Source organism: Nocardia sp. NPDC050697 (assembly GCF_040654395.1).
Lineage (GTDB): Bacteria > Actinomycetota > Actinomycetes > Mycobacteriales > Mycobacteriaceae > Nocardia.
Window position 1 is genome coordinate 557296 of the sequence record NZ_JBFAHY010000003.1, and the last position, 54360, is coordinate 611655.

The following is a 54360-nucleotide window of genomic DNA, read 5'->3' on the forward strand; positions in this document are numbered from 1 at the left end:
CTCACCGCACACAGATAATTAGCTTATGTAACAATTATCTGTGTGCGGCATGCCGCGTGTTTCCCCGGCGCCGCGATCAGCCGTCGACACACGCGATGAGGTCTCCCGAATGAGCACAACTCTCGAACGCACGAAGCAACCCCGGGCGGTCTACGCCGTCGCCTTCGCCAGCGTGATCGCCTTCATGGGCATCGGCCTGGTGGATCCGATTCTCAAGCCGATCGGCGAGCAACTGCACGCCTCGCCGTCCCAGGTCTCGCTGCTGTTCACCAGCTACATGCTGGTCACCGGGGTCGCCATGCTGGTCACCGGCGTGGTCTCCAGCCGGTTCGGCGCCAAGCGGACGCTGCTCGCCGGGCTCGCGGTGATCGTGGTGTTCGCGGCACTGGCCGGAATGTCGACCACGGTGGCGCAGATCGTCGGCTTCCGGGCGGGCTGGGGGCTGGGTAACGCGCTCTTCATCGCCACCGCGCTCGCCACCATCGTCGGGGCGGCCAGCGGCGGGGTCGCGCGGGCCATCATCCTGTACGAGGCCGCGCTCGGCATCGGCATCGCGACCGGGCCGCTGGTCGGCGGGGTGCTCGGCGGCATCAGCTGGCGCGGGCCGTTCTTCGGCGTCTCGGTGCTCATGGCGATCGCCTTCGTCGCCATCCTGGTGCTGCTGCCGGAGAGCCCGAAACCCGCGCACCGCACCTCCATCACCGCACCTTTCCGCGCGCTGCGCCACCGCGGCCTGCTGGTGGTGAGCCTGACCGCGCTGCTCTACAACTTCGGCTTCTTCACGCTGCTCGCCTACACCCCGTTCCCCCTGGACATGGGGACCTACGCCATCGGCTTCATCTTCTGCGGCTGGGGCATCCTGCTCGCCGTCTCCTCGGTCTTCCTCGCCCCCCGGTTGCAGCGCCGCTACGGCACCATGCCCATGATGTGCGCCGCCATCGGCCTCTTCGCCGCCGACCTCGCCGTCATGGCGCTCTACGCCGACTCCAAGCCCGTGCTCATCGCGGGCACCGTGCTCGCCGGGCTCTTCCTCGGCGTGAACAACACCCTGATCACCGAGGCCGTCATGATCTCCGCCCCGGTCGAGCGCTCGACGGCCTCGGCCGCCTACAGCTTCGTCCGCTTCGCCGGCGGCGCCGCCGCCCCCTACCTCGCGGGCAAGCTCGGCGAGCACAGCACCGCGCTCCCCTTCTGGCTCGGCGCCGCCCTCACCGCCGCCGCCGTCGGGGTCCTCTACGCGGGCCGCACCGCGCTCGCCCACATCGACGAGCACGAGCCGGCGCCGCACAGCGTGGACGAGGCACAGGCCATCACCGTCGGCGACTGAGCGCGGTCACGCCGTCGCACGCGGCACCCGCAGGTCGTGCAGGGCGGTGAACTGCAGGAGGCGGGTGGCGGCGGAGCGCGGGACCTCGGCGAGCAGCCCGTGCGACACCTCGGGGAAGACCTCCGTCTCCACATTCGGGATGACCGCGCGGGCGCGGGCGACGGCGGCGGCGGGGTCGTAGAGGACGGTGCCGCCGCCGCAGAGCACGAGGGTGGGGGTGGCGATGGCGGCGAGGTCGGCGTCGGCGAGGACCCGGGCGTACGGCAGCGACATGCGGAAGGGGGTGGCGGCGGTGGCGAGCTCGGCGTCCTCGCGGGTGATCGGGGTACCGGGCTGCAGGTGGGCGAGGAGCCGGCGGGTGCGGCCGAAGGTCGGCCGGATTCCGGCAAGCACCATGCGGGCGAGCAGCACGGTGCGCACCGGGACCAGGACCGAGCCGGGCTCGATCAGCGTGAGGCTGGCCGGGATATCGCTCTGCCCGGCGAGCATGCCCGCCAGCCTGCCGCCGTGCGCGAAGGCGACGAGGTGCGCGCGCGACAGCTCCAGCCCGGTGAGCACCTCGCCGAGCCAGCGCGCCATCTCGGCGCCGCGCACGATCGGCTCGGTCTGCACGCTGCGGCCCGGCGTGCCGATGATGTCCGGCACATAGACGGTGCGGCGGCGCGCCAGCCGCTCGATCACCGGGCTCCACATGAGGCTGTTGCCCTGGAAGCCGTGGATCAGCACCAGCGGTGTGCCGGTGCCGTTTCCGGAGCTGCGGACGTAGGTGGGGCCGTAGGAGGTGGACACCTCGAGATCCCGCCACGGGATCGGATACAGTGCTTCGGCGGCCCGGTAGGCGGCGACGAACTTCTCCCGCGCCTTCGCGCTGCCGAAGTGTCCCGCTCTGATCGCCATCACCGCTCCTCATACATGGTGGTACCGTCGTATCATATCGGCTGCCCCGCCGAACCGTATGCCTTCCGGAAAAGGTGGACGAATGCCTCGGCTCGCGGACCACGAACAGCGGCGGAAGCAGATCACCGACGCCACCCGGCGGGTGATCGCGCGAGACGGGCTGAGCGCGGCCACCTTCCAGTCCGTCGCGGCCGAGGCGGGCATCTCGGTGCGGCTGGTGCAGTACTACTTCGGCACCAAGCGCGAGTTCCTGATCGCCACCCACCAGGCGGTGCTGGCCGACGCCGGGGCCAGGCTCGCCGCCGGGCTCACCGCGCTCGGCGCCGAGGCGGCCCCGCGGGAGATCCTGCGCACCACCTTCGCCGAGCTGCTCCCGCTGGACGACACCCGCCGCGACGAGGTGCTCATCCTCGGCGCCTTCCAGGCCGCCCGGCTCGGCCGCGCCGAGGTGGAGAACACCATCGGCAACGGCCCGGCGAGGTACATGGTGAACGCCGCCGCCCAGCAGCTGGCGCGGCTGCGCAGGGGGACCGATGCCCGGATGGAGACGATCACGCTGGACGCCGAGCTCCTGGTCGCCGCGGTCGGCGGGCTCGCCCAGGGCATGCTGGGCGGCTTCGCCACCCCGGAGCACGCCGAGCTCCTGCTCGACCGGCTGCTGGACCGGCTGCTCCCGCCCTGACCCGGGAGTACCGTCGGGCCCATGAGCCTCCGCTCCGAGCCGAGCCCCAAACGCGTGCGCGCCTACCTGGCCGGTCGCCCGGTCGCGGACACCGCCACCCCGCTGCTGGTCTGGGAGATCCCGTACTACCCCGCCTACTACCTGCCGCTCGCCGACGTGAAGGCCGAGCTGGTCCGCACCGGTGACACCGAGACGCACGAGCTGCTCGGCACCGGGACCAGGTACGACGTCCTGCTCGACGGCGTGCGCGCACCCGGCGCCGCGCTGCGCTGGAGCGCGGTCCCCGACCACGTGCGGCTGGAGTGGTCCGCGATGGACGAGTGGCTGGAGGAGGACGAGCCGGTCTACGTGCACCCGCGCGACCCGTACAAGCGGGTCGACGTGCTGGCCAGCTCCAAGCACGTGCGGATCGAGCTGAACGGCACCGTGCTCGCCGAATCCCGCTCCCCGCGCATCCTTTTCGAGACCTCGCTGCCGCCCCGGTACTACCTGCCGTTCGCCGACGTCCGGCTGGAGCTGCTCACCCCGAGCGCCACCCACTCCAGCTGCCCGTACAAGGGCACCGCCGACTACTGGACCGTCACGGTGGACGGCACCGAGCACCGCGACATCGTCTGGGGCTACCGGACCCCGCTGCCGGAGAGCCAGAAGATCGCGGGGCTGCTCTGCTTCTACAACGAGAAAGTCGACATCGTCATCGACGGCGTGCGGCAGGATCGCCCGCAGAGCCCGTTCTCCTGAGAGGAATCCATGCGCCCGCCCCTGGCCGAGACGCTCGATCTGGACCCGCACCCCGAGGGCGGCTGGTTCCGCGAGACCTACCGCAGCTCCGTGCGTTTCACCCCCGACGGCTACGGCGGCGACCGCGCCGCCGCGACCGCGATCCTGTTCCTGCTCATGCCGGGTGAGCGCTCGGCGCCGCACACCGTGCGCTCGGACGAGCTGTGGTTCTGGCAGGGCGGTGGCGCGCTGATCCTGAATATCGGCGGCACCGAGGTGCTGCTCGGCCCCGACCACGCGGCCGGGCAGCAGCTGCAGATCGTGGTGCCCGGCGGGGTGAGCCAGGCCGCGAAGCCCGCAGGCGACCAGCACGTGCTGGTCGCCTGCGTGGTCTCCCCCGGCTTCGACTTCGAGGATTTCCGGCTCGACTGAGCTACTGCACCTCGAGCACGCCCTCCTCGACCGCCCACCGGATCGTCTTGGCGAGGCTCTCGCACCCCTCCGGCCGACCGGGCCCGTACCCGCCTTCGCTCAGCTTGGCGAACACCGGGCACCGCTGCTGCGGCGGCTCGGTCCACTCGATCGAGGTCTGCCGCTCACTCGCCTTGCGCACCCGGACCTCGGTGCCACAGGACTGACACCGCAGCGGTGTCATCCCGTCCTCGAGATAGCGCTGCTTGTCCGCCACCGTCTGGGCCCGCACCTCGGCCCGCCGCTCCGGCCGGTCCGCGAAATCGGGAGCCTTGGCCCAGGTGGCGGCCATCAGACGCTCGCCTCCTGCGGCCCGGCCTCCTGCTGGCGGCGCAGGTTCTCCGCCACCTCGGCCTCCCAGTACTCGTTCGCCTTGGCGGTATCCACCTCGAACTCGTAGCGCTGGGTCATCTTCTCGGTGACCTCGGCGAGATCCACGTAGAACTGGTCGTACCAGCGGCGCAGCTGGTAGACCGGCCCGTCCTCCTCGCAGAGCAGCGGGTTCTCCACCTTGGACTTGTGCTTCCAGATCTCCACGTCCTGCAGGAAGCCGACGCTGATGCCCTCGGTCATCTTGGCCGCCAGCTTGTCGGCGGTCGCGCCCTCGACCCCGTCCGGCTTCTGCAGGGTGATCCCCCACTGCAGCATGAAGGAATCCTGCGACACCGGGTAGTGGCAGTTGATCAGGACGCTCTTGACCTCGTACCCGCTGTAGATATTGACCAGCGGATTGATCATGTACGAGGGGCCGAAGTACGACGCCTCGGACTTGAGCAGGGTGTCGCCGCCGTACTTGGACGCCATCCCGATGTCCGGCCTGCCCTTGGTCTCCAGGAACTGGGTGGCGATATGCCCCTCGAAGACGTTCTTGAAGTAGGTCGGGAAGGCGTAGTGGATGTAGTAGAAGTGCGCCATGTCCACGACGTTGTCGATGATCTCGCGGCAGTTGGCGCCCTCGATCAGCATCGAGTTCCAGGTCCAGTCGGTCCAGCCGCTGTCCAGCTGCTCGGTGGCGTTGCCGTCGGCGTCGGTGTAGGGGCCGACGATGTGCGGGATCGTGACCTCGTCCGGCGGCGTGCTGCCCTCGTGGTCGTGCCAGACGAAGAGCTGGCCGTTGCGCTCGAGGGTGAGCCACTTCCTGGTCCGCGCCAGCGGCGGCACCCGCCGCGCGTACGGGATCTCGGTGCACTTGCCGGTCGTCCCGGACCAGCGCCAATCGTGGAACGGGCAGGCGATGTCGTCGCCCTTGACCTCGCCCATGCTCAGGTCGCCGCCCATGTGCCTGCAGTAGGCGTCCAGCACGCGGAGCTCGCCGCTGCCGTCCGCCCAGATCACGAGCTTGGTACCGAAGACCTGGACCGCGTGCGGCTTGCCGTCGCGGAAGGTCTTCGCCAGCCCGAGGCAGTGCCAGCCCCGTGCGTAGCGGGTCGGAACCGTGCCGACGTCGAGCTCCCGCACCTTACCGCCGCGGGTTGAGGTGTCTGCCATTCGCGAATCCTCCTCCTTCACTACTAGAACACGTTACAAAACTGTGGGCCGCAGCGCCAGCGTCGGCCCAGGTCTCCTGCATTCGCCCAGCGGCGACCAGCACCTGCGTTCTGTTCTCGACATAAATAAGAACCTGTTCTAGTCTCAGGGGTGATGAGTACCGGTTACCGATCGACCAGGCAGGAGCAGGTCCGGACATGACGCAGGAAGTGACCGAACGGGTCGAAGCACTGTTGCCGACGCTGCGCGAGCGCGCGCAGGAGGCCGAGGATCTGCGCCGCATTCCGGACGAGTCCGTGAAGGCGCTGCAGGAGACCGGCTTCTTCCGGCTGCTACAGCCGAAGCAGTGGGGTGGCCACGCGGCCGACCCGGTCGTCTTCTACGACACTGTGCGCAAGATCGCCAGCGCGTGCGGCTCCACCGGCTGGGTGTCGGGCATCATCGGTGTGCACAACTGGCACCTGGCGCTCTTCGACCAGCGCGCCCAGGAGGACGTCTGGGGCGAGGACACCGAGGTCAGGATCTCCTCCTCGTACGCCCCGATGGGCATCGGCACCGTCACCGACGGCGGCTACATCGTGAAGGGCAGCTGGGCCTGGTCGTCCGGCTCCGACCACGCGAGCTGGGCGGTGCTCGGCGGCCCGGTGATCAAGGACGGCAAGCCGGTGGACTTCGGCTCCTTCCTGATCCCGCGCGACGACTACCGCATCGACGACGTCTGGAACGTGGTCGGGCTGCGCGGCACCGGCTCCAACACCGTCGTGGTGGAGGACGTCTTCGTGCCGAGGCACCGCTTCCTCAGCTTCAAGGCGATGAGCGAGCTGACCGCGCCCGGCCTGGAGCAGAACACCGACCCCGTGTACCGGATGCCGTGGGGCACCGTGCACCCCACCACCATCTCGACGCCGATCGTCGGCATGGCCTACGGCGCCTACGACGCGCACGTCGAGCACCAGGGCAAGCGGGTGCGCGCCGCCTACGCGGGCGAGAAGGCCAAGGAGGATCCCTTCGCCAAGGTGCGGATCGCCGAGGCGGCCAGCGATATCGACGCCGCCTGGCGCCAGCTCTCCGGCAATGTCGCCGACGAGTACGCGATCCTGAAGGCCGGCGGGGAGATCCCGTTCGACCTGCGCGTCCGGGCCCGCCGCGACCAGGTGCGCGCCACCGGCCGCGCCATCGCCTCGATCGACCGGCTCTTCGAGAGCGCCGGGGCGACCGCGCTCGCCAACGGCACGCCGCTGCAGCGCTTCTGGCGCGACGCGCACGCCGGCCGGGTGCACGCGGCGAACGATCCGGAGCGCGCGTACCAGATGTTCGGCACGCACGAGTTCGGGCTGCCGATCAACGACGCCATGGTCTAGGGGGAAACACGTGACCTCGACGACGGAACTCACCTACGAGTCCACCTCCCGGTACGCGCAGGTGCGGCCGGACCTGAAACTGCACTACCACGAGGCGGGCGTCGGCAACGGGCCGACGATCGTGCTGCTGCACGGCGGCGGCCCCGGCGCCTCCTCGTGGTCCAACTTCGCGCGCAACATCCCGGTGCTGGCGCGCGAGTTCCACGTGCTCGCCGTGGACCAGCCCGGCTTCGGCAAGTCGGACAAGCCGACCGAGCACCCGCAGTACTTCGTGCACAGCTCGTCCGCGCTGAAGGACCTGCTCGACCACCTCGGCATCACCGGCCGCGTGCACCTGCTCGGCAATTCGCTCGGCGGCGGCACCTCGGTGCGGTTCGCGTTGGACTACCCGGAGCGCGCGGGCAAGCTCATCCTCATGGGCCCCGGCGGGCTGGGCACCAACCTCTTCGCCGCCGACCCCACCGAGGGCGTCAAGCTGCTCGGCAAGTTCAACTACGAGCCGACCAGGGAGAACCTGGAGGCGTTCCTCCGGATCATGGTCTTCGACCAGAAGCTCATCACCCCCGAGCTGGTCCAGGAGCGGTTCGCCTCGGCGAGCGAGCCGGAGTCGCTGGCCGCCACCCGCGCCATGGGCAAGTCCTTCGCGGGCGCCGACTTCGAGAAGGGCATGCTCTGGCGCGACGCCTACACGCTGCGCCAGCCGGTGCTGCTCATCTGGGGCCGCGAGGATCGGGTGAACCCGCTGGACGGCGCGCTGGTCGCGCTGAAGTCCATTCCGCGGGTGCAGCTGCACGTCTTCGGCGGTTGCGGGCACTGGGCGCAGCTGGAGAAGTTCCACGAGTTCAACCGGCTGGCGATCGACTTCCTGGCCGGCGTTAAGGAGAAGTGATGGGCATCCGCTCCCTCGGCTACCTGCGCATCGAGGCCACCGACGTGGCCGCCTGGCGCGAGTACGGGCTCAAGGTGCTCGGCATGGTGGAGGGCAAGGGCTCCGACCCGAACTCGCTCTACCTGCGCATGGACGAGTTCCCCGCTCGGCTGGTGATCGTGCCCGGCGAGCAGGACCGGCTGCAGGTCTCCGGCTGGGAGACCGCGAACGCCGAAGAGCTGCAGGACATCCGCGCCCGGCTGGACGCCGCGGGCGTCCCTTACAAGGAGGGCACCGCCGCCGAGCTGGCCGACCGCAAGGTCTACGAACTGATCCGGTTCGAGGATCCGAGCGGCAGCGTGCTGGAGGCGTTCCACGGGGTCGCGCTCGAGCACCGCCGGGTGGTCAGCCCGTACGGGCACCGCTTCGTCACCGAGGAGCAGGGGCTCGGGCACGTGGTGCTCAGCACCTCCGACGACAAGGCGGCGCTGGAGTTCTACCGCGACGTCCTCGGCTTCCGGCTGCGCGACTCCATGCGGCTGCCCCCGCAGATGGTCGGCCGCCCCGCGGATGGCGAGCCCGCGTGGCTGCGCTTCCTCGGCTGCAACCCGCGGCACCACTCGCTGGCCTTCCTGCCGCAGCCGACGCCGAGCGGCATCGTGCACCTCATGCTCGAGGTGGAGAACGCCGACGACGTCGGGCTCGCGCTGGACCGCGCGCTGCGCAAGAAGGTCAAGATGTCGGCCACGCTCGGGCGGCACGTCAACGACAAGATGCTCTCCTTCTACATGAAGACCCCGGGCGGCTTCGACATCGAATTCGGTTGCGAGGGGCTGGAAGTCGAGGACACCGACTGGATCGCGCGGGAGTCGACCGCCGTCAGCCTGTGGGGGCACGACTTCACCGTGGGGTTCCGCGAGCAATGAGCGAGTACCCGGAGATCGACGGCAGGGCGTTCCGGAACGTCCTCGGGCAGTTCTGCACCGGGATCACCGTGATCACCACCTTCGGTGCCGACGCCGCCCCCGTCGGCTTCGCCTGCCAGTCCTTCGCCGCGCTCTCCCTCGACCCGCCTTTGGTGCTTTTCTGCCCGGGCAAGTCTTCCCGCTCGTGGGCGGCGATCGAGGAGCGCGGGCGGTTCGCGGTGAACGTGCTCGCCGAGGAGCAGCGCGAGCTCTGTGCCCGCTTCGGCTCGCGCGAACAGGACAAGTTCGCGGGGGCCGCCTGGCACAGCTCCGCCCTGGAGCTGCCCGTGCTCGACGACGCGCTCGCCACCATCGAGTGCTCGGTGGATCGGGTGGTCGACGGGGGGGATCACTGGATCGTGGTCGGGCGGGTGCTCTCGCTCGCCGAGGTGGGCGAGTCGGGGCGGCCGTTGCTGTTCTATCGGGGGCAGTACAGCGCTATCGAGCCGGACAAGACGGTGCCCGCGCCCTGGCGGGCGGATCTCGAGCACTTTCTCACCACCACGACGTTGGATACCTGGCTCTAGATCAGCTCGGCGAAGGCGGATAGTTCGTCGAGTTGCTGATTCAGCGGGCTCAGGGAGGCGTTGACCACTACGCGGTCGACGCCTTCCGCTGTTAGGGCGGCTATGTCATCGAGGGTCAGTCCGGTGGAGCCCCAGCGGGTGTACTCGAGTTCGTCCGGGTTGCGCCCCGCGGTGGCGGCTTCGGCGCGGGCGAGGGTGAGCTGGTGGGCGCGTTCATCCGGGGTGAGCATGCCGCCGGCGAAGTAGCCGGCGCCGCGGCGGCCCGCGCGGCGGGCGGCGGCGGGGCTGGAGCCGCCGATGTGGATGGGGAAGTCGGCTGTGGACGGCTTGGGATAGACGCACACCTCGGTGAAATCGAAGAACTCGCCGTGGAACTCGACACCATCGGGGCCCCCGGACCAGAGCAGGCGCAGCACGTCGAGCGCTTCGTCGGCGCGGCGGCCGCGGGTGGCGTAGTCGATGCCGAGCGCCTTCGCCTCGCCCGGCAGCCCGCCGACGCCCACCGTGAGCAGCCGCAGCCTGCCCTTCGACAGCCGGTCCAAGGTGGCGAGGCGCTTGGCCAGCAGAATCGGGTGGCGGTACGGGAGGAGCAGGACGCCGGTGCCGAGGAGCAGACGGTCGGTGTGGGCGGCGACGAAGGTGAGGCAGTCGAGGGGGTCCGGGAAGGGGAGGGTGGTCGGGACCTCGTTGGCGCCGATGCGGGCGCCCGGGTAGAGCGCGACGTGGTCCGGGACGTAGAGGCCCTCGAATCCGCAGGTCTCGACGTGGCGGGCGAAGGTGACGAGGGTGTCCGGGTCGGCGCCGTGCATCGGCGTCGGGTAACTCACCGAGAACTTCACTCTCGCCATCCTAGAAAGTGCTCAGACGGTGAGCGCTTATCCCCGGAGTATGGGGTGTATGGAGATCATCGACTGTGCCGATGCCGCCGAGTGGGAGCGCTGGCTGGCGGCGAATCACGAGCGGGCCGCCGAGGTGTGGGTTCGGATCGCGAAGAAGGGTGCCGGTCGGGCGAGCGTGACGATCACCGAGGCGCTCGATGGGGCATTGTGCGTCGGGTGGATCGATAGCCATCGGCGGGGTGTCGATGCCGAGCACTACCTGCAGCGGTACTCGCCGCGGCGGGCGCGGAGTCCGTGGTCGGCGGTGAATGTGGCCAAGGCGGAGGCGTTGATCGCGGCCGGGCGGATGCGAGCCGCGGGGTTCGCGGCGATCGAGGCGGCGCGGGCGGACGGGCGGTGGGCGGCGGCCTACGCGCCGCAGCGGGATGCGGAGCCGCACCCGGAGCTGGTTGCCGCCTTGGACGGGGATCCGGCTGCCCGGGTGCGGTTCGAGGGGCTGGGGCGGAGTGCGCGGTACGGGTTGTCGCTGCGGGTGACCAAGGCTCGGACCGCCGCCGGGCGGGCGAATCAGGTGCGGAGGGTGCTCGCCGAGCTGAAGGCCTGACCTCCCGCAGGTCACTCTCTGCCGTACAACTCGTCGAGGCCGATCAACTCGACTTCACCACGGCTCTGCTCCTGCCGCAATTCGTCGGTGAATCCAGCGCCGGAGAAGCAGAGCAGGCGGGTCGCGCCGGTGTCGTAGCGCCCCTGCCTACCGACGAGTTCCCGGATGCGCCGGAGCCGATCCAGGTGGCCGAGGCCCATGATGTCGTTCCATTTCGCCTCACCCAGCGCGAGCAGCGGCGGCCTGCTCCCGTCGGCATAGCCCACCGCGACCACGTCGACCTCGTGCGTCGTGCGATCAGCGGGATCGTTGACGGTACCCGCGCACACCCGGACGGGCAGATCCGCCAGCCGCTTCTCGTGCCCGTACTGCGCCGTCCACTCCCGGCACACCTGCTCGAAGTGCGGTCCGACGACATTGCTGGCCCAGCGGTGGGCGGACCGCTCCCAGATCCGCTCGGTGGCGGTCGCTGCGCTGAGCTGCGGCCAGTAGGGCCGCATGATGGCGTGGTAGAAGGTGAGCAGGGGTTCGGCAATTCGGAAGTCGGTGCGGTTGCCACGGAAGGCGTCGATTTCGCGGGTGATCAGGCCAGAATCCTCGAGCACGGTCAATGGGTGTGCGAGCTCGTTCGTCTTGCGGCCGACGTAGCCGGCAATACCGCCGCGCCCGCTGTTCCCATTGGCGATCGCGTTGAGCACCGAGTTGTAGATGGCACCGTCACGGAGGTCGGGCTCCTCGGCGAGCAGGTAGCGGGCTTCGAGGAACATCGGGCTGCCCGGGGAGAGGACCGCGCGGACGACCCAGTCGTCGAAATCATCGAGCCCGCGCGGAGCGTCGTACCGGATCATCTCGGTGCGATAGGCGGGTGTACCGCCGACCACCGCGTGCACGCGCAGAGCGAGCCGCGGGTCGTCGATACCCCAGAATCGCGCGGCTTCCCGATACCCGAGGGTTCGAATAGGCAGTTCGAGCGAGGCGCGGCCGCGCAGCGGGGCATTGCCGGACAGCAGTTTTCCCATGAACGACAGCGCGGAGCCGCACAGCAGCAACCGGGTGCGGGAGGTGGTCCGCTCGCTACGCCGCGGGGCGTACGCGCCCTGGAGAATGGAGGGCAGTGCCGGATTCACCCGCACCAGGTAGGGAAACTCGTCGATCACCACCGGGACGGGTCGCTCCGCCCCCATTCGGAGCAGCACATCGATGACCTGCCCCCAATCGGCGGGCGCGAACGGCACAACCGGTTGCAGGTGCCTGGTCAGCGCCTGCCCGATGGATGCCAGCGACTCGGTGTCGGTAGCCTCCTGGGCAGAGAAATAGAATCCGCCCGCGCTCTCGCAGACCGCCTCCAGCAGGAAGCTCTTGCCCTGCCTGCGCCGTCCCGATACGACGCCGAGCGAGGCTCCGGCACTCTCGTCCGCAACGAAACGGCTCAGCGCGGTCCACTCGCGGTCACGGTCGAAGACGTCGGCTGGTTTTTCCACAGGGTCTCCCAAGAGAAGTACAGTTATGAGAAGTGTACTTCTCTTAGAATTAGGCCCTCAACTCGGCGAGCCACTGCCCGAACGTCTGCGTGCCGTGATCGGCATCGACCCCGGCGACCAGTGCGCCCTGCCGGAACGCGCGCCCCGCCCGGCCCGGCAGCGGGAACCGCAGCACCCGATCACCACGCCCGGTGGCCGCGGCGTACCGGCGGATCATGTCGTCCAGCGCCAGCATCCGGCCCGCGGGCGCCCCGGCCGCCAGGTCGACCAGCCGCTCGGCCACCTCGCGGGCGGCGACCGGGCTCACCCGCATGGCGGGCACCAGCGTCAGCGGGCCGACCCGCACCCCGCCCTGCGGCTGCCCCGCGAACTCGTGGAACTGGGTGGCGCGCAGCAGCGTCCACGGCACCGGGCCCTGCTCGACGGCGCGTTCCTGCGCCATCTTCCCGGTGTAGTAGCCGTACGGCACCGCATCGCTCCCGACGATGCCGAGCAGCACATGGTGCCGCACGCCCGCCGCCTGCTCGGCGCGGTGCAGGTTCGCCGTCACCTGCTCGAAGAACTCGGTCGCCTCCTTCGCCGAGCGGGTGACCAGCGAGGTCACGTCGATCACCGCATCCACCCCGGTCAGGTCCAGCCCGGCGCCGGTGCGCAAGTCGACCCCGGTCGAGCGGGCCAGCACCACCGCCTCGTGCCCGCGTTCGCGCAGCACCTCCACCACCGGCTTCCCCACCGTCCCGGTTCCGCCTGCCACCGCGATCCTCATAGCCCTCTCCTTCACTCCTCGTCACCGGTTAGACCGGGTAGGTCCAGAAAAGCTGACAGGTAGCCCGTGAGGCGTGCGCCACAACAGTGGTCCCGGCGCCGCCCATCAAATCTATATACAGTTACCGTCGCGCGTATATACTGGCGGATATGTCGAAGCTACTGATCGAGGTCGATGACGCTGCACTCGCGGAGGCACAGCGGCTGCTCGGAACCTCGACCAAGAAGGACACAGTGAATGCGGCTCTCATCGAGGTCGCCCGACGCTTGAAGCGGGTGCAGGCACTCAACGGCCTCGCCGAGATGGCCGAACAGGGCGACTTCGACGCGCTGCTCGACAAGCGCGAGTACCGGCGTTGATCAGCTATCTGATCGATACCTCCGCCGCGGTCCGCCTGCTCGCCGATCCGGCTGTACGACGAACCTGGCACGAAACGGTCACCGCCGGCGTGGTCGCGCTGTGCGACACGGTCGAACTGGAACTGCTGTTCAGCACCAGGTCGCTCGCCGATCGACTGCACAAGAAGGCCATGTTCGAGGAGCTGTTCGGCTGGGCCGTCACCCCGGAGAGTGCGTGGACCCGGGCCCACGAGGTACAGCAGCGGCTGACCGAGGAGGGGCAGCATCGCAGCGCGGGCGTAGCCGACCTGCTCATCGCAGTGACGGCCGAGGCGAACGACATCACCCTGCTGCACTACGACCGGGACTTCGAGGCCGTTGCCAAGGTCACGGGGCAGCCCACGCAGTGGATCGCTCCACCGGGAACGGTCAGCTGAGCCGCCGGACCGTCGCGAAGATCTGCTCCGCCCGCGCGGGCGACAACTCCCCCGCGACCTCACCATCGGCACCGATGGTCAGCACCAGCAACTCGCGGTCGAAGGCGGAAGGCGAAGGTGCGGGTGGCGGTGCCGCAGTAGTCGTCGCCGTCGCTGGACGGGCCGCGGCCGGCGATCGGCTCTCGTAACCACGGACCATGCCCTCGGGGCCGACGATCCCACCTCGCCCCGGAGTCGCTGCTGCCGATCCGCGCAGCGCCAGGCCCGGGCAGCTCCTATCCGAACCGCAGGCGAACCGAACCGAGCCCGGCGAACTCCGCCAGGAAGTCATCCCCCGGCCGCGCATCGATCGCCCGCGTGCAGGACCCGGGCAGCACGATATCCCCCGCCTTCAACCGCACCCCGAACCCCGCCACCTTGCGCGCCAGCCACGCCACCGCGATCACCGGATCCCCGAGCACCGCGTCACTGCGCCCCTCCGCCACCACCTCGCCATTGCGGGTGAGCACGGCGTCGATCCCCTTGATGTCGACGGAACCGGGCGCCACCCGCTCCGGCCCGAGCACGAACCCGGCGGACGACGCATTGTCCGAGATGGTGTCGCAGAGCCCGATTCTCCAGTCCTTGATCCGCGAGTCGATCAGCTCGATCGCGGGAGCGAGGGCGGTGGTCGCGGCGAGGACGTCGGCCTCGGTGCACTCCTCGCCGGGCAGGTCGGCGCCGAGCACGAAGCCCACCTCGACCTCGACCCGCGGGAAGAGGTAGTTCGCGGCGGGCACCGGCCGGTCCTCGTAGACCTCCATCTCGGCGAGCAGGTGCCCGTAGTCCGGCTCGTCGACGCCCATCATCTGCTGCATGGCCTTCGACGAGAGCCCGACCTTGTGCCCGACCACTCGCGCGCCGTTGGCCAGCCGGTGCCGGATATTCAGCAGCTGGATCTCGTAGGCGTCCACCACGTCGATCCCGGGGTGCCTGGCGACCAGCGGGTCGATCGCGACCTTGTCGCGCTCGGCGGCCGCGAGTTCGGCGGCCAGTTCGATGCGTACCGCTTCGGAGAGCACCTATCGGATTCCTTCCACGACGGCCGCCCCCGCCACCGCCCGCCCGGCGCGGCGTCCGGAGAACACGCAGTCGGCGAGCGAGAGGCCGCTCACGTAGGAGCGCGAGCAGATCCCGACGGCGGTGCGGCCCGCGGCGTAGAGGCCGGGGATGTCGGCGCCGTCGCGGTCGCGGACGGCTCCGGTCTCCTCGTTCACCACGACACCGCCGAGGGTGAGCATGGGGCAGGGGTTGGTCAGGCTCGGTTTGATACCCACATCGAACAGCCAGAACGGGCCGGTGTGGCAGGGTTCGCGGAAATCGGCGGGCTTGCCGACAGGGTCGGGGGTGCCGTCCGCGATGGCGGCGTTGTGCGCCTCGACGGTGGCGCGCAGGCCGGCCGGGTCGATGCCCGCCCTGCGGGCCGCCTCCTCGAGGGTGCCCGCCTTGACGGCCCGGCGCCGCACCGGTTCGAACTGGGCGCGCTGGAACCAGGCGCCCTCCCGGTGGATCTGCCCGAACGCGCGCCGCGCGACCACATCGTCGGCGAGCAGCCAGCCGAGGCCGCCGTGCTCGCGGACCAGTTTGCCGCCGACGGCCGCGCCGTAGCGGGTCTCGTCGATCACGCGGGTGCCCGCCGCGTCGACCAGCAATGCTCCCGCGAACGCGCTGGGCGGCAGGAGGAAGCGCCAGGCGGAGATATTGTCCATGTGCGCGGTGACGGCACCCACGCCCTGCGCCATGCGGATGCCGCTGCCGTCGTCGCCGGTGGTGCCGAGCGCGAGGCCGTGCCGGAACTCCGGGCCGTGCTCGAGCACCATCTCCCGGTTCGCGATGAAGCCGCCCGCGCTGACGATCACGCCGCGCCGGGCGAGCACCCTGGTGGTGACGCCGTATCGCTGCTCGAGACGGGCCATCCGCTGTTCCATCGCCTTGCGCAGCGGCGGGTAGTAGATGCCGGGCTTGGCCGCGAGCGCCGCCATCCGCGCGAACTGGTCGCGCACGCGGCGGGGCGCGCGGTTCATGGTCACGCACTCGACGCCGATCACCGCGCCGGTGTCGTCGGTGAGCAGGGTGGTGGCGCGGGTGCAGGTCTCCAGCTGGATTCCGGCCTTCCGCATCGAGGCGAGCAGCCCGGTGGCGAACTTCTTCCCGGAGACCCCGCGCCCCTTCACCCGGTGCCCGCGCTGCGCGGGCGGGATGTCGGCGAAGGCGCCGGAGAGCTCGCTGCCGGAGTGGTAGAGGTACCAGTCGTCGTTCGGGTAGGAGGTCTTGTACGGGCAGAGCGAGGGGTCGAAGGGGACGCCGTGCTCGATCAGCCACTCGATGAGCGCCGGGCTCTCGTCCACGAAACGCCGCAGCGTCTCGGGCGCGACCACCTCGCCCACCTCGCGCCGCAGGTAGGCGAGCATCCACGCCGGGTCGTCCTCGACCCCCGCCGCGCGCTGGATGCTGGTGCCGCCGCCCGCGTAGACGATGCCGCCGGAGAGCGCCGCCGCCCCGCCGCCGGCGAACCGGTCCAGCGCGAGTACCTGCGCCCCCGCTGCCGCCGCCTCCAGCGCGGCGGCGGCGCCGGCGGCCCCGGCGCCGATCACCACGACGTCGGCACTGCTATCCCACTCCATCCACCCTCCGAACTGAAACGAGTTACCCGGCTCTTATCGAGTCATCTGCCACTAGACATAGACCAAAGCCGCGTCCATTCTATAACGTGTTCTACATGAGCGATCGGGAATACGACGTGGTGGTGGTCGGCAGCGGCGCCGCCGGGATGACCGCGGCCCTCACCGCGGCACACCACGGACTCAGCGTCGTGGTCATCGAGAAGGCCGCGCACTACGGCGGGTCGACCGCGCGCTCCGGGGGCGGGGTGTGGATTCCGGGGAACAAGGCGCTGAAGGCGTCCGGGCGCCCGGACGACCGCGAGGAGGCCAGGACCTACCTGCACAGCATCATCGGCGAGGTGGTGCCGAAGGACCGGATCGACACCTACATCGACCGCGGCGCCGAGGCCTTCGACTTCGTGCTCGACCACACGCCGCTGCAGATGCGCTGGGTGCCCGGGTACTCCGACTACTACCCCGAGGCGCCGGGCGGGACGGCCGCGGGCCGCTCCTGCGAGCCCAAGCCCTTCAATGCCAAGGTGCTCGGTGCCGAGCGCTTCAAGCTGGAGCCCGCGTACAGCAAGGCTCCGCTGAACGTCGTGGTGACGCAGGCCGACTTCAAGCAGCTGAACCTGATCCGCAGGCATCCGCGCGGGATGCTGCGTGCGGCCAAGGTCGGGGCGCGCACCACCTGGGCGCGGCTGACCGGGAAGCACCTGCTCGGGATGGGCCAGGCGCTGGCGGCGGCGATCCGCAAGGGGCTGCTCGACGCCGGGGTGCCGGTGCTGCTGGAGACGCCGCTGACCGGGCTCGTCGTCGAGGACGGCCGGGTGGTCGGGGTGGATGCCGAGCAGAACGGCGAGGCGGTGCGGTTCACCGCCAAGCGCGGGGTGGTGCTGGCGACCGGCGGGTTCGACCACAATGCGGAGATGCGCGCGAAGTACCAGCGCGCCCCGATCACCACCGACTGGACCACCGGCGCCCCCGCCAATACCGGCGACGGGCACCGCGCCGCGCTCGACCTCGGCGCCGATACCGACATCATGGCGGATGCCTGGTGGGGGCCGACCATCTTCAAGGGCGGCAAGCCGTGGTTCTGCCTTTCCGAGCGGAATCTGCCCGGATGCATCATCGTGAACGACCGCGGCGAGCGGTTCGGCAATGAATCCGCGCCGTATGTCGAGGCGGTGCACACCATGTACGGCGGGGAGCACGGCGCGGGCGAGGGGCCGGGCGAGAATATTCCGGCGTGGCTGGTGTTCGACCAGCGGTACCGCAATCGGTACATCTTCGCCGGGTTGCAGCCGGGGCAGCGGATTCCCAAGCGGTGGCTGGAGAACGACTACATCGTCTCGGCGCCGACGCTGGCCGAGCTGGCCGCGAAGATCGGGGTGCCCGCCGATAAGCTGGGCGCCACCGTCGAGCGGTTCAATGGATTCGCGCGGTCCGGCGTTGACGAGGATTTCCACCGCGGGGACAGCGCATACGACAAGTACTACGGCGATCCGACCGTGAAGCCGAATCCGTGCCTCGGCGCGCTGGAGGAGGGGCCGTTCTACGCGGTAGTTCTCGTGCCCGGCGACCTCGGGACGAAGGGCGGCGTCGTCACCGATACCGCGGCCCGGGTGCTGCGCGAGGATCAGAGCGTGATCGAGGGGCTGTACGCCTCCGGGAATGTGAGCGCGCCGGTCATGGGGCACACGTACGCGGGCCCCGGCGCCACCATCGGCCCGGCATTGACCTTCGGGTACCTGGCCGTTATGGATATTGTCGAGCGGAAGGCCAAGGAGGTTCGCTGATGCCCATCGATCTCGAACGCGCGCTCGGCGCCGAACTGCCGGGACGGTCGTTCTCCTGGACGCCGTCGGACGTACAGATCTACCACCTCGGGCTCGGAGCCGGAACGCGCTGGACCGACCCGGCCGAGCTGCGCTACCTCGACGATGCCGCCCCGCAGGTGCTGCCCACCTTCGCGGCCGTCGCGCCGACCGTGCACGAGACCGAGCCGCCGCGCGTGAGCTACCCGGGCGTCGATATCGACCTGGCGAAGGTGGTGCACGCGCACCAGGAAATCGTGGTGCACCGGCCTATTCCGGCCTCCGGGAAGGCGACGCTCTCCGGCCGGGTCACCGAGGTGTGGGACAAGGGTTCCGCCGCGGTTGTCGTTCGCGAGCTGACCATTGCGGGGTCCGACGGGGAGCCGCTGTGGACGGACCGGTCGTCCATCTTCGCCAAGGGCGAGGGTGGGTTCGGCGGGGAGCGCGGCCCCTCGACCAAGGTCGAGATTCCCTCGTCCGCTCCGGATTTCGAGGAGCTGGTGCCGATTCTGCCGCAGCAGGCGCTGCTGTATCGAATGAGCGGGGATCGCAATCCGCTGCATTCGGATCCTGCGTTCGCGAAGGGGGCGGGTTTTCCCGCGCCGATTCTGCACGGGTTGTGCACGTACGGGATCACCTGCAAGACGGCTACGGATGTGCTTCTCGGTAGCGATGTTTCAAAAGTCGCCGGATTCCGGGCGCGGTTCGCCGGGGTGGTTTTCCCCGGGGAGACATTGCGTATTCGCGGGTGGAAGTCCGGGGATGTGGTGACGCTCGGAGTGACCGTTGTGGAGCGGGACGATTCGCCGGTGCTGGCGGATGTGGAGTTGCGGATCGCCTAGGCGCGGGAGCGCTCGAACCCGGCGCCGGGCTGCCATGATGGCTCGGTGCGGGTACTCGTGACCGGAGCGAACGGCTATCTCGGCCGGGCCGTCGTCGCCGCGCTGCGCCGGCGGGGGCATGAACCTGTTCCGATGGTTCGCGCACCGGGCCGGGTCGGGGAATCCGGCTCGGTCCGGGTCGCCGACCTGCACGATCCGCCCTCGCTGCGGGATGCCGTTCGGGGCGTGGATGCGGTGTGTCACCTCGCCGGTCGCACGCGGGCGCGCGAATCGCTCACCGATCCGCTCGGTTATTTCCGCACCAATGCCACCGGAACCCTGGCGCTGCTCGACGCCATGGAACGGGCCGGGCTCCGCCGCATCGTCTTCGCCTCGACCGGCTCGGTCTACGGCACCCCCGGCCACCGGTCCCCGGCCCCGCCGCACCCCTACGCCGCCAGCAAGCTCGCCGCCGAGCTGGCGCTGGAATCGTTCACCGCCATCACCCTGCGGATGCTGAACATCGCCGGTGGTGCCGACCCCGACCCCACCCGCCTCCTCCCCCGCGCACTCACCGCCGCCGGGTGCGGGACGCCGCTCACGGTGCACGGCGACGGCTCCGCCGTCCGCGACTACCTGCACATCACGGATGCCGCCGATGCCTTCGCCGCCACGGTCGACCACCTGCCCGCGGTTTCGCGGGCGGTGACGTACGACGTCGGGAGCGGAGTGGGAAGCAGTGTGAAGGATGTCGTCGCCGCGGTGGAGCGCGTGACCGGGCGGGCGGTCCTGCTCGAGCACCTTCCGGCGGCAGCGGAGCCGGCGGTGTCGATCTGCGATCCGGCGCGGGTGATGGCGGAGCTGGGCTGGTCGCCTCGGCGTTCCGAACTCGAGGAGATCGTTCGGGATGCGTGGTCGGCGCAGGACAGGACGCTTCGCTGAGCTACGAGCTCACGCCGGTAGGTGGCCGGGCGCTTCCGGAATCGGGATATCGAATCGCCAGGACGGGCCGGGGCGGGCGGCGGCTCGGGTGTGGAGGGACAGGAAGTCCGCGCGGGGGATGTCGATGGCGCCGAGGGAGCTGAGGTGGCCGGAGGTGACCTGGCAGTCGATGAGCGGGAATTCCCAGGCGGTGAGTTGGGCGCAGAGCCAGTAGAGCGCGATTTTCGAGGCATCGCGGGCTCGGGAGAACATGGATTCGCCGGCGAAGGAGCGGCCGCGGGCGACGCCGTAGAGGCCGCCGATCAGGTCGCCCTCGCGCCAGACCTCGACCGAGTGGGCGTGGCCGAGGTGGTGTAGTCGCAGGTAGGCGGCCAGCATGTCGGAGCCGATCCAGGTTCCGTCTTCGTGCGCCCTCGGTTCGGCGCAATTCGCCATGACCTCGGCGAAGGCGCGGTTCATGGTGACCGCGTAGTCGGCCTTCTCGACGGCTCGGCGGTAGGACTTGGTGACCCGCAGGTCGGTGGGCACGAGAATGCTGCGCGGGTCCGGGCAGTACCACTGGATTATCTCGCCGGGGTCGTACCAGGGGAAGATTCCCGAGGAGTAGGCGTTCAGCAATCGCCGGGGGGACAGGTCACCGCCGAAGGCGATCAGCCCGGAGGGGTCCGCGAGTTCGACGGGCGGGAAGGGCTGGCCGGGATCGGCCAGGTACAACCGCATCAGGTCGGTAGCGTCCACCGGTGAGACGCTACCGACCTTCGCGCGGAGCTTCCTGCCGTCAGTTGGCCGAGGTGGCCAGCCGATCGGCGTAGGGGGCGACGAACTTTCCGACGAGAGGCAGCTCCGCCCGGGCGCCGCCGGTGTTGTTCGCCTGGATCATGGCCATCACCCAGACGACGGCGGCGAAGACCGCGAGGGCGAATCCGGCGAGGCTGAAGACGATGCCAAGTGCTCCGAGGAGCGAGCCGAGGATGCTCAGGGCGATATTGAGCACCGAGACGGCTCCGAAGAAGACGATCGACTGCGCGGCGTGGAATCGGACGTCGGGGTCGTTCTTGCCGACGAAGAGGAAGAAGATGCCGGTGAGCCAGCCGAGGGCGTAGGAGAGGATGGCGCTGGTCTTCGTGTCCAAGCCGGTGGACTGCGGGTGGTTCTGCGGAGATGTCATGCGGTAAGTAGATGCCGGGGGCGGCACCTACCGATCCCAGGTTTCAGAACTCTCCGCTGGTCAGGCCGCGGGTGAAGGCTGTCCCTTCGGCGGCGGGGAAGAAGCATCGGCTCACCCCGGCATCCGGATAGCGGCGAGCGCCACTTCCCAGGGAAACCCTCCTCCACCGGGCGGGTGGGGTTCGTAGAAGACGCGAATTCCGGATGCCCGGAGTTCGGCGAGGCTGCGGTGGAAGACGCGGTTCGCGGCGAGGACGGAATTCACGTAGGGGACGACGACCATCGGGATTCCGAGGCCGGTCAATTCGGCGAGTTTGATGAGGACGTAGGTGTCGCCGATTCCGGCGGCCCATTTGTTGATGGTGTTGTAGGTGGCGGGCGCGACGATAACGGCGTCGGCGGGTGGGAGGGGTGGGTCACCGGGGTTGCGGTGGGCGGTGCGCACCTCGTGGCCGGTGGCGGCTTCCAGGGCGGGGAGGTCGAGGAAGTGGTCGACGGCGGCGGGGGTGGCTATGCAGTGGACAGACCAGCCCTCGGCTCGGGCGGAGCGGACCATGTCCTCGGCGTGCTCGGCGGCGCCCGCGGCGCAGATGATCAGGTAGAGGGTGGGCACGGTTCGATCATGGCTTACCGGGAGTGCAGGGTGAATACGAGCGAGTAGTCCACTCGGCCGGGGGCCGTGGTGTGGCCGTTTGTCGCGGTGAATGCGCAATTCGCGACCAGACGGTACTGCGTATCCAGTTGCAGGTTCGGCACGACGGAGTACCATTGGTAATCCGCTGGAATGGACGGGTGATGGTCGCCGTATCCGCGCTTTCCCTCGACGTGGGCACCGCAGGACATCGGTCCCTGCACGATCGCGCGCACGGAATCAGACAGCCGGAGGGACCAGAACAAGCGCGGGTTCGCGGGGTCGTAGACGGCGTCGGCGGTGAAGATGCCGTGGTCGCCGTTGTAGCGGTGCGCCGTGTTCGACGGAGTGAAGTCGGCTTGTCCCGGCTTCGCGGACGCCGGGCCTGCGGTCAGGATTGCCAGGATGCAGGCGATGACAGCCGAATATGTGTAGCGCGACACGAGAACTCCCCCTGAGACGTGTGGTCGACGTCGACGTCGACCGGCAGACCTTCGGCGACATCGGTCACCGAGGCGTTGTCGAAGGCGGAGAAGTGGAACCACACGAGCGTTTCACCGATTCGGATGACGCCCGTTCCCTTCGCTGGGTTCCAGCGGTGGATTGTGCCCCTGTCCATTTCCCCTCCCGGGTTCATTGTGTCTCGGTAGCGGTCGGCGCGCCAGCAGTTTCCGGCTCGGGTTCGACCGGTCGGGAACCGTTGCGGCGCACCGCTACTCCGAGCAGCACCAGCGCAGAGAGGATCAGGATGAGGACCGGGGCGGCGAGCGGGGCGTAGGGGAGGTCGATGGGGACGCTGGCTACGGCGACCGCGCACCCGGAGAAGAAGAGGGCGCCGACCACCGAGGGGATGGTGGTGGGGACGACACCCGCGGGGGCGGTGACGGTCGCGCTGTTCAGCAGGTAGGTGGTGGCGACCAAACCGGCTGCGGCACAGACGACCAGATCGACATCGGCGAAGGCGATGAGCCCGACTGCGACGAGGACCGCGCAGACCGCGGCAATGCGGAACCACAGTCCGATGGCGGCCAGGACCAGGACGATCAGGGCGAACCAGGGCTCGACCACCCCGACGGAGACGGCGAGCAGAACGCCGGAGAGCGCGGCGAGGAAGCGTTTCATCGGCGGGCTCGAATCATGCGGCGGTGCTCGGGGATCAGCTTCATGACCTGGTCGAGCCGGGCATCCTCCGGCCAGCCGACGATATCGACGCCGACCGTCCCCATATCCCGGTACATGGCGGTGCGTTCGAGCTGCCACATCTTCCCGAGCGTGGGATCGAGCCCGGCGCGGAAGGGGGTGCCGCGCAGGACGTCGACCACGATCACCACGTGCCCGCGCTTGCGCAGGTCGATCAGGGCCAGGGCGAACTGGGTGTCGAGCAGCGTGGAGAACGCGACGATGATCGCGCCGAGCGGCACCGCGGCGTGCGGGGCGAGGGTGCCGGTCGTCGGAATGTGCTCGTCGCCGACGTCCAACACCGTGTCGACGATCCGGTAGAACTGGCGGCGCCCGATATCGGGGCGCAACCAGCGCGGGGTCTCGCCGAGGCAGACGACGGCGGTGCGGTCCCCGGCCTGCAGCGTGGACTGCACCACCTGGGCGGCGCCGCGCACGGACAGCTCCAGGGAATCGGTGGCGGGGCCGGGGGCCTGCTGGGAGGTGTCGACCAGGACGACCACATCGGCGGAGCGGTTCGTGAATCGCTCGGTGACGTAGAGCTTCCCGCGCCGGGCACTCACCGGCCAGTTGACCAGCCGCAATTGATCACCCGGCGCGTAAGCGCGGATATCCGCGTACTCGACACCCGGCCCGTGCTTCCGGGTCAGATGCACCCCGAGCCGCTCCGGCATATCGATACGCGGCAATGTCAGCCGCTGCGGGTCGGTGATCGGATACACGTACAACTGCCCGGCGGGCAGGACAGCGGTGGCAACGGCGAGCCCCGCCGGACTCAGGGCGGAAACGCGAACGGCGGCCGGATAGCGACCCCACCGCTGCGCGGAGAGCGCGAGCTTCAACCCGGCGGGCGCGAGCCCGGAATCCGAGCTCTCCTCCACATGAACAGCCAGCCCGGACAGCGGCTCCGGCGTCATTCGAAGCAGCGCGTGCCCGTCATCGACGAAGGCGGCGACCTCGAACGTCACCTCCTCGGTCTCGAAACACCGCAGCGTCCCGGCCCCGTCCACCTGGATACGGGTCCGCGACTGCTGCCACGGCGCGGTCACCAGCACCCCGATCATCGGCGCCGCGAAAACCACCAGCTGCCACCGCTGCAGCACCAGCGCGAGCAGCAAACACACCCCCGCGACCGCGAGCAGCATGAAGACCAGCGGCGCCGGCCGCCAGCGCAGCTCCGCCTCGACGCTGGCCCCTACGTCCCGATGCCTCATGAGTTCGTGGCGCGCGGCACCGGAAGGCGGCGAAGGAGTTCGGAGATCACATCCTCACCGCGTATCCGCCGCACCCACATCTCCGGCCGCAGCGTGATCCGGTGCGCCATGGCGGGCACGGCCAGCGCCTTGACGTCCTCGGGGATGACGTAGTCGCGGCCGAGCAGCAGCGCCCGCGCCCGCGACATCTGCACCAGGTCGAGCTCGGCGCGGGGGCTGGCGCCCACCTCGACCTGCGGGTGCGCGCGGGTGGCGGCGGCCAGCGCCACCACGTAGCTGACCACGTCGGGGTGCACGGTCACGTACTCCACCGACTGCCGCATCTCCAGCAGCCCCTGGGCATCCACCACCTGCCCGACCTGCGGCGGCACCGACCCGCGCTCCAGGCGGCGCCGGATCATCTGGGTCTCGTCGTGCTCGGAGAGGTAACCCAGCCGCAGCTGGATGGCGAACCGGTCCAGCTGGGCCTCGGGCAGGGGGTACGTGCCCTCGTACTCGATGGGGTTGTCGGTGGCGAGCACGATGAACGGGTCGGGCAGCGGGAAGGTCTCGCCGTCGATGCTCACCTGTCCCTCGGCCATGGCCTCGAGCAGCGCGGCCTGGGTCTTGGGCGGGGTGCGGTTGATCTCGTCGGCGAGCAGCATATTGGTGAAGATCGGGCCGCGGCGGAAGTTGAAGCGGCCGGTGTTCATGTCGTAGATGGTCGAGCCGAGCAGGTCGGCGGGGAGCAGGTCGGGGGTGAACTGCACCCGGGTGAAGTTCAGCCCGAGCGCGGCGGCGAACGATCTGGCGATGAGCGTCTTGCCGAGGCCGGGCAGATCCTCGATCAGCACGTGCCCGCCGGCCAGCACGGCCACCAGGATGAGCTGCAATTCGTCGCGTTTACCCACCACCACCCGCGACAGTTCGCGGAGGACGGCCTCGCTGCGGTGGACGGTAGCGTCCATCGGCATGGTCATGTGAACACCCGCATTTCCCTCGACCCCATTTTCACAGTCGCTGCAATCGGCGCAGGATCTCGTCCAGCGCCGCCCGGCCTGGCGCGCGACCGGTGTGGTCGCGAGTCGCCGAATCGGTCGGGTCCACCCAACGCCACAGCTCCGGCCCGAACTGCAGCAACCCCGCAGCCTCGGTGGCTCTCCGGTTCTTGGCGATCCGCAGCCCGGTGGAGAGTTCGAACTCCTTCGCCAGCATGGGACGCAGGTGCTTGTCCCAATCGGCCCTGGTCCCGTCGGCGCGGTCGGCGAGCACGGTGGCCCGCGCCTGCCAGCGCTCCAGCATCTCGGCCGGGCCGTTCTCCATGTCGGAGGGCGGCAGCTCCGGCTCGCTGAACGGCTGCCGCTCGCTCAGCCACCACCTGGCCAGCATCCACAGCACCAGCGCGAGCGGCACCGCGGCGACGAGCAGCGCCAGCTCGCGCGCCACCCGGAAGGCGATCAGCTCGACGACGAGCACGACCACCGCCCCCGCCGCCACCGCACCGGCCCGGTTCATGCCATCTCCCCCTGCAGATCGGCGAGCACGATCCGGAGCAGCTGCTCGGCGCGCATGCGCTGCCACTCCAGCATGGAGTGCGGGCTGAACCGCGCCTCCTCGAACATGGCGACGAGTTCGCGGGCCGAGGCGTCGCGCAGCGCGCCGTGCTCGAAGGCCCTTGCCAGCACCTCCATCGGGGTGTCGGAGGCGTGCGGGGCGGCGGCGCGGTCGGCGGAGAGCCCGCGCTCCATGGCGACGTAGCAGGCGATGATGGCGGTGCGGGCGTCCTGGCCGGGGGCGTTCATGGCGGCCAGCCCCATCTCGGCGGCGCGGGCCAGCGAGTCGATCTGGCTCGGGGTCTCCGGCTCCGGCGGCGCCACGACCACCCGCCTGCGGGTGTTCGGGCCGGAGAAGAGCACCACGAGCAGCCCGATCAGCGCGGCGCCGAGCAGCACGGCGGCGGTGACCGCGGTGAGCAGCAGCCCGGTGCCGTCCAGCCCGAGCGGCGCGGCGCCGGGGTCGGGGGGCGGGGCGTCGGTGGTGAGCGGTGCGGTGCCGGTCGGCGAGGGCGGCAGCACGACGGGCCCCGGCTCCTCCTCGGGCGCGGTCGCGCGCAGCAGGTACGCCACCGACCCCACCGCGAGCGCCATGGCGAGCAGCCCCAGCCCGGCGACCACGAGCACTCCGATCGGGCCCAGCTTGCCGAGTTCGCGCTCCTCCGCGCGCTCCGGCTCGGGCACCGCGAGCGGCAGCCGGTGCCTGGAGGCGATCACCCCGGCGGTCAGGATCACCAACGAGACGGTGAGCAGCACCGGCATCAGCGCGAGGGTGAGCGCCGACGGCGCGGCGGGCTCCGGCGGGCGGGGCGCGGCGGCGCCGGGCAGGTGGCCGCGGAGCGCGACGAGGGCACAGCAGAGCAGCGCGATCGATACGACCACGCGTGCGATCGGCGCTCGCGCCCTTGCCACGTTCAGTTCACCAACCCCGCTCACACCGAATTCGCCCACATAGTTACATGCCGAGTGGTCCGCTCGAGTCCGAATCGGTGACATCCGGAGGGCTCACAAACCGCTCTCACCAGCGATCTTGCCGACTGGTCGGGTTGCGCCACAAACCGCGCCGACGTCTCCTGTGGAATCTCACTCCGCTGTCTCAGGAGGTTGGAACAGGTATCAGTTCGGCGAGCCTGCTGAGCATGCGGGCCAGCCCGGGGATCGGGGCGGTGCCCGCGGCGAGTTCGGCGAGCGGGACGGTCGCCTCGACGGTGAGGTGCGCGCCCGCGTCGTGCAGCACGTCGACGAAGGTCACCAGCCGGGCGGTCCACGGCGGCGGCACCAGGCGCAGCGGGGGCACGCCGGTGAGCGTGATCCGCGGGTGGGCCGCGACCAGGGCGAGGTAGTCGGCGGCGGCAGCGGCGTCGCCGCAGACGGCGGTGAAGGTCAGGGCGATGCCGTCGCCGCCGGCGACCGGGCGGAGGGCGCGGCGCACCGGACGGCCCGGCGGTGGCAGCGCGGGTAGCTCGCCGGTGACCCGGTAGGCGCCGCCCGCGAAGCCGCCCGCGGCGCGCTCGCCGCCCGCGCGGTAGTCGCGCGGGCCGTCCACCGGGAGGACGGTGAAGCGCTCGGTGATGAGCGCGATGGTCGGCTCGAACTGCTCGTGGAAGATCGGGTTCGGCAGCAGCTCGGCCGGGGGCTGGTTGGCTGTGACGATTACCAGGGTGCGGCGGGCGAGGAGGACGTCGAGCAGGCGGGTGATGAGCATGCCGTCGCCGACGTCGTCCACCTGGAACTCGTCGAAGCAGAGCAGGTCGACATCGCCGACGACCATGTCCACCGCGGTGCGCATGGAGCCGGTGATCCGGACGGCGGCGCTCAGGTCGGCGAAGAAGCGGTGGAAGTGCAGCCTGGCCTTGTGCTTCGAGCTGGTGGCGGCGAAGAAGCGGTCCATGAGCATGGTCTTGCCGCGGCCGGGGCGGCCGTGCAGGTAGATGCCTGCCGGGCGGGTGCCGCCGGGTTTGCGGACCCGGCCGCGGCGGTCGAGCAGGGCGTCGAGGGCGGCCGCCGCCGCCTGCTGCGCGGGGTCCAGCATCGGTTCGGGCATCGGCGCACCTCCGCACCCGGTTCTAGTGCATCGGCGTCGGTGTGGGGGGCGGTCGTGAGCAGGTGCACACCGGGTCGGCGTGGGCGCGTGGGTGGCGCGCGGCTACTCCGGCCAGCCGAAATCGCTGTAGGAGACGCCCGTGCGCCAGCCGCGGATGCCGAGCGCGGGGTAGCGGATGAGGTCGTCGGGGAGGGCGTCGAGCGGGAACCAGCGGAGTTCGTAGCTCTTGTCCGGCTCGCGGTTCTCCGGGGTGCCGCGCCACCGCTCGGTGTGGAAGAAGAGGCCGAGGCGGGCATCCCGGCTCGGGCTCACCACGTGCGCGGTGTGCACCAGGCGCAGGTCGGCCGGGGCGATCTCGACCCCGACCTCCTCGCGCGCCTCCCGCACCGCGCCGAGCGCGGCCGGTTCGCCCGCCTCCAGCTTGCCCGCGGGCAGGTGCCAGCGGGCGTCGAACTCGTCGCCGCTGCGGCGCAGGCTCAGCAGGATCTCGTCCCGCCTCGTGAGCAGGACGTGCACGTCGACCAGGTGCCGGGTGATCACGGCGGCGCTCCTTCCCGGCGCGCTCGGTGTCAGCGCCACCGCTCAGCACAGCATGCCCGCCCGGAGGGGGTGGTGCCGGGCGTCAGGCGGCGGTGAGGATCAACCCCGAGGTCGGGACGCCGGTACCAGCCGTCACCAGCACGTTCCGAACGTCGTCCACCTGGTTCACCGAGGTACCGCGCAACTGCCGCACCCCCTCGGCGATCCCGTTCATCCCGTGGATGTACGCCTCCCCCAGCTGCCCGCCGTGCGTGTTCAACGGCAACCGCCCGCCGAGCTCGATAGCCCCGTCGGCGATGAAGTCGCGCGCCTCGCCCCGCCCGCAGAACCCCAGCTCCTCGAGCTGCATGAGCACGAAGGGGGTGAAGTGGTCGTAGAGCACGGCGGTCTGGATGTCGTCCGGGCGGAGCCCGCTCTGCGCCCAGAGCTGGTCGCCGACCAGCCCCATCTCCGGCAGCCCGGTGAGCGCGTCGCGGTAGTAGCTGGTCATGACGTACTGGTCGGCGCCGCTCCCCTGGGCGGCGGCGGTGATCACCGCGGCCGGGTTGGGCAGCTCCTTCGCCCGCTCGGCGCTGACGATCACCAGCGCGACCCCGCCGTCCGATTCCTGGCAGCAGTCGAGCAGGTGCAGCGGCTCGGCGATCCAGCGCGAGTTCTGGTGGTCGTCCAGGGTGATCGGCTTGCCGTGGAAGAAGGCGTTCGGGTTCACCGCGGCGTGTTTGCGGTCGGCGACCGCGACCCGCCCGAAGTCCGCGCTGGTCGCTCCGTAGACGTGCATGTACCGGCGGGCCACCATCGCCACCTGCGCGGCCGGGGTGCCGAGCCCGTGCGGGTACGACCACCCGGCGTCGATCCCGGACGAGGTCGGGGCGGCCGCCAGCGAGCTGGAGAACTGCCCGAACCGCGAGACCGAGCGCTCGTTGAAGGCCCGGTACGCCACCACCACGTCGGCCACCCCGGTCGCCACCGCCATGGCGGCCTGCTGCACGGTGGCGCAGGCCGCGCCGCCGCCGTAGCCGATGTGGCTGAAGAAGGTGAGCCGCGGGATACCGACCGCCCGCGCCACCGCCACCTGCAGGTTGGTGTCCATGGTGAAGGTGGTGAGGCCGTCCACGTCGGCGGGGGTGAGCCCGGCGTCGGCGAGCGCGGCGGTCACCGCCTCGGCGGCCAGCCGGAGCTCGCTGCGGCCGGACTCCTTGGAGAAGTCGGTGGCGCCGATCCCCGCGATCGCGGCCTTCCCGGACAACCCGCTCATGCCGAATCCCGTTTCGTGATGACGACTTTCGCCGTGATGTGATCACCGAGGCTGTCACTGCCGGTCACCGCGAGGTGCACCTCGTCACCGTCGACGGCGGTGACCTCGCCGCGCAGGGTCAGGGTGTCGCCCGCGTACAGCGGGACGCCGAGGCGCAGCTTGATGGAGCGCACGATGGCGTCCGGCCCGGCCCAGTCGGTGACGAAGCGCTGCACCAGCCCGGTGTCGGTGAGGATATTGACGAAGATGTCCTTCGAGCCGCGCGCCACCGCCTTGTCCCGGTCGTGGTGCACGTCCTGGAAGTCGCGCGTGGCCAGCGCGGTGCTGATCACGAAGGTGGGGTCGGCGTGGATCGCCAGCTCCGGCAGCACGGTACCGACCTCGACGCTCATGCGCGCACCTGCCAGTACGGGAGAACGGTGTCATCGTCGAGCTGCTCGAAGCCCGCCTCGACCTTCAGATCCACGGTCACCTGATCCGGTTCGATACCGCGCAGTTCGCCGAGCATCCGCACCCCTTCCTCCAGCTCGACCAGCGCCACCACGAAGGGCAGCGTGCGGCCGGGCACCTTGGGTGCGTGGTGCACGACGTAGCTGAACACCGTGCCGCGGCCACTCGCCACCACGTAGTCGACCGGTTCGGCCTTGTCCTGCCAGATGGCCGGGATCGGCGGGTGCTGGAGCGTGCCGTCCGGCTTGCGCTGGATGCGCAGCTCCCCCGCTTTGGTTCCCGCCCAGAAGAACTCGGTGTCGTGCGAGACCAGCGGCTTCACCCGCTGCCCCTTGTCGACGGCCGGTTTCGCCGTGCCAGGGGCGAACTTCAGCAGCCGCCAGAGCATTTCGGTGACGACCTCCTCCCCCACCCGCCAGGTGATGGTGTAGGTGAGGAACCAGCCCTCGCCGAGCCCGGTGCGCTTCGGGCCGACCACCTCGTCCAGCCTGCTGGTGACGGTCACCTGCTCGCCGGGGACCAGGTAGCGGTGGTAGGTCTGCTCGCAGTTGGTGGCGACGACGGAGGTGAAGCCGGCGGCGTCGAGCAGTTCGTTGGTCGCCGTCATCGGGTCGTCCGCGGGGCGGTCGCCGTTCAGCCCGAGCATGGTCCACACCTGGGCCATGGCGGGCGGGGCGACGATGCCGGGGTGCCCGGCGGCGCGGGCGGCCGCGTCGTCGGTGTAGATCGGGTTGCGGTCGCCGAGCGCCTCGACCCAGTTGTTGATCATGGGCCGGTTCACCGGGTCGCGCCCGGCCCGCGGCGACGATTCGCCCCGCGCCCTGATCTCCTCGGCGGCGTCCCGGATCGCTTCCGGTGTACTCACGGGATATCCCTTCCGTTACCGGGGCACCCGGGGCAGCTTCAGCCCCGAGGAGGCGACGAGTTCGCGCATGACCTCGTTGACGCCGCCGCCGAAGGTCACCACCAGGTTCTGCTTGGTCCGCCGGTCCAGCCAGGTGAGCAGCTCGGCGGTCTCCGGCTCGGCCGGGTCGCCGTAGCCGCCGACGATCTCCTCGGCCAGCCTGCCCGCCTCCTGCAGCGCCTCGGTGGAGTACACCTTGGTGGCCGAGGCATCGGCGATCACGTCGTTCGGGTCCGCGTCCTCGCGGTCGGCGGCCGCCGCGACCTGCCAGTTCAGCAGTTCATTGAGCCGCACCATGGCGTGCATCCGGCCCAGCGCGCGCTGCACGTCGGGCTTGCCGAGCACGCCGCGCGGCCGCGCCCAGTCGCGCACCCGGTCGTAGAGCTGCTCGATCTTGCCGGACGGGCCGAGCCCGACCCGCTCGTGGTTGAGCTGGGTGGTGATCAGCCGCCAGCCCCGGTCCACCTCGCCGACCAGCATCCCGGCCGGGACCCGGACATTGTCGAAGTAGGTGGCGTTGGTGTGGTGCGCGCCGTCGCTGGTGATGATCGGCGTCCACGAGTAGCCGGGGTCGGTGGTGTCCACGATGAGGATCGTGATGCCGCGGTGCCGCGATTCGGCGCTGCCGGTGCGGGCGGCCAGCCAGATGAAGTCGGCCTCGTGCGCGCCGGTGGTGAAGACCTTCTGGCCGTTCACCACCCAGTCGCCGGTGGCCTCGTCGCGGACCGCGCCGGTGCGCAGCGCGGCCAGGTCGGTGCCGGCGTCCGGCTCGGAGTAGCCGATGGCGAAGTGGATGTCGCCGGAGAGGATGCCGGGCAGGAACTTCCGCTTCTGCTCCTCGGTGCCGTAGCTCTGCAGCGTCGGGCCGACGGTGAGCAGCGTGACCAGCGGCAGCGGCACATCGGCGCGCACCGCCTCGTTGTAGAAGATCTGCTGCTCGACGGCGCCGAAGCCGCCGCCGCCGTACTCCTTGGGCCAGCCGACGCCGAGCCGGCCGTCCCGGCCCATCCGGCGCACGACCGCGCGGTAGGCGTCGCCGTGCCGGTTCACCGCCATCTCGGCGTGCTCCTCCGGCGTCACCAGCTCGGCGAAGTACGCGCGCAGCTCGGCGCGCAGCCTGCGTTGCTCGATGGTCAGGTCGATGTACATCTGGCCCCCAATCGATCGAGTCGGAAGGACGCGCCGCCGAGCCAGCGGGCGAGGTCCTTGGCCTGTGAGTAGTAGCGGTGCATGGGATGGGTGATGTCGACGCCGAGCCCCCCGTGCAGGTGGTGACACTTCTGCATGGCCGCGGGGAGCTCGGACGCGACCGTGTACGCGAGCACCTCGAGGTCGTCGTCGATCCGCTCCAGGTGCTCCGGGCTCGCATCGTCCTGCGCCAGTGCCCAGTTCGCGGACTGCGCGGCGGCGCCGACGGTGCGCGAGACCACGTACAGATCGGCGATCTGCTGGGCCACCGCCTGGAACTGGGCCAGCGGCCGCCCGAACTGGTGCCGCACCCGCACGTGCTCCGCGGTGAGCGCCAGCGCGCCGCGCAGCAACCCGTCCGCCACCGACCCGATGGCGGCCACCGCGGCCCGGTGCAGCACCGGCAGCGGCAGCGCGAGCAGCTGCGCCTCGGGGATTGTGACGCCGGTCAGCCGGACCGTCGCCTCCGGGTTGCCGCCGGAGGCCGGGCTCGGGGTCAGCTCGAGGCCGGGGGCATCGCCCTCGACCAGCGCGACCCCGGCGTCGGTCGGGATCAGCAGCCAGCGCGCCTCCGCCGCGTACGGCACCGCCACCTTGTGCCCGGTGAGCAGCACCGAACCACCCTCGCGCACGGCGGTGGTCTCCGGCTTGACGGTGAACGGCGCCGCCTGCTCGCTGAGCGCGGCGGTGAGCACCGCGCCCTCCGCGACCGCGCCGAAGACCCGCTCCGCCAGCTCGTCCGGCAGCGCGTCGAGCAGCGGCACGACGCCGAAGCCGAGCGTCGGCAGCGCCGGCACCGCGACCGCGTCGGTGGCGAGCTCGGTGAGCAGCACCGACACCTCGGCCGGCCCCATGCCCGCGCCGCCGAGCTTCTCCGGCAGCGGCACCGCGAGCAGGCCGGAATCGACCAACCGCGGCCACAGCTCGAAGTCCCGCGCCGCGTTGCGCTCCAGCAGGCTCACGACCACCTCGGCGATCGCATCCTGACTCTCGTCCCTGGTGAAATCCACGTTCGTCCCCGTCCCTACGTCTGCTCTCTCGGCAGCCCGAGGATCCGCTCACCGGCCACGGTCAGCAGGATCTGCTCGGTGCCGCCCGCGATGGAGAGGCACCGGGTGAGCAGGAACTCCTTGACCTCAGCGGTCTCCTGCGCGCCCACCGTGCCCGCCACCTCGACCGCGAACTCCGCGACCGCCTGGCGATGCCGTACACCCACCAGTTTGCGCACACTGCTCTGCGCCGACGGGTCGGAACCGGTGAGCACGCGCACGGCGGCGTGCTGTTCCAGCAGCAATCCGGCGATCGCGTCCGAGATCAGCGCGCCCAGTTTGTCGTTGCGCAGCTCCGCGCCGGGGCCGGTGGCGGGAAGCTTGGCGACCAGCTCCTCCAGCGCGGCGCCGATTCCGCTGCCGCTCATGGCGACCCGCTCGGCGGCGAGCGTGGCGCGGGTGATCTTCCAGCCATTGTTCAGCTCGCCGACCAGCCCCTCGTCCGGGACGAAGACGTCGTCCAGGAAGACCTCGCTGAACCTGGCCTCGCCGGTGATCTGCACCAGCGGGCGGATCTCCAGGCCGGGCGAGTCCATCTTCAGCACGAAGTACGAGATGCCCCTGTGCTTGGGCGCCTCGGGGTCGGTGCGGGCCAGGCAGATGGCCCAGTTCGCCTTGTCGGCGAGCGAGGTCCAGACCTTCTGGCCGCGCAGGATCCAGCCGCCCTCGGTGCGCTTGGCGGTGGTGCGCAGGGCCGCGAGATCCGAGCCCGCCTCGGGCTCGCTGAAGAGCTGGCACCAGAGGATCTCGCCGCGCAGGGTGGGCCAGGCGAACTGCTCGACCTGCTCCGGGGAGCCGTGCTGCAGCAGGGTGGGGACGGCCCAGCCGCCGATGGTGAGGTCGGGGACGGTGACGCCGGCGCGGCGCAGCTCCTCCGAGATCATCAGGCCGGTCATGGGGTTCGCGGCGCGGCCGTAGGGGCGGGGCCAGTGCGGCATGATCATGCCCGCCTCGGCCAGTGCGGTGCGCTGCTCCTCCGCCGGGAGTGCGGCGATGGCGGCGACTTCGGCCGCGAGTTCGCTACCGGGTGCGGCGGTTTCGCCGGTCGCGCCCGCGCCTGATTCGGCGGCGATCTCGCCGGTCGCGGCGCTGGACGCGGGCGCCGGGCCGTTGCCCGCGTCCGCCAGGACGCCGTCCGACGCCAGAATCCGCTCGGCGCCGGTGGTGCGGCGGTGCCCGGCGCGGGTCAGCTCGGTGACCCGAGCGCGCCAGCGCTCGCCACCACCGAGCAACTGCTTGAGCAGCAGGGCGCGGCGCAGGTAGAAGTGCGCGTCGTGTTCCCAGGTGAAGCCGATCCCGCCGAGCACCTGGATGCAGTCCTTGGCGGTCTGCACCGCGGCGTCCAGCGAGATGGCGCCCGCGATGGCGGCGGCGATCGGCAGCTCGGCCCCGCCCTCGTCCACCGCGGCGGCGGCGTCGGCGGCGACCGCGCGGATCAGCTCGGTGCGGCAGAGCATCCACGCGCAGATGTGCTTGACCGCCTGGAACGACCCGATCTGCCTGCCGAACTGGGTGCGCGTCCGCGCGTAGTCGGCGGCGGTCTCCAGGCACCAGCCGGTGATCCCGGCCAGCTCGGCCGCGGCCAGCGCGAGCACCAGGTCGCCGACGGCGTAGGGCGCGCGGAAGACCCGCTCGGCGGGGACCGGAACCTCGGTGAGGTGCACCCGCGCCAGCGGCGAGCCGGGGTCGGCGGAGTCCAGCGGCTCGACGCGCAGCCCGTCGGTGTCCGGCGGGATCAGCACCCAGCGCGTGCCGTCCTCGGCGGCGACCGGCAGCAACACCGCGGCATCCGGGGTGGCGCCGAGCACCGTCTCCCAGACCCCGGTGAGCGGCGCCGCCCCGGTCACGGCGGGTAGGCTCTGGTCCGCGCCGCCGATGCCGTCGAGCGCCAGTCCGCAGGGCAGCTCCTCGTCGAGCGCGCCGGCGGTGACCAGCTGGGCCACCGCCGTCGTCAGCACGGGGCCGCCGACGAGATCGTGCGCGGCCTGCTCGACCAGCACCGCGAGATCGGTCACCGATCCACCGGCGCCCCCGGCCTCCTCCGCGACCGCGACCCGGAAGATGCCGAGATCGGTCAGCGCGGGCCAGTAGCCACGCCAGAAACCGGCCTCGCCGGAGCGCATTGTTGCAATCGGCCGGACCGATCCGGACCACCCGCGCATCGACTCCTGGACGGCTTTGTGCTCGTCAGTGGTGGCGATGGTCACACTCCTGACCGCCTTTCCGGCGTGACTGCCACACCTAGAACATGTTCTAATATCTGTGCCGGGCGGAAGTCAAGAGCAGGCCCGGAGCGCAGCACCGTGCCCGGAAAGGACGTTCATCGATGGCCAGTCCCTCGCGATCGCAGCAGGCCGACCCGGGCGCGCCGCGTACCGGACCGGTCACGACCCTCAGCGAGGACGAGCTCAGCTCCGCCGCGCAGCGGGAGCGGCGCAAGCGGATCCTGGACGCCACCCTGGCGCTGGCCTCCAAGGGCGGCTACGACGCGGTGCAGATGCGGGCCGTCGCCGAGCGCGCCGACGTCGCGGTGGGCACGCTCTACCGGTACTTCCCGTCCAAGGTGCACCTGCTGGTCTCCGCGCTGGCCCGCGAGTTCGAGCAGTTCGAGGGGAAGCGCAAGCCGCTCTCCGGCGGCTCGCCGCAGGAGCGCATGCACACCCTGCTCACCAACATCACCCGCATGATGCAGCGCGACCCGCTGCTCACCGAGGCCATGACCCGCGCCTTCATGTTCGCCGACGCCTCCGCGGCGGCCGAGGTGGACCGGGTCGGCAAGGTCATGGACCGGGTCTTCGCCCGCGCCATGAACGACGGTGAGCCCACCGAGCGCCAGCTCGCCGTCGCCCGCGTCATCAGCGACGTCTGGCTCTCCAACCTGGTCGCCTGGCTCACCCGCCGCGCCTCCGCCACCGACGTCAGCGAGCGCCTCGAGCTCACCGTCGACCTGCTCCTCGGCGAGCGCAGCATCTGACCCTCCGTCCCCCGGTTGCGCGGAGTGTGCCGGGGCGAGGAGCATGGGGTGGGGACGGGAACCGAGACGGCGAAGTCTGCGAGCGAACCCACAGGGCCTCCCCGTGCGAAGACCCCGCTGACGGGGTACAACCACTGGTAGCGCGAGTGCGAATCCGCCGCGTTCGCGCGCACGTACACCGGCGTTCGTGAGGCGCGGGCGGAAACACCGCACGCGCGTGGGCGTGGCGCAGACGATTCAGTATTGTTTCCCGCGCCCGGAATCATCCCCCTCCGATCACAAGGTTGGATGCGTGAGCGCACAGGATCTGCCACTGGAACTTCGCCGTGCTCTGTCGACGGTCGCGCGTGTGCCGCGACTGTTGGTGGCCTCGGACTACGACGGGACCATCGCGCCCATCGTCTCCGACCCGGCGGAGGCGTTTCCCCACCGCGAATCGGTGAACGCGCTACGCGCGCTCGCGGGGCTCACCGGCACCACCGCCGCGGTGATCTCCGGCCGGGCCCTGCGCGATCTGGCGGCGCTCTCCCGGCTCCCGGTCGAGGTGCAGCTGATCGGTAGCCACGGCTCGGAGTTCGACGTGGGCTTCGTGCACGCCATCGACAACGACGCCAAGCAGTTGCTGCGCGAGGTGCAGGGCGAGCTGGCCAAGATCGCGGAGGAGAACCCGGGCACCACGGTCGAGAACAAGCCGGCCAGCTCCGCGCTGCACGTGCGCAATGCCAGCCCCGAGGTGGGCAGGCGCGCGCTCGGCAAGGTGCGCCAGGGCGCGGCCTGCTGGGTCGGGGTGCAGGTGACCGAGGGCAAGGAGGTGATCGAGCTCGCGGTGGTGCCCACCGACAAGGGCTCGGCGCTGGACACCATCCGGCACCAGGAGGGGGCGTCGGCCGCGGTCTTCTTCGGCGACGACGTCACCGACGAGAAGGCGTTCCGCGTGCTCTCCGGCCCGGACGTCGGCATCAAGGTCGGCGCGGGCGAGAGCTTGGCCGGGTACCGGGTGCAGAGCACCGAGGACGTCTCCCGCGCGCTCGCCTTCCTGCTGGAGGAGCGCCGCACCTGGCTGGCGGGCGCCAGCGCACCGCGGATCGAGCGGCTGACCATGCTGGCCAGCCCGCGCTCGGTGGCGCTGCTCACCCCGGACGCCACCGTCACCTGGTTCTGCCACCCCGAGCCGGACTCCGCCGCGGTCTTCGCGCACCTGCTCGGCGGCCCGCAGGCCGGCCACTTCACCATCGCCCCCGAGCGCCCCGGGCTGCCGCTCTCGCAGCGCTACGTGGACGGCACCATGACCGTCGAGACCCGCTGGGCCAGCCTCGGCGTCGTGGACTACCTGCCGCACGACGTCGCGCCGGACCGCACCGACCTGACCCGCGTCGTCACCGGCACCGCCAAGGCCGTGATCACCTTCGCCCCGCGCCCGGAGTTCGGGCAGGTGCCGGTGAGCATGGAGGCCGAGCCGGCCGGGCTGCGGGTGCTCGGCACCAACGACCCGATGGTGCTGCGCTCGCCCGGCGTGCAGTGGGAGATCCGCAGCGACGGCTCGCACGACTACGCCTACGCCGTCGTCGACCCGGCGGTCGCCCCGGTCGTGCTCGAACTGCGCTGCGGCACCGAGGATCTGACCCCGGCCATGACGCCGGAGCCGGAGCGCAGGGCGCTGGCCGAGCAGTACTGGTCCGGCTGGGCCGCCGGGCTGGAGCTGCCGCCGCTCAAGCCGGACCTGATGAAGCGCTCCGCGCTCACCCTGCGCGGGCTGGTGCACGCGCCCTCGGGCTCGATCCTGGCCGCCGCCACCACCTCGCTGCCGGAGGACATCGGCGGCGTGCGCAACTGGGACTACCGCTACTGCTGGCTGCGCGATGCCGCGCTCACCGCGCAGGCGCTCGTGTCGCTGGGCTCGGTCGGCGAGGCCGACGCCTACCTGGCCTGGGTGCACCGGGTGCTGGAGACGCTGCCCGGCCCGGAGCGGCTGCACCCGCTGTACACGATCTACGGCGAGACGCTGCCCCCCGAGGCGGTGATCGACCAGCTCCCCGGCTACGCGGGCTCGCGCCCGGTGCGCGTCGGCAACGCCGCCAACATGCAGGTCCAGCTCGACGTCTTCGGCCCGATCGTCGACCTGATCGCCAACCTGGCCGCCGCCCGCGGCAGGCACGGCATCACCGACCCGGCCAGCGCCCTGCCGGACGCCGACTGGGAGCTGGTGCAGGACATGGTCGCCGCGGTGCAGCGGCGCTGGCAGGAGCCGGACCACGGCATCTGGGAGATCCGCGGCAACCCGCGGCACCACGTGTACTCCAAGGTCATGGGGTGGCTCACGGTGGACCGCGCGCTCACCCTGGCGCAGAAGTTCGACCGGCCGATCGACCCCGAGTGGACGGTGCTCCGCGACACCATCGCCGCGGAGGTCAAGACCAAGGGCTGGAACGACGAGGTGCAGTCCTACACCGCCGCCTACGACGGCACCGACCTGGACGCCGCCACCCTGCACATCGGCCTCTCCGGGCTGATCGACCCCTCCGACCCGCGCTTTCACGCCACCGTGGTCGCCACCGAGGCGGAGCTGCGCAGCGGCGCGACGGTGTACCGGTACCACCACGACGACGGGCTGCCCGGCGGCGAGGGCGGCTTCCACCTCTGCGCCGCCTGGCTCATCGAGGCGTACCTGCTGATCGGCAAGCGCTCGGACGCCGAGGCGCTCTTCGCGCAGCTGGTGGCGGCGGCCGGGCCCACCGGGCTGCTCAGCGAGGAGTACGACCCGGTTGCCGAGCGATCGCTCGGCAATCACCCGCAGGCGTACAGCCACCTCGGGCTGCTCCGCTGCGCCCAGCTGCTGAGCCAGCAGGCGGAGGTGCTGGTCTGAACCGTGCGCGAGGCCCGTGCGATCGGTGATCGCACGGGCCTCGCGCATTTCCGGCACCCGGGGCGCGGCGGGTCGTTCCCCCTGCTAAAGTGAAACGGAAACGGTTTCCATTACCCGCAGGAGCAGCTCCGTGGCCACTCGATTCTTCCTCCGCACCGCCGGTCTCGCCGTCGGCGCGGCGACGGTGTTCGCCCTGACCGCGTGCGGCAGCTCGGAGGATTCCGGCAAGCCGTCGGTGGTGGCCTCCACCGACGTCTGGGGCAGCGTGGCCGCGGCGGTCGCCGGGCCGGACGCCGAGGTCGAGTCGCTGATCACCGACCCCTCGGCCGACCCGCACTCGCACGAGTCGTCGGCGGGCGAGACCGCGCACATCGCCGACGCCGACCTGGTGGTCTTCAACGGCGGCGGCTACGACGAGTTCGTGGAGCAGGCGCTGGACGGCCGCGACACCCCGTCGGTCGAGGCCTACGCGGTGCGCACGGACAAGTCCGAGGAGAACGAGCACGTCTGGTACGACGTGACCACGGTCGCCACCGTCGCGGACCGGATCGCCGCCGAGCTCGGCACCCTCGACGCCGAGCACGCGCAGGGCTACACCGACCGCGCCGCCGAGTTCAAGGGCAGGCTCGCGGGCATCACCGCGGTGACCGACCGGATCGCCGCCCAGCGCCCGGACACCCCGGTGCTGCAGACCGAGCCGCTCGCCTACTATCTGCTGCGCGCCGCGAAGGTGCGCGACCTGACTCCGGCGGAGTTCCAGGAGGCGATCGAGCAGGAGACCGACCCGGCTCCGGCCGCCGTCGCCGCCACCAGGGACCTGCTCACCGGCAAGCAGGTGCGCGTGCTGGTGTACAACGTGCAGACCGAGGGCCGGATCACCCAGGACCTGCGCGGCCTCGCGCAGCAGAACGGCATTCCGGTGCTCGAGGTAGCCGAAACCCTGCCCGACGGTGTGGATTACATCGCCTGGCAGACCGCAAACGCCGAGGCGCTCGCCACGGCGGTGAGCTCCGCGTGAGGACCGCATGACCACCGAATCCGGCGTACCGGTCGACCGGGCGATCACGCCCGCCGTCCGGCTCACCGATGCCAGGCTCGCCTTCGGCTCGCGCACCCTGTGGGAGGGGCTCGATCTGGAGGTGGCGCCGGGCGAATTCGTCGTGGTACTCGGGCCGAACGGGTCGGGGAAGACCTCGCTGCTCAAGGTGCTGCTCGGGCAGCTGGCGCTGAGCCGGGGCAGCGCGACCATCGCGGGTGCGCCCGCGCGCACCGGCAACCCGCACATCGGCTACGTGCCGCAGCAGAAGACCATCGACGCCGGGGTGCAGCTGCGCGGCGTCGACCTGGTCGGGCTCGGGGTGGACGGGCACCGCTGGGGGCTCGGGCTGCGGCACCGCGCCGAGCGCGCGCGCCGGGTGCGCGCCGCCATCGCCGACGTCGGCGCGCAGGGGTACGCCGACGCCCCGCTGGAATCCATGTCCGGCGGCGAGCAGCAGCGGCTGCGGGTGGCGCAGGCGCTGGTCGGCGATCCGCGGGTGCTGCTCTGCGACGAGCCGCTGCTCAGCCTGGACCTGGCCAACCAGCGGCTGGTGGCCGAGCTGATCGACCGCCGCAGGCGGAGCAGCGGCACCGCCGTGCTCTTCGTGACGCACGAGATCAACCCGGTGCTGCCGCTGGTGGACCGGGTGATCTACCTGGTGAACGGCCGCTTCCGGATCGGCACCCCGGACGAGGTGATGACCTCGGCGGTGCTCTCCGAGCTGTACGGCACCGACGTCGAGGTGCTCCGGGTGCGCGGCCGGCTCGTCGTGGTCGGCACCGGCGACACCATGGACGCGCTCGGCACCGCGGGCGCGCACTGCCACGGCGCCGAGGAGTTCGGGCCGGGCGTGGCCAGGAACGGGGCCTCCCGGTGATCGACAAGCTCGGCGCCGTGCTCGGCAAGACCTTCGACTTCGCCACCACGGCCAACCTCATCGGCTACGACTTCGTGCAGCAGGCGCTGCTCGCGGCGGCGCTGCTCGGGCTGCTCGCCGGGGTGATCGGGCCGCTGGTGGTGAGCAGGCAGATGTCCTTCGCGGTGCACGGCACCAGCGAGCTCTCGCTCACCGGCGCGGCCGCCGCGCTGCTCGCCGGGATCGGCGTCGGGCTCGGCGCCATCGTCGGCTCGGTGATCGCGGCGGTGCTCTTCGGCCTGCTCGGCAGCAAGGCGCGGGAGCGCGATTCGGTGATCGCGGTGGTGCTCTCCTTCGGGCTCGGGCTCTCGGTGCTCTTCCTCTGGCTCGGCCCGGAGCGCGCGGGCTCCAAGTTCTCGCTGCTCACCGGGCAGGTGGTGAGCGTCGGGTACAGCGGGCTGACGCTGCTCATCGCCTGCACCGCCGGGGTGCTCGCGGTGCTGGCGCTGATCTACCGGCCGCTGCTCTTCGCCAGCACCGACCCGGAGGTGGCGCAGGCGCGCGGGGTGCCGGTGCGGGCGCTCTCGGTGGTCTTCGCGGTCATGCTCGGCATCACCGCGGCGTTCGGCGTGCAGATCGTCGGCGCGCTGCTGGTGCTGGCGCTGCTGATCACCCCGGCCGCGGCGGCCGCGCAGGTGACCGCGAGCCCGGTGCGGGCCACGGTGCTCGCGGTGCTCTTCGCCGAGGTGGCCGCGGTGGGCGGAATCCTGCTCTCGCTGGCGCCGGGGGTGCCGGTCTCCACCTTCGTCACCACCATCTCGTTCGTCATCTACCTGGTGTGCCGGGTGGTCGGGCGGCGCGGCGCGCGCAGGCGTCCGGTAGCCGCCACGGTTTGATGGCAACCGCCTTCAGTCAGGTGTGCCGGATTTCGTATGCTTCGATGCACCGGCCCCCCGACCGAATGGTGCGCAATGATCGACTTCGAGATTCCCGCCGAGCTCGCCGCGGAGCGTGACCGCGTCCGGCAGTTCGTGATCGACAAGATCGTGCCGTTCGAGCGCGATCCGCGGCTCACCCAGCACGGCCCCACCGACGAGCTGCGCCAGGAGCTGGTCGAGCTGGCCAGGGCGGAGCGGCTGCTCACCGTGCAGGCCCCCGTGGAGCTCGGCGGGCGCGGGCTGACCCATGCCGAGCAGGCGGTGCTCTACGAGGCGGCGGGGTGGTCGACGCTCGGCCCGGTCGCGATGAACTGCGCCGCGCCCGACGAGGGCAATATGTACCTGCTGAGCAAGATCGCGAACCCGGAGCAGGTGCGGCGGTTCCTGGCCCCGGTGATCGCCGGGCACCAGCGCTCGGTCTTCGCCATGACCGAGCCGGACGGCGCCGGCTCGGACCCGGCGCAGCTCGCCACCGAGGCCACCTTCGACGGCGAGAACTTCACCGTCAACGGCCGCAAGTGGCTGATCACCGGCGCGAACGGCGCCAAGACCTGGATCATCATGGCCCGGCTGGCGCCGAACCCGCACCTGCCGGAGGGGCCGACGCTCTTCCTCACCGAGGGCTCCACGCCCGGCATCGTGATCGAGCGGACCATGAACACCATGGACCGCAATTATGTGGCGGGCCACGGCGTCGTCCGCTTCGAGAACCTGACGCTGCCGAAGGAGGCGCTGCTCGGCGAGGCGGGCCAGGCGCTGCGCTATGCCCAGCTGCGGCTGGCCCCGGCCCGGCTCACGCACTGCATGCGCTGGCTGGGCGCGGCCGAGCGGGCGCAGAGCATCGCCATCGCGCACGCCAAGACCAGGACCGCGTTCGGCAAGACCATCGGCGAGCACCAGGGCGTGTCGTTCCTGCTCGCGGACAACGAGATCGCGCTGCACCAGTGCCGCCTGACGATCTGGCACGCCTGCTGGCTGATGGACCGCGGCGAGAAGGCGCGGCACGAGAGCTCGATCGCGAAGGCGTACGTCTCCGAGGAGCTGTTCAAGGTGGCGGACCGCTGCGTCCAGGTGCTCGGCGGGATCGGGATCAGCGACGAGACCGTGGTCGAGATGATCTTCCGCGACATGCGCGCGTTCCGGCTCTACGACGGCCCGACCGAGGTGCACAAGTACGCCATCGGCCGCAAGATCCTGCGCTGAGGCGATCTCCGGGCAACCCCGTCGACCCCCGGTTTCCCGCGGCCGGAGTCGGCTAACATCGCAAGGCATGAGTTCGGAACTGCTCGTCGATGTCTCCGCGGGCATCGCCGTGCTGACCCTGAATCGTCCGGCCCAGCAGAATGCCTTCACTCCCGCGATGGCCGCCGAGCTCGGCGTCGCACTCCAGCGGTGCGACGCCGAGGACGCCATCCGCGCGGTGGTGATCACCGGCACGCCGCCCGCGTTCTGCGCGGGGGCGGACCTCTCCAGCCGGGTCGGCGAGGTCAGCGGCACCCTGGACCCCCCGCCCTGGAAGGTCCGCAAGCCCGTCATAGCGGCGGTGAACGGCCACGCGGTAGGGATCGGCCTGGCCCTGGCCCTGCAATGCGACCTCCGCTACATGGCCAGGGACGCCATCTACGGCCTGAACCAGGTGCGCAGGGGCGTCCTGGCCGACGGCTCCGCCCACTGGACCCTGCCGCGGCTCGTCGGCATGGCGAATGCCGCGGACATCATGCTCACCGGCCGCACCTTCGACGGTGAGGAAGCCAAGGCCATGGGGCTGGCCAATGCCTGCCTCCCCGGCGGCGAGGTGCTCCCGACCGCGCTGGCCGTAGCCCACGACATCGCGGGCGGCTCCGCCCCCCTCCCCGTCGCCCTCTCCAAACGCCTCCTCTGGGAGGGCCTCGGCATGACCCCCGACATGGTCGGCCGCCTGGAAACAGACCTCAACCAGCAGGTTGCCCACAGCATCGACGGCACCGAGGCCATGTCGGCGTTCAAGGAACAGCGCCGCCCCACCTGGACCGGCAAGCTCAGCGAGGAGTGGCCCACCTGGGGCGACAACGTCCAGACCAGGCCCAGCCTCGACTGACCACCCGACTCAAGCGTTGCCGCCCAGGGTGATCAGCACGAACAGAATCGCGATGATCACCATCAGGATCGTGCCGACGATCCCGAGCACGTACCCCACCAGAACCTGGGCCCGCCCGCCATAGGCACCCCCCGACTCCTCGATCTGATCCAGCGCCCGCCGCCCCATGGCCCACGCCACGGGCCCGGCGAGCCCGCAGCACAAGATACTCACAGCCCCGAGAAACAGGATCGCCGTGGCGTTGGGATGCTCGACCGGCTGCCCGATCGGCTGGTTCGGTATCACCATTGCTCGAATTCTACGGGGCCGGAGCGGCTTTACCGCTGTCTCAGCGCCGCCGCTGCCGCGCGATCTCGGACAGCACCACGCCGGCCGCTACGGAGGCGTTGAGCGACTCGACATCCCCCGCCATGGGAATGCTCAGAATCTCGTCGCAGTTCTCCCGGACCAGCCGGGAGAGCCCCTTGCCCTCGGAGCCGACCACGACGACGGTCGGATCGGTCCCGTCGAAGTCGTCGAGCGTCGTGGTCCCCTCGGCATCCAGCCCGACGACCCGAATCCCCCGGGAAGCCCAATCCTTGAGCGTCCGAGTGAGATTCGTAGCGCGGGCGACCGGAAGCCGGGCGGCGGCCCCGGCGCTGGTCCGCCAGGCGACCGCGGTGACGCCCGCGCTGCGCCGCTGCGGAATCAGCACCCCCTGCCCGCCGAACGCGGCCACCGAGCGGACGACGGCCCCGAGGTTGCGCGGGTCGGAGATATTGTCCAGCGCGACGAGCAGCGCGGGCCCACCGGACTCCCGCGCCCGCAGCAGCAGATCATCCGGGTGCGCGTACCGATACGCGGGCACCTGCAGGGCCACACCCTGGTGCAGCCCATTGGCGCTGAGCCGATCGAGATCCGTCCGCGGCACCTCGAGGATCGAGATCCCGGTATCCGCCGCGATCTTCACGCTCTCGGTGAGCCGCTCGTCGTTCTCGGTCCCGACGGCCACGTACAGCGCCGAGGCCGGAACCCCGGCCCGCAGGCACTCGACCACCGGGTTCCGCCCGAGCACCATCTCCGGCCCGTCGTCACCCCGGCGCCCGGCGGTGGCCCGCCCGCCCTTACCGGCGGGCCGCCCCTGAGCGGCCGCCTTCGCCTTGGCCGCCGCCCGCTTGGCGGCGGGATGCTTCGTCCTGGCCTCGGCGGGCGGCGTGGCGCCGCGTCCCTCCAGCCCGCGCCTGCGCTGCCCGCCGGAGCCGACGGTGGCGCCCTTCTTGGTGCTGCCCTTGCGAATAGCGCCGCGGCGCTGTGAGTTGCCTGCCATCAGTCGGCCTTTCCTGCCACGTCGGCGAGGCTCCACTCGGGGCCCGCTGGGGTGTCGGTGACCTCGATACCGGCCGCATGCAGGCGATCCCGCACGGCGTCGGCGGTGGCCCAGTCGCGGTCGGTGCGCGCCTGCTGCCTGCGGTCGAGTTCGGCGCGCACCAGGACGTCGAGCGCGCCGGTGGCGGCGCCGGAGTCACGGGGTGCGAACCAGTGCGGGTCGAAGGGGTCGACCCCGAAGACGGTGAGCATGGCGCGGACCTGTCCGGCCAGCTCGCGCGCTGCCTCGACCTGCCCGCCCTCCAGCGCCTTGTTGCCGGTGTGCACCACGTGGTGGATCTCGGCGAGCGCGCGCGGCACCGCGAGGTCCTCATCGAGGGCGTCGGCGAAGGCGTCGGTCCAGGTGCCCGCGGCGACCGGGCCGCCGCGCTCGGCGACCCGGAGCAGGAAGGACTCGATGCGCTGGTAGGAGGCGGCGGCATCGTGCAGCGCCTTGTCCGAGTACTCCAGCTTGGAGCGGTAGTGCGCGCTGCCGAGGTAGAAGCGCAGCTCGACGGCGCGCACCTGCTTCAGCACATTCGGCACGCTGAGCACATTGCCCAGCGACTTGGACATCTTCTCCCCGCCCATGGTGACCCAGCCGTTGTGCAGCCAGTAGCGGGCGAACCCGTCGCCGGCCGCCTTGGACTGGGCGATCTCGTTCTCGTGGTGCGGGAAGATGAGATCCATTCCACCGCAGTGGATGTCGAATTCGGGGCCGAGGTAGTACTCGGCCATGGCGGAGCACTCCAGGTGCCAGCCGGGCCGGCCCGCGCCCCACGGCGACGGCCAGCTCGGCTCACCCGGCTTGGCGGCCTTCCAGAGCGTGAAGTCGCGCGGGTCGCGCTTGCCGGAGCCGGCGCTCTCGCCCTGGTGCACGTCGTCCAGCCGGTGCCCGGAGAGCTCGCCGTACCGCGGGTAGCTGAGCACGTCGAAGTAGACATTGCCGTCGGAGGCGTAGGCGTGGCCGCGGTCGATCAGCCGGTGCATGAGCTCGACCATCTGGCCGATGTGCCCGGTGGCCCTCGGCTCGGCCGAGGGCGGCAGCACGCCGAGGGTGCGGTACGCCTCGTCGAAGGCGCGCTCGTGCGTGGCGGCCCACTCCCACCACGGGCGGCCCGCCTCGGCGGCCTTGTTCAGGATCTTGTCGTCGATATCGGTGACATTGCGGATGAAGAGCACGTCATTGCCCTGCGCCTGCAACCACCGGCGCAGGATGTCGAAGGCGACGCCGCTGCGGAGGTGACCGATATGGGGCTGACCCTGCACGGTGGCGCCACAGAGGTACACCGACGCACGGCCGGGGACCAGTGGCGCGAAATCGCGCATGGTCCGCGTGTCGGTGTCGAAGAGGCGCAGAGTCACGGGCGCTCATCTTAGCTGGTATAAAATCCCCGCCGTCGCGGCGGCTCCGCTCGACACGCCGTTCAGCGGCGGCGGTGGCGCGGTCTCGGTAGGCGCCATCGGTCCGGCGGTCTCAGCCGGCGGCGGCTCGGCGCGGTCCGAGCAGCGCGGTGGCCACCGCGGCGATTCCCTCGCCGCGGCCGGTGAGCCCGAGCCCGTCGGTGGTGGTTCCGGAGACCGAGACCGGCGCGTCGAGCAGTTCACCCAGTACCTTCTGCGCCTCGGCGCGGCGCGGCCCGATCTTGGGCCGATTCCCGATCACCTGCACGGCGGCGTTCACCACCGCGAATCCCGCCTCGTCCAGAATTCGGCGCACCTCGGTGAGCATGGCCGCTCCGGAGACATTCGCCCATTCCGGGCGGCCGGTGCCGAATACCGCGCCGACATCGCCGAGCCCGGCGGCGGAGAGTAATGCGTCACAGAGCGCGTGCGCGGCGACATCGCCGTCCGAGTGACCGGAACAACCGTCGTCGTCCGGAAACAACAATCCCGCCATCCAGCACGGGCGGCCCGGCTCGATCGGGTGCACGTCGCTGCCGATTCCGACCCGCATCGTCATACCGCCTGCCATTCACCCGCGCGCACCGCACCGGCCAGAATCAGATCGAGCGGAGTAGTGATCTTGAATGCCAATGGATCGCCCGCCACGGTGTGCACCGGAATTCCGAGCCGCTCGACGAGCCCGGCGTCGTCGGTGGCGCTGAGCGCCGGATCGGCGTACGCCCGGCGCAGCGGCTCGGCGGCGAAGCCCTGCGGGGTCTGGATGGCGCGGAGCCCGCCGCGATCGGGGGTGCCGGTGACGACGCCGTCGCGGTCGACGCTCTTCACGGTGTCCACCACCGGCAGCGCGGGAATGACGGCATCGTGCCCGGCGCGCAGCGCGGCGACCACGCGGCGCACCAGATCGGGCGGGGTGAGGGCGCGGGCCGCGTCATGGACGAGGACGTGCGTGGCATCGGCCGCGGCGGCCAGCCCGGCGCGCACCGAATCGGTGCGCTCGGCGCCGCCGACGACGACCCGCACCGAGCCGGGGAGCAGGGCAACGGCGCTCTCTACCAGCTCGGGCGGGACCATCACGACAATCCCGTCGACCGCCCCGGAGGCGATCAACCCATCGACGGACAACTTGATCATGGGCGTGCCGCCGACCGGGACGAACGCCTTGGGCAGAGTTTCACCCAGGCGCACACCCCGGCCGGCGGCAGGCACCAACGCGACGACGCGGTCGGCGTTGTTCACAGAATGTGTGCTCGCGGTCAGGAAGCCGCGGCGAGTACCTCGTCGAGAATGGTGTCGGCTTTGTCGCCGTCGGTACCCTCGGCCAGTGCCAGCTCGCCCACGAGAATCTGGCGAGCCTTCGCCAGCATCCTCTTTTCGCCGGCGGAAAGACCGCGGTCCTGCTCGCGACGCCAGAGATCCCGAACCACCTCGGCCACCTTGTTCACATCGCCGGAGGCGAGCTTCTCCAGGTTGGCCTTGTAGCGGCGGGACCAGTTGGTCGGCTCCTCGGTGTGCGGCGCACGCAGGACCTGGAAGACTCGATCGAGGCCTTCCTGCCCGACGACATCCCGGACGCCGACATATTCGGCATTCGCCGCGGGGACTCGAACGGTGAGATCGCCCTGTGCGACCTTGAGGACCAGATACTCCTTCTGCTCGCCTTTGATGGTGCGAGTCTCGATTGCTTCGATCAGCGCCGCTCCGTGGTGGGGGTAAACGACGGTGTCTCCGACCTTAAAAATCATGTGTCCCGTGCCCCTTTCGATGTTCACAGTTTAACATGCGGCTCGATAACGGTGCGATCAACTGTGCAGGTCAGGGCCACAACGGGCAGACCACAGGGGTTGACAGGCGTGAAAGGGTGTGCATTCTGTTGTGCGCGTAGGCTATATCGCCAGCACCTGAGCGTGCGCCGCGCCGGCCGCCGCCCGGTGCCCGTAACACCGCCCGCGGAACCGTTACCGAACGGATGCCGGGTGCCCCGTGTCCGGCCCGGACCGCCGCCCGCCGCACCGGGCCCGGATCTCGACTACTACGCTCCCTAGTTAGTACTCTCCCCCCGAGGGACGAGCCCGGTCGACATGGAGGACAACCCGTGATTGCCATGAAAGCTGTGACTGCCTGTGCCGCGCTGGCAGCGGGCGCCGCTCTGGCGCTCACCGGGTGCAGCGCCGGACAGGTCGCGCAGACCGCCGATCAGAAGGCCGCGATCAACGGCACCCACGCCGAGGTCGGACAGCTCTCCCTGCTCAACGTGCACATCGTCTACCCGAAGGAGACGCAGACCCTGCAGGTCGGCGGCTCGGCGGTGATCGCGCTCTCCATCGTCAACAACAGCAGCACCGTCACCGACGAGCTGACCAGCATCACCACCGACCTCGGCCCGGTGCGGATCACCCCGCCCGCCGGGCAGAGCCGGGTCGTGGTCGGGCCGAGCCAGGTCGTCGTCGCCGCGGGCGAGGTCGCGGCGGCCGAGGCGGCGCACAGCCCCGGCGGGCACGGCGGCGCCGCGAGCAGCACCACCCAGGCCCCGACCACCACCCCGGCGCCGAGCGGCACGGCGGTGCCCGGCCTGGACACCGAGGGCGCGCCTACCCAGGGCACCGACCCGGAGGCAAAGCCGGCCAAGATCGAGATCACCGGGCTCACCAAGCCGATCGCGCCCGGCCTCACCTACACCGTGTCCTTCAACTTCAAGGAGAACGGCACCGTGCAGGTCTCGGTGCCGGTGGATGCCGGGCTCGCCGTCGACCGGCACCTCTCCGACCTGTCCGGCCCCGCCAAGGAGGGCTCGGGCGGGCACTGACCCGTTCTCCAGGCGGCCGTCGCACCTCCCGGTGCGGCGGCCGCCTGCGTTCCGCCGCCTGTCGGCACCCGGCCGTAAGGTGCCGGTGTGGCCAAACTCAAGCCGACCTTCCGATGCTCCGCGTGCGCGCACGACGTGGCGAAATGGGTGGGCAAGTGCCCCGGCTGCGGGGCCTGGGGCACCGTCGAGGAGACGGTGCCGGTCATCGCGGCCGCGGGCCCGGCCGCGCGCAAGGCCATGCTGCCGAGCACCGCGGCGGCGCCGATCTCCAGCATCGACTCCACGGTCACCAGAGCGCGCTCGACCGGGGTCGGCGAGCTGGACCGGGTGCTCGGCGGCGGCGTCGTGCCCGGCTCGGTGGTGCTGCTCTCCGGCGAGCCGGGGGTGGGCAAGTCGACGCTGCTGCTCGAGGTCGCGCACCGCTGGGCCGCGGCGCGCGACGAGCGCTCGCTGTACGTGACCGCGGAGGAGTCGGCCGGGCAGGTGCGGCTGCGCGCCGACCGCACCGGGGCGGTGCACGAGCGGGTGTACCTGGCGGCCGAGTCCGATCTGGCGGTGGTGCTCGGCCACGTCGAGCAGGTGCGGCCGACGCTGCTGGTGGTCGACTCGGTGCAGACCATGATCGCCCCGGCCGAGGACGGCGTGATCGGCGGCGTCAGCCAGGTGCGCGCGGTGACCGCGGCGCTCACCTCGCTGGCAAAGGCGAGCGGGATCGCGGTGCTGCTGGTCGGCCACGTCACCAAGGACGGCAGCGTGGCGGGCCCGCGCACGCTGGAGCACCTGGTCGACGTGGTGCTGCAGTTCGAGGGCGACAAGAACACCACGCTGCGCATGGTGCGCGGGCTGAAGAACCGCTTCGGCAGCGCCGACGAGGTGGGCTGCTTCGAGCTGCACGACTACGGCATCGTCGGGGTGGCCGACCCGTCCGGGCTGTTCCTGCACCACCGCACCGACACCGTGCCAGGCACCGCGGTGACCGTCGCCATGGACGGCAAGCGGCCGCTGGTGAGCGAGGTGCAGGGGCTCACCGTCGACACCCAGGCGCCCGCGCCGCGGCGCGCGGTGAGCGGGCTGGACTACAACCGGGTCTCCATGATCCTGGCGGTGCTGCAGAGCCGCTGCGGGGTGTACGTGGGCAAGCAGGACGTCTACGCCGCCACCGTCGGCGGCATGCGGCTGGTCGAGCCGGTGGCCGACCTGGCCGTCGCGCTGGCGCTGGCGAGCGCGGCGCGGGATGTCGCGCTGCCGCCGGGGTGGGTGATCCTCGGCGAGGTCGGGCTGGCGGGTGAGGTGCGCCGGGTGACGAATGCGGCGCGCAGGCTGGCCGAGGCGGAGCGGCTCGGGTTCGGCACCGCGCTGGTGCCGCCCGGGTTCGATGCTCGCAAGACCGGGATGAAGGTGCACGAGGTCTCCGACGTGCGCTCGGCGCTGCGGTTGGCCGGGCTCCGGCGCGCGCGCTCCGCCGAGCCGGGGCGGTCCGCCGAGCCCGCGGAGGTCGGCTGAGCCCGGCCCGCGCTGCCCGGCCCCGCCGCGGCGTTCGGCTGGGCCGCCCGCTCAGGCGATGTTGAAGGGCTCGGCGGTGCTCTTCACCCCGCCGAGCTGGGCGAGCACCGCGTAGGCGCCGGACGGGACCGGCACCCGCTCGCCGGCGCAGTTCGGCTGCGAGGTCGAGCCGGACCAGGTGACCGTGAACGCCGCCTGCTGCCCGCGCTCCAGCGTCCTGATGTCGGGCTGCCCGTCGGGGTAGCAGTCCACGCTGTTCCACAGCCTGCGGGTGCCGTCCAGCGTCTGCACCGAGATCTGCTGCATGCCCGAGCCCATGTCCCGGCTGCACGGCGCCGCGGAGATATTCGTGATGACGATGCCGAACACCGGCTGCTCACCCTTGCGGTAGGTCGGCTGCCCGACGCTCACCTTCACCGCGAGCGACTGGTCCGAGCAGGGCGCGACATCCGAGGCGGCCGTGCCGCTCGCCGCGCTCGAACCCGAGCCGCCCGCCGGCGGCGCCACCTCCGTCGTGGTGCTGGTCGCGGCGGCGCCGCCGGGTGAGGTGCCGCCCCTGGCGACCATCACCACCAGCCAGATCACCAGCGCGAGCGCGAGGACCAGAATGCCGATGGCGAAAACACGACGTCGCCAGTAGATCTCGGGAGGCAGCGGCCCAGTGGGTTCCAGCACGCCTCAACGGTAAGCGCAGCGCCTGGATCGCGGGCCGAGGGCCTCGGCGTGTCGGCCGGGCCCGGCCGCCTCGGACCAGCTCTACCTGGGCGGATGCCCGGACAAGTGGTCAGACGGCTTCGCCGACGTCCCCGATCACGTGGTGCAGCCATGCCTTGCCCTCGGCGAGCTTGTAGTTCACGCAGGCGATGGCGAGCGTGCCCGCCTTGACCCGCTCGGCCACGATCGCCGAACGCTCGGTGATCAGGTTGCCGGTCTCCACCACGTGCCGCGCCTCCAGCTCGTCCACCGTGGAGAGCCCCTCGCGCCTGCCCGCCAGAATCGAGGGCGCGACCCGCTCGACCACGTCGCGGATGAAGCCGCCGGGGACGGCGCCGCCGTCCAGCGTGTCGATGGTTGCCTTCACGGCGCCGCAGCTGTCGTGGCCGAGCACCACGATGAGCGGGACGTTCAGCACGGCGACGCCGTACTCGATGGAGCCGAGCACCGAGCCGTCCACCACGTGACCCGCGGTGCGCACCACGAACATGTCGCCGAGGCCCCGATCGAAGATCAGCTCGGCGGCGACGCGAGAATCGCCGCAGCCGAACAGGATTGCGGTCGGGTGCTGCCCCTCCACCAGCTTCGCGCGGTCCGCCGCCCCCTGACCGGGGTGCTCGAGCGTGCCGTTGACGAAGCGGTCGTTACCCTCGCGCAGGGACTTCCACGAACTGATCGGGTTGGATCCAGGCATAGCGACCATTGTGCAGGACGAGGTGGGAAACCGTGAGGAGAGGCGCCGCCGCGCGCACACTGCCGGCCTACGGCGCGATCGACACCGATGTGCTGATCGACTGGTACGCCGCCACCGCGCGGGACCTGCCCTGGCGCAGGCCGGGGGTGACGGCGTGGCAGATCCTGATGAGCGAGATCATGCTGCAGCAGACGCCGGTGGTGCGGGTGGAGCCGATCTGGCGGGAGTGGGTGGCCCGCTGGCCGGTGCCGTCGGCCATGGCCGCCGCCTCGCAGGCCGAGGTGCTGCGGGCCTGGGGCAAGCTCGGGTACCCGCGCCGGGCGCTGCGGCTGCACGAGTGCGCGACGGTGCTGGCCGAGCGGTACGGCGACGCGGTGCCCGACGATGTCGAGGCGCTGCTCGCGCTGCCCGGGATCGGCGCCTACACGGCGCGCGCGGTGGCCTGCTTCGCCTACGGGCAGCGGGTGCCGGTGGTCGACACCAATGTGCGCCGGGTGGTGGCGCGCGCGGTGCACGGGCTCGGGGATGCCGGGAATCCGTCGCCGCGCGATCTGCCGGAGACCGAGGCGCTGCTGCCCGCCCCGGTGCGGCGGGCGGCGGTCTTCTCGGCCGCGCTCATGGAGCTGGGCGCCACCGTCTGCACGGCCCGCGCGCCCGCCTGCGATGCCTGCCCGCTGCCGCGCTGCGCGTGGGTCGCCGCGGGGCGGCCCGCGGCCGAGGTGGTGCGGAAGACCCAGAAGTACGAGGGCACCGACCGCCAGGCGCGCGGGCGGCTGCTCGACGTGCTGCGCGCCGCCGAGGGGCCGGTCGAGCGGCTGCGGCTGGACCTCGCCTGGCCGCGGGATCCGGGGCAGCGTGGCAGGGCGCTCGACTCGCTGCTCGTGGACGGGCTGGTCGAGCAGACCTCGGACGGGCGCTTCGCCCTGGCCGGCGAAGGGGAGCGGTAGCGCAACGGGCCTACCGCGGCTACCCCGCCGAGCTCAGCGTGCGAGGACGTCGTGCAGGAACGACTGCACCTCTTCGCGGTAGCGCTGAGGTTGCTCGTCGTGCACGAGGTGACCGGCGCCCTCGACCCACACGTAGCGGGTGTCCGCCCGTTCCGCCATGCGCCGCATCTGCCCCGGCGGCGTGATGGTGAATTCCCCCTCCAGCAGCAGCGCCGGAATCCGCAGCGCCGCCCACTGCGCCCAGAAATCGCGGCCGCCCCACTCCTCGGAGATATCCCGGAATGTCGCGACCGCCCCGTGCAGCCGATATCCGTCGGCATCGCGGCGGAATGCGCGCAGGAAATAGCGCCCCGCGACCTCGCCGAAATAGCCGAGCACCGCGTCCTCGTCCGGAAAGGGCTGGGGCCAGCCCTCGATCATGGCCGCCCACCCGGCCGCGGTGCGCCCGCGGAAATCCGGCGCGATGTCCTCCACCACCAGAGCCCGCACCCGCTCCGGGTGCGCGGCCGCGAAGACCCACCCGTGCAGCGCCCCCATGGAGTGCCCGATCAGCACCATGGGCTCGGCGAGCGCCGCGGTGGCCGCGGCCAGATCGGCGACGAACGCCTCGGTGCTCGGCTCGGCGGGCGCCGGACGGCCGTGCCCGGCCGCGTCGAAGGTGTACACGTGGCCGAACTCGCGCAGCCACCCCAGCTGGTCGCTCCAGGTTCGCGCGCTCCCCATGAGCCCGTGCAGCAACAGGATGGGCACCCCCGTGCCGCCTTCGTCGTAGAGCATGGGGACCGAGCGTAGGCGGCGCGAGCCGCTACGTTGGAGCCATGGCTGTTGTGAAGATCAATGCGATCGAGATTCCCGAGGGCGCCGGCGCCGAGCTGGAGAAGCGCTTCGCGCACCGGGCGCACGCGGTGGAGAACTCCCCCGGCTTCCTCGGTTTCCAGCTGCTCCGCCCCACCGCCGGCGAGAACCGGTACTTCGTGGTGACGCAGTGGGAGTCCGAGGAGTCCTTCGCGGCCTGGCGGGACGGCCCGGCGCGGGAGGCGCACGCGGGCGAGGCG

At 71.1% G+C, this 54360-nt stretch carries 59 protein-coding genes (1 of these 59 only partly in view); 25 read left to right on the top strand and 34 right to left on the bottom strand.

Annotation, left to right across the window (positions count from 1 at the left end; translation table 11 throughout):
* Positions 1–109: 109 nt before the first annotated feature.
* Entirely contained in the window at positions 110–1327 is a 1218-nt protein-coding gene (locus tag AB0H71_RS14410; RefSeq protein ID WP_357019767.1) for an MFS transporter, read from the top strand.
* Positions 1328–1333: 6 nt separating this feature from the next.
* Here AB0H71_RS14410 and AB0H71_RS14415 read toward each other — a convergent pair whose 3' ends face one another.
* Positions 1334–2224, bottom strand: coding sequence for an alpha/beta fold hydrolase (locus AB0H71_RS14415; RefSeq protein WP_357019770.1), 891 nt, complete (start codon positions 2222–2224; stop codon positions 1334–1336).
* 82 nt (positions 2225–2306) lie between these two features.
* On the opposite strand from AB0H71_RS14415, the gene AB0H71_RS14420 reads away from it, so the two are divergent.
* Genes AB0H71_RS14420 through AB0H71_RS14430 form a run of 3 tightly spaced genes read left to right on the top strand, consistent with a single transcriptional unit; the run spans position 2307 to position 4058 of the window.
* A complete protein-coding gene (locus tag AB0H71_RS14420; RefSeq protein ID WP_357019772.1) occupies positions 2307–2906 on the top strand; it encodes a TetR/AcrR family transcriptional regulator in 600 nt (199 codons plus the stop codon).
* Positions 2907–2927: 21 nt separating this feature from the next.
* Complete coding sequence (locus AB0H71_RS14425) at positions 2928–3647, top strand: DUF427 domain-containing protein (RefSeq protein ID WP_357019773.1); 720 nt, start codon at positions 2928–2930, stop codon at positions 3645–3647.
* A 9-nt stretch (positions 3648–3656) separates the two neighbouring features.
* A complete protein-coding gene (locus AB0H71_RS14430; RefSeq protein WP_357019776.1) occupies positions 3657–4058 on the top strand; it encodes a cupin domain-containing protein in 402 nt (133 codons plus the stop codon).
* A 1-nt stretch (position 4059) separates the two neighbouring features.
* Here AB0H71_RS14430 and AB0H71_RS14435 read toward each other — a convergent pair whose 3' ends face one another.
* On the bottom strand, positions 4060–4389 hold the full coding sequence (locus AB0H71_RS14435) for a hypothetical protein (RefSeq protein ID WP_357019778.1): 330 nt from the start codon (positions 4387–4389) through the stop codon (positions 4060–4062).
* Positions 4389–5585, bottom strand: coding sequence for a Rieske 2Fe-2S domain-containing protein (locus AB0H71_RS14440; RefSeq protein ID WP_357019780.1), 1197 nt, complete (start codon positions 5583–5585; stop codon positions 4389–4391). Before AB0H71_RS14440 ends, AB0H71_RS14435 begins: the two co-directional genes overlap by 1 nt.
* A 197-nt stretch (positions 5586–5782) precedes the next feature.
* Here AB0H71_RS14440 and hsaA point away from each other — a divergent pair, with 197 nt between their 5' ends.
* The 4 genes from hsaA to hsaB are packed head-to-tail and all read left to right on the top strand — an operon-like array spanning position 5783 to position 9306.
* Positions 5783–6946 (top strand): 3-hydroxy-9,10-secoandrosta-1,3,5(10)-triene-9,17-dione monooxygenase oxygenase subunit, encoded by a 1164-nt coding sequence (gene hsaA / locus AB0H71_RS14445; RefSeq protein ID WP_357019783.1) that lies wholly within the window; start codon positions 5783–5785, stop codon positions 6944–6946.
* A 10-nt stretch (positions 6947–6956) separates the two neighbouring features.
* Entirely contained in the window at positions 6957–7835 is an 879-nt protein-coding gene (gene hsaD, locus AB0H71_RS14450; RefSeq protein WP_357019785.1) for a 4,5:9,10-diseco-3-hydroxy-5,9,17-trioxoandrosta-1(10),2-diene-4-oate hydrolase, read from the top strand.
* A complete protein-coding gene (hsaC, locus tag AB0H71_RS14455; RefSeq protein WP_357019788.1) occupies positions 7835–8740 on the top strand; it encodes an iron-dependent extradiol dioxygenase HsaC in 906 nt (301 codons plus the stop codon). The genes hsaD and hsaC overlap by 1 nt, the downstream gene beginning before the upstream one ends.
* Positions 8737–9306, top strand: coding sequence for a 3-hydroxy-9,10-secoandrosta-1,3,5(10)-triene-9,17-dione monooxygenase reductase subunit (gene hsaB / locus AB0H71_RS14460; protein ID WP_357019791.1), 570 nt, complete (start codon positions 8737–8739; stop codon positions 9304–9306). Before hsaC ends, hsaB begins: the two co-directional genes overlap by 4 nt.
* Here the strand turns inward: hsaB and AB0H71_RS14465 are convergent.
* Positions 9303–10145: a TIGR03619 family F420-dependent LLM class oxidoreductase gene (locus AB0H71_RS14465; RefSeq protein WP_357019793.1), complete on the bottom strand. Its 843-nt coding sequence runs from the start codon at positions 10143–10145 to the stop codon at positions 9303–9305. The two genes, hsaB and AB0H71_RS14465, sit on opposite strands and share 4 nt — an antisense overlap.
* A gap of 58 nt (positions 10146–10203) precedes the next feature.
* Here AB0H71_RS14465 and AB0H71_RS14470 point away from each other — a divergent pair, with 58 nt between their 5' ends.
* A complete protein-coding gene (locus AB0H71_RS14470; protein WP_357019796.1) occupies positions 10204–10749 on the top strand; it encodes a YdeI/OmpD-associated family protein in 546 nt (181 codons plus the stop codon).
* A gap of 11 nt (positions 10750–10760) precedes the next feature.
* On the opposite strand, the gene AB0H71_RS14475 is transcribed toward AB0H71_RS14470, so the two are convergent.
* Both AB0H71_RS14475 and AB0H71_RS14480 read right to left on the bottom strand, forming a co-directional pair.
* Positions 10761–12230 (bottom strand): ATP-binding protein, encoded by a 1470-nt coding sequence (locus tag AB0H71_RS14475; protein ID WP_357019799.1) that lies wholly within the window; start codon positions 12228–12230, stop codon positions 10761–10763.
* Between the two features lie 49 nt (positions 12231–12279).
* Positions 12280–12996 carry an NAD(P)H-binding protein gene (locus AB0H71_RS14480; protein ID WP_357019801.1) on the bottom strand — a complete coding sequence of 239 codons (717 nt, stop codon included), beginning with the start codon at positions 12994–12996 and terminating at the stop codon, positions 12280–12282.
* A gap of 149 nt (positions 12997–13145) precedes the next feature.
* Between AB0H71_RS14480 and AB0H71_RS14485 the strand changes: the two genes are divergently transcribed.
* Positions 13146–13355 carry a type II toxin-antitoxin system VapB family antitoxin gene (locus tag AB0H71_RS14485; RefSeq protein ID WP_357019804.1) on the top strand — a complete coding sequence of 70 codons (210 nt, stop codon included), beginning with the start codon at positions 13146–13148 and terminating at the stop codon, positions 13353–13355.
* On the top strand, positions 13352–13771 hold the full coding sequence (locus AB0H71_RS14490; RefSeq protein ID WP_357019806.1) for a PIN domain nuclease: 420 nt from the start codon (positions 13352–13354) through the stop codon (positions 13769–13771). The genes AB0H71_RS14485 and AB0H71_RS14490 overlap by 4 nt, the downstream gene beginning before the upstream one ends.
* 275 nt (positions 13772–14046) lie before the next feature.
* On the opposite strand, the gene AB0H71_RS14495 is transcribed toward AB0H71_RS14490, so the two are convergent.
* Entirely contained in the window at positions 14047–14832 is a 786-nt protein-coding gene (locus AB0H71_RS14495; protein WP_357019809.1) for a 2-keto-4-pentenoate hydratase, read from the bottom strand.
* The gene (locus AB0H71_RS14500; protein ID WP_357019812.1) at positions 14833–16434 is read right to left on the bottom strand and encodes an FAD-binding protein; all 1602 of its coding nucleotides are present in this window, start codon (positions 16432–16434) and stop codon (positions 14833–14835) included. It abuts the gene before it with no gap.
* Positions 16435–16529: 95 nt separating this feature from the next.
* Between AB0H71_RS14500 and kstD the strand changes: the two genes are divergently transcribed.
* From kstD to AB0H71_RS14515, 3 genes are read left to right on the top strand one after another with little or no spacing between them, the layout of a single operon-like run.
* On the top strand, positions 16530–18212 hold the full coding sequence (gene kstD, locus AB0H71_RS14505) for a 3-oxosteroid 1-dehydrogenase (RefSeq protein ID WP_357019814.1): 1683 nt from the start codon (positions 16530–16532) through the stop codon (positions 18210–18212).
* Positions 18212–19072 carry a MaoC/PaaZ C-terminal domain-containing protein gene (locus AB0H71_RS14510; RefSeq protein WP_357019817.1) on the top strand — a complete coding sequence of 287 codons (861 nt, stop codon included), beginning with the start codon at positions 18212–18214 and terminating at the stop codon, positions 19070–19072. The genes kstD and AB0H71_RS14510 overlap by 1 nt, the downstream gene beginning before the upstream one ends.
* Before the next feature lie 57 nt (positions 19073–19129).
* A complete protein-coding gene (locus AB0H71_RS14515) occupies positions 19130–19993 on the top strand; it encodes an NAD-dependent epimerase/dehydratase family protein (protein WP_357020384.1) in 864 nt (287 codons plus the stop codon).
* Between the two features lie 9 nt (positions 19994–20002).
* Here AB0H71_RS14515 and aat read toward each other — a convergent pair whose 3' ends face one another.
* The 17 genes from aat to AB0H71_RS14600 all read right to left on the bottom strand — a co-directional run bounded on the left by aat (position 20003) and on the right by AB0H71_RS14600 (position 35353).
* Positions 20003–20731, bottom strand: coding sequence for a leucyl/phenylalanyl-tRNA--protein transferase (gene aat / locus AB0H71_RS14520; protein WP_357019820.1), 729 nt, complete (start codon positions 20729–20731; stop codon positions 20003–20005).
* 40 nt (positions 20732–20771) lie between these two features.
* Complete coding sequence (locus AB0H71_RS14525; protein WP_357019823.1) at positions 20772–21161, bottom strand: DUF4870 domain-containing protein; 390 nt, start codon at positions 21159–21161, stop codon at positions 20772–20774.
* A 111-nt stretch (positions 21162–21272) separates the two neighbouring features.
* On the bottom strand, positions 21273–21773 hold the full coding sequence (locus AB0H71_RS14530; protein WP_357019825.1) for a flavoprotein: 501 nt from the start codon (positions 21771–21773) through the stop codon (positions 21273–21275).
* A gap of 14 nt (positions 21774–21787) precedes the next feature.
* Positions 21788–22234 carry a hypothetical protein gene (locus AB0H71_RS14535; RefSeq protein ID WP_357019827.1) on the bottom strand — a complete coding sequence of 149 codons (447 nt, stop codon included), beginning with the start codon at positions 22232–22234 and terminating at the stop codon, positions 21788–21790.
* Positions 22235–22424: 190 nt separating this feature from the next.
* Positions 22425–22913 carry a hypothetical protein gene (locus AB0H71_RS14540; RefSeq protein WP_357019830.1) on the bottom strand — a complete coding sequence of 163 codons (489 nt, stop codon included), beginning with the start codon at positions 22911–22913 and terminating at the stop codon, positions 22425–22427.
* Positions 22910–24184 (bottom strand): DUF58 domain-containing protein, encoded by a 1275-nt coding sequence (locus AB0H71_RS14545; RefSeq protein WP_357019833.1) that lies wholly within the window; start codon positions 24182–24184, stop codon positions 22910–22912. Before AB0H71_RS14545 ends, AB0H71_RS14540 begins: the two co-directional genes overlap by 4 nt.
* Positions 24181–25143: a MoxR family ATPase gene (locus AB0H71_RS14550; RefSeq protein WP_357019835.1), complete on the bottom strand. Its 963-nt coding sequence runs from the start codon at positions 25141–25143 to the stop codon at positions 24181–24183. The genes AB0H71_RS14545 and AB0H71_RS14550 overlap by 4 nt, the downstream gene beginning before the upstream one ends.
* Positions 25144–25174: 31 nt before the next feature.
* Entirely contained in the window at positions 25175–25678 is a 504-nt protein-coding gene (locus AB0H71_RS14555; RefSeq protein ID WP_357019837.1) for a hypothetical protein, read from the bottom strand.
* Positions 25675–26598: a DUF4129 domain-containing protein gene (locus AB0H71_RS14560; protein WP_357019840.1), complete on the bottom strand. Its 924-nt coding sequence runs from the start codon at positions 26596–26598 to the stop codon at positions 25675–25677. Before AB0H71_RS14560 ends, AB0H71_RS14555 begins: the two co-directional genes overlap by 4 nt.
* Before the next feature lie 214 nt (positions 26599–26812).
* Positions 26813–27760 (bottom strand): cell division protein ZapE, encoded by a 948-nt coding sequence (gene zapE, locus AB0H71_RS14565; protein WP_357019843.1) that lies wholly within the window; start codon positions 27758–27760, stop codon positions 26813–26815.
* 102 nt (positions 27761–27862) lie between these two features.
* Positions 27863–28300, bottom strand: a complete 438-nt coding sequence (locus AB0H71_RS14570) for an NUDIX domain-containing protein (protein ID WP_357019845.1) — start codon at positions 28298–28300, stop codon at positions 27863–27865.
* A gap of 82 nt (positions 28301–28382) precedes the next feature.
* Positions 28383–29555, bottom strand: a complete 1173-nt coding sequence (locus AB0H71_RS14575) for a lipid-transfer protein (protein WP_357019848.1) — start codon at positions 29553–29555, stop codon at positions 28383–28385.
* Positions 29552–29947: a MaoC family dehydratase gene (locus AB0H71_RS14580; protein WP_357019851.1), complete on the bottom strand. Its 396-nt coding sequence runs from the start codon at positions 29945–29947 to the stop codon at positions 29552–29554. The genes AB0H71_RS14575 and AB0H71_RS14580 overlap by 4 nt, the downstream gene beginning before the upstream one ends.
* Positions 29944–30852, bottom strand: a complete 909-nt coding sequence (locus AB0H71_RS14585; RefSeq protein ID WP_357020387.1) for an OB-fold domain-containing protein — start codon at positions 30850–30852, stop codon at positions 29944–29946. Before AB0H71_RS14585 ends, AB0H71_RS14580 begins: the two co-directional genes overlap by 4 nt.
* A 33-nt stretch (positions 30853–30885) precedes the next feature.
* Positions 30886–32058, bottom strand: a complete 1173-nt coding sequence (locus AB0H71_RS14590) for an acyl-CoA dehydrogenase family protein (RefSeq protein ID WP_357019854.1) — start codon at positions 32056–32058, stop codon at positions 30886–30888.
* Positions 32043–33107 carry an acyl-CoA dehydrogenase family protein gene (locus AB0H71_RS14595; protein ID WP_357019856.1) on the bottom strand — a complete coding sequence of 355 codons (1065 nt, stop codon included), beginning with the start codon at positions 33105–33107 and terminating at the stop codon, positions 32043–32045. Before AB0H71_RS14595 ends, AB0H71_RS14590 begins: the two co-directional genes overlap by 16 nt.
* 14 nt (positions 33108–33121) lie before the next feature.
* Positions 33122–35353 (bottom strand): acyl-CoA dehydrogenase family protein, encoded by a 2232-nt coding sequence (locus tag AB0H71_RS14600; protein ID WP_357019858.1) that lies wholly within the window; start codon positions 35351–35353, stop codon positions 33122–33124.
* A gap of 119 nt (positions 35354–35472) precedes the next feature.
* Here AB0H71_RS14600 and kstR point away from each other — a divergent pair, with 119 nt between their 5' ends.
* The 7 genes from kstR (at position 35473) to AB0H71_RS14635 (ending at position 43893) form a co-directional block, all read left to right on the top strand.
* On the top strand, positions 35473–36120 hold the full coding sequence (gene kstR / locus AB0H71_RS14605; RefSeq protein WP_357019861.1) for a cholesterol catabolism transcriptional regulator KstR: 648 nt from the start codon (positions 35473–35475) through the stop codon (positions 36118–36120).
* A 292-nt stretch (positions 36121–36412) separates the two neighbouring features.
* Positions 36413–38983 (top strand): trehalose-phosphatase, encoded by a 2571-nt coding sequence (otsB, locus tag AB0H71_RS14610; protein WP_357019864.1) that lies wholly within the window; start codon positions 36413–36415, stop codon positions 38981–38983.
* Between the two features lie 130 nt (positions 38984–39113).
* Positions 39114–40001, top strand: a complete 888-nt coding sequence (locus AB0H71_RS14615; protein ID WP_357019867.1) for a zinc ABC transporter substrate-binding protein — start codon at positions 39114–39116, stop codon at positions 39999–40001.
* 7 nt (positions 40002–40008) lie between these two features.
* A complete protein-coding gene (locus AB0H71_RS14620) occupies positions 40009–40899 on the top strand; it encodes a metal ABC transporter ATP-binding protein (protein WP_357019868.1) in 891 nt (296 codons plus the stop codon).
* A complete protein-coding gene (locus tag AB0H71_RS14625; RefSeq protein ID WP_357019871.1) occupies positions 40896–41774 on the top strand; it encodes a metal ABC transporter permease in 879 nt (292 codons plus the stop codon). Before AB0H71_RS14620 ends, AB0H71_RS14625 begins: the two co-directional genes overlap by 4 nt.
* Before the next feature lie 75 nt (positions 41775–41849).
* Positions 41850–43019, top strand: a complete 1170-nt coding sequence (locus AB0H71_RS14630; protein WP_357019872.1) for an acyl-CoA dehydrogenase family protein — start codon at positions 41850–41852, stop codon at positions 43017–43019.
* A gap of 67 nt (positions 43020–43086) precedes the next feature.
* Complete coding sequence (locus AB0H71_RS14635; protein ID WP_357019875.1) at positions 43087–43893, top strand: enoyl-CoA hydratase-related protein; 807 nt, start codon at positions 43087–43089, stop codon at positions 43891–43893.
* A gap of 9 nt (positions 43894–43902) precedes the next feature.
* Here AB0H71_RS14635 and AB0H71_RS14640 read toward each other — a convergent pair whose 3' ends face one another.
* The 6 genes from AB0H71_RS14640 to carD form a co-directional block, all read right to left on the bottom strand.
* The gene (locus AB0H71_RS14640) at positions 43903–44181 is read right to left on the bottom strand and encodes a DUF4190 domain-containing protein (protein ID WP_357019878.1); all 279 of its coding nucleotides are present in this window, start codon (positions 44179–44181) and stop codon (positions 43903–43905) included.
* A 40-nt stretch (positions 44182–44221) separates the two neighbouring features.
* Positions 44222–45199 carry a 23S rRNA (guanosine(2251)-2'-O)-methyltransferase RlmB gene (gene rlmB / locus AB0H71_RS14645; RefSeq protein ID WP_357019881.1) on the bottom strand — a complete coding sequence of 326 codons (978 nt, stop codon included), beginning with the start codon at positions 45197–45199 and terminating at the stop codon, positions 44222–44224.
* Complete coding sequence (gene cysS / locus AB0H71_RS14650; protein WP_357019884.1) at positions 45199–46602, bottom strand: cysteine--tRNA ligase; 1404 nt, start codon at positions 46600–46602, stop codon at positions 45199–45201. Before cysS ends, rlmB begins: the two co-directional genes overlap by 1 nt.
* A 112-nt stretch (positions 46603–46714) precedes the next feature.
* The gene (ispF, locus tag AB0H71_RS14655) at positions 46715–47194 is read right to left on the bottom strand and encodes a 2-C-methyl-D-erythritol 2,4-cyclodiphosphate synthase (protein WP_357020390.1); all 480 of its coding nucleotides are present in this window, start codon (positions 47192–47194) and stop codon (positions 46715–46717) included.
* 2 nt (positions 47195–47196) lie between these two features.
* On the bottom strand, positions 47197–47880 hold the full coding sequence (gene ispD / locus AB0H71_RS14660) for a 2-C-methyl-D-erythritol 4-phosphate cytidylyltransferase (RefSeq protein ID WP_357019887.1): 684 nt from the start codon (positions 47878–47880) through the stop codon (positions 47197–47199).
* Positions 47881–47897: 17 nt separating this feature from the next.
* Entirely contained in the window at positions 47898–48386 is a 489-nt protein-coding gene (gene carD, locus AB0H71_RS14665; protein ID WP_067647923.1) for an RNA polymerase-binding transcription factor CarD, read from the bottom strand.
* A 359-nt stretch (positions 48387–48745) separates the two neighbouring features.
* Here carD and AB0H71_RS14670 point away from each other — a divergent pair, with 359 nt between their 5' ends.
* Both AB0H71_RS14670 and radA read left to right on the top strand, forming a co-directional pair.
* The gene (locus AB0H71_RS14670; protein WP_357019891.1) at positions 48746–49447 is read left to right on the top strand and encodes a hypothetical protein; all 702 of its coding nucleotides are present in this window, start codon (positions 48746–48748) and stop codon (positions 49445–49447) included.
* An 87-nt stretch (positions 49448–49534) separates the two neighbouring features.
* On the top strand, positions 49535–50950 hold the full coding sequence (gene radA / locus AB0H71_RS14675) for a DNA repair protein RadA (RefSeq protein WP_357019895.1): 1416 nt from the start codon (positions 49535–49537) through the stop codon (positions 50948–50950).
* Positions 50951–51001: 51 nt separating this feature from the next.
* Here the strand turns inward: radA and AB0H71_RS14680 are convergent, their stop codons facing one another.
* Together AB0H71_RS14680 and AB0H71_RS14685 are read right to left on the bottom strand one after the other, a co-directional pair.
* Complete coding sequence (locus AB0H71_RS14680) at positions 51002–51625, bottom strand: hypothetical protein (RefSeq protein ID WP_357019898.1); 624 nt, start codon at positions 51623–51625, stop codon at positions 51002–51004.
* Between the two features lie 109 nt (positions 51626–51734).
* Positions 51735–52358 carry a carbonic anhydrase gene (locus tag AB0H71_RS14685; RefSeq protein ID WP_357019900.1) on the bottom strand — a complete coding sequence of 208 codons (624 nt, stop codon included), beginning with the start codon at positions 52356–52358 and terminating at the stop codon, positions 51735–51737.
* A gap of 32 nt (positions 52359–52390) precedes the next feature.
* Between AB0H71_RS14685 and AB0H71_RS14690 the strand changes: the two genes are divergently transcribed.
* Positions 52391–53305: an A/G-specific adenine glycosylase gene (locus AB0H71_RS14690; RefSeq protein ID WP_357019903.1), complete on the top strand. Its 915-nt coding sequence runs from the start codon at positions 52391–52393 to the stop codon at positions 53303–53305.
* 33 nt (positions 53306–53338) lie between these two features.
* Here the strand turns inward: AB0H71_RS14690 and AB0H71_RS14695 are convergent, their stop codons facing one another.
* Positions 53339–54082, bottom strand: coding sequence for an alpha/beta hydrolase (locus AB0H71_RS14695; RefSeq protein ID WP_357019906.1), 744 nt, complete (start codon positions 54080–54082; stop codon positions 53339–53341).
* A gap of 41 nt (positions 54083–54123) precedes the next feature.
* Between AB0H71_RS14695 and mhuD the strand changes: the two genes are divergently transcribed.
* Positions 54124–54360 carry the 5' portion of a mycobilin-forming heme oxygenase MhuD gene (gene mhuD / locus AB0H71_RS14700; RefSeq protein ID WP_233015677.1) on the top strand. 78 nt of this gene lie beyond the right edge of the window, so 237 of the gene's 315 nt are visible here — the first part of the coding sequence; the start codon lies at positions 54124–54126; its stop codon lies off the right edge, out of view.

Bases quoted from the DNA above. Each gene is read 5' to 3' on its own strand.
- AB0H71_RS14410 (WP_357019767.1), top strand. From the start codon at position 110: ATGAGCACAACTCTCGAACGCACGAAGCAACCCCGGGCGGTCTACGCC.
- AB0H71_RS14415 (WP_357019770.1), bottom strand. From the start codon at position 2,224: ATGGCGATCAGAGCGGGACACTTCGGCAGCGCGAAGGCGCGGGAGAAG.
- AB0H71_RS14420 (WP_357019772.1), top strand. From the start codon at position 2,307: ATGCCTCGGCTCGCGGACCACGAACAGCGGCGGAAGCAGATCACCGAC.
- AB0H71_RS14425 (WP_357019773.1), top strand. From the start codon at position 2,928: ATGAGCCTCCGCTCCGAGCCGAGCCCCAAACGCGTGCGCGCCTACCTG.
- AB0H71_RS14430 (WP_357019776.1), top strand. From the start codon at position 3,657: ATGCGCCCGCCCCTGGCCGAGACGCTCGATCTGGACCCGCACCCCGAG.
- AB0H71_RS14435 (WP_357019778.1), bottom strand. From the start codon at position 4,389: ATGGCCGCCACCTGGGCCAAGGCTCCCGATTTCGCGGACCGGCCGGAG.
- AB0H71_RS14440 (WP_357019780.1), bottom strand. From the start codon at position 5,585: ATGGCAGACACCTCAACCCGCGGCGGTAAGGTGCGGGAGCTCGACGTC.
- hsaA (WP_357019783.1), top strand. From the start codon at position 5,783: ATGACGCAGGAAGTGACCGAACGGGTCGAAGCACTGTTGCCGACGCTG.
- hsaC (WP_357019788.1), top strand. From the start codon at position 7,835: ATGGGCATCCGCTCCCTCGGCTACCTGCGCATCGAGGCCACCGACGTG.
- hsaB (WP_357019791.1), top strand. From the start codon at position 8,737: ATGAGCGAGTACCCGGAGATCGACGGCAGGGCGTTCCGGAACGTCCTC.
- AB0H71_RS14470 (WP_357019796.1), top strand. From the start codon at position 10,204: ATGGAGATCATCGACTGTGCCGATGCCGCCGAGTGGGAGCGCTGGCTG.
- AB0H71_RS14480 (WP_357019801.1), bottom strand. From the start codon at position 12,996: ATGAGGATCGCGGTGGCAGGCGGAACCGGGACGGTGGGGAAGCCGGTG.
- AB0H71_RS14485 (WP_357019804.1), top strand. From the start codon at position 13,146: ATGTCGAAGCTACTGATCGAGGTCGATGACGCTGCACTCGCGGAGGCA.
- AB0H71_RS14500 (WP_357019812.1), bottom strand. From the start codon at position 16,434: ATGGAGTGGGATAGCAGTGCCGACGTCGTGGTGATCGGCGCCGGGGCC.
- kstD (WP_357019814.1), top strand. From the start codon at position 16,530: ATGAGCGATCGGGAATACGACGTGGTGGTGGTCGGCAGCGGCGCCGCC.
- AB0H71_RS14510 (WP_357019817.1), top strand. From the start codon at position 18,212: ATGCCCATCGATCTCGAACGCGCGCTCGGCGCCGAACTGCCGGGACGG.
- AB0H71_RS14525 (WP_357019823.1), bottom strand. From the start codon at position 21,161: ATGACATCTCCGCAGAACCACCCGCAGTCCACCGGCTTGGACACGAAG.
- AB0H71_RS14540 (WP_357019830.1), bottom strand. From the start codon at position 22,913: ATGAAACGCTTCCTCGCCGCGCTCTCCGGCGTTCTGCTCGCCGTCTCC.
- AB0H71_RS14545 (WP_357019833.1), bottom strand. From the start codon at position 24,184: ATGAGGCATCGGGACGTAGGGGCCAGCGTCGAGGCGGAGCTGCGCTGG.
- AB0H71_RS14550 (WP_357019835.1), bottom strand. From the start codon at position 25,143: ATGACCATGCCGATGGACGCTACCGTCCACCGCAGCGAGGCCGTCCTC.
- AB0H71_RS14555 (WP_357019837.1), bottom strand. From the start codon at position 25,678: ATGAACCGGGCCGGTGCGGTGGCGGCGGGGGCGGTGGTCGTGCTCGTC.
- zapE (WP_357019843.1), bottom strand. From the start codon at position 27,760: ATGCCCGAACCGATGCTGGACCCCGCGCAGCAGGCGGCGGCGGCCGCC.
- AB0H71_RS14575 (WP_357019848.1), bottom strand. From the start codon at position 29,555: ATGAGCGGGTTGTCCGGGAAGGCCGCGATCGCGGGGATCGGCGCCACC.
- AB0H71_RS14580 (WP_357019851.1), bottom strand. From the start codon at position 29,947: ATGAGCGTCGAGGTCGGTACCGTGCTGCCGGAGCTGGCGATCCACGCC.
- AB0H71_RS14590 (WP_357019854.1), bottom strand. From the start codon at position 32,058: ATGTACATCGACCTGACCATCGAGCAACGCAGGCTGCGCGCCGAGCTG.
- kstR (WP_357019861.1), top strand. From the start codon at position 35,473: ATGGCCAGTCCCTCGCGATCGCAGCAGGCCGACCCGGGCGCGCCGCGT.
- AB0H71_RS14620 (WP_357019868.1), top strand. From the start codon at position 40,009: ATGACCACCGAATCCGGCGTACCGGTCGACCGGGCGATCACGCCCGCC.
- AB0H71_RS14630 (WP_357019872.1), top strand. From the start codon at position 41,850: ATGATCGACTTCGAGATTCCCGCCGAGCTCGCCGCGGAGCGTGACCGC.
- AB0H71_RS14635 (WP_357019875.1), top strand. From the start codon at position 43,087: ATGAGTTCGGAACTGCTCGTCGATGTCTCCGCGGGCATCGCCGTGCTG.
- AB0H71_RS14640 (WP_357019878.1), bottom strand. From the start codon at position 44,181: ATGGTGATACCGAACCAGCCGATCGGGCAGCCGGTCGAGCATCCCAAC.
- rlmB (WP_357019881.1), bottom strand. From the start codon at position 45,199: ATGGCAGGCAACTCACAGCGCCGCGGCGCTATTCGCAAGGGCAGCACC.
- ispF (WP_357020390.1), bottom strand. From the start codon at position 47,194: ATGCGGGTCGGAATCGGCAGCGACGTGCACCCGATCGAGCCGGGCCGC.
- carD (WP_067647923.1), bottom strand. From the start codon at position 48,386: ATGATTTTTAAGGTCGGAGACACCGTCGTTTACCCCCACCACGGAGCG.
- AB0H71_RS14670 (WP_357019891.1), top strand. From the start codon at position 48,746: ATGAAAGCTGTGACTGCCTGTGCCGCGCTGGCAGCGGGCGCCGCTCTG.
- AB0H71_RS14685 (WP_357019900.1), bottom strand. From the start codon at position 52,358: ATGCCTGGATCCAACCCGATCAGTTCGTGGAAGTCCCTGCGCGAGGGT.
- AB0H71_RS14695 (WP_357019906.1), bottom strand. From the start codon at position 54,082: ATGCTCTACGACGAAGGCGGCACGGGGGTGCCCATCCTGTTGCTGCAC.